We start from the raw sequence: 57,671 nt of genomic DNA on the forward strand, positions 1-57,671 counted from the left end.
ATCTGTGAGGCGAACTCGGGGTATCGCACCGCGCTGTAGAAGTCCCCCTTGGCGTCGATGAGCCATCGTGGCAGCCGCACCTCCACGATGGTCGCGCCGGCGGCCCGCATGCGGGCCAGCGCTGCGTCGGTCACCCAGTCCACTTCGGCATCGTGCCCCAGGAAGTCACGCGCCACCCCAATGCGCGCACCGGCCAGCGCGTTGGCCCGCAGATGCCGCACGTAGCCACTGTCAGTCCGGCCACGACTGCGCCAGGTGACCGTATCGGCGTCATCGGCACCCGCGAGCACGTCCAGCGCCACAGCGACATCACTCACATGACGCGCCATGGGCCCGCCGGTGTCGAAGCTGAGTGCCAGCGGGATGATGCCGTCGCGGCTCAACAAACCCAGCGTCGGCTTGAGACCCACGATGCCATTCACCGTGGACGGTCCGCGAATGGAGCCGCCCGTGTCGGTGCCCATGCCCAGCGTCGCGAACGCGGCCGCGATGGAGGCCCCCGTGCCCCCCGACGATCCCGACGGTGTGCGCAGCGGATCGTGCGGATTGCGTGTCTGTCCCCCCAGCGAACTGAACGCGCTGCCGGAGGCGAACTCCGAGAGGTTGGCCTTGGCGAGAATCACGGCCCCCGCGTCGCGCAGCTTCTTCACGAGAAACGCGTCGTCGGGGGGCACCGACCCCTCGAGCAGGATCGACCCACCGGTCGTGGGCAGGTCCCGGGTGTCGTAGTTGTCCTTGAGAATCACCGGAATGCCGTGCAGCAGCGAGCGCTTCCCCGTGGTGCGGCGTTCGGCGTCGAGCGCCCGTGCCTGCGCCAGGGCGTTCCGGTTCAGCGTGAGCACGCTGTTGAGTCGGGGCCCCTGGTCGTCGTAGGCGGCGAGGCGCGCCAGACTGAGCGTCACCAGTCGTTCACTGGTAAGCGTACCGGCGTCCATGGCCGCCGACAGCTGCTGAATGGTGGCGGCATCGAGGTCGACCGACTGTGCCCCCAGCGGCGGCGCAGCGGACAGGCACAGCAGGACGGCGGCAATGGCCAGACCAAAAGCAGCGGGCATGGGAACTCGGGTGAGCGGGACGCGAACAGCCGACGCTGCCGTATTGTGGTGCCTGACATCGTCGGGCGTGAGAGGTACCTTCGGGGCGTGTTGCCGCCGCAGTCGGCGTTGCGCTTCCCCTCTCCGGAGTGTGTCCGATGTTCCGTCGTGTTGCTGGTGCGGTCCTGGTGGCGGGGTGGGTGGGTCTCGCGGTCCCTGTGGCTGCGCAAACCGAACGGGTCGTGCTCAACCCGCCGGGGTTGGCCCCCCTGGTGCCGGCCTACTCGGTGGCCATTCGCGACGGAGAATGGGTCTTCGTGTCGGGCATGACCGGCATTGCGCCTGGCACGCAGAACATCGTGGACGGAGGCATTGCGGCGCAGACGCGCCAGACCATGGAGAACATCCGCGTCGCGATGGAGTCGGGTGGCGTACGCATGGCCGATGTGGCCGAGTGCACCGTGTACCTCAAGGATATTGCCGATTACGCGGCCATGAACGCGGAGTACATGAAGTTCTTCCCCAGCAATCCCCCGGCTCGCGCCACGCTCGCGGTGACCGCGCTGCCGCGCCCGACCGCACTCGTGGAGGTGAAGTGCAGCGGCCGTCGGCGACGGTGAGTGCCACGTGGTGCCGCCGGGCACCCGCGCGGCGCTCACCGTTGCCTGCCGACGCGCTCAGGGCACCGTTGCGCGGTGCTTCGCGAACCAGCCCACCAACGTGGTGATCTTGGCGGCCTCGTGGCTGGGATACCGCCGAATGCCATGTGGCTCGTCGGGCACTCGCACCAGTACCGTTTCCACTCCCCGCATCTTGAGCGCCTTGTAGTACTGCTCGGACTCCGACATCGGGGTGCGGAAGTCCTCTTCGCCGGTCATGATGAGCGTGGGGGTCCGCACCTGCTCCACCACGGAGAGGAGCGACCGTTTCGCATAGTTCTCGGGGTGGTCCCACGGGAACCCGGGGAACCAGTTGTTGACCGCCATGGACGACATGTCGGCGGTCAGCACGAAGCTCTCCCAGTTGATGACCGGATAGAAGGCCAGCGCCGCGCGGAAGCGATTGGTGCGGCCGATCATCCACGCCGTGAGCACACCGCCGCCGCTGCCGCCGGTCACGAAGAGGTGCTGCGGGTCCACATACCCCTTGGCAATCACGGCATCGACGCCGCTGTTGAGGTCGTCGAAATCATCACCGGGATAGGCGTGGTGAATGAGATTGCCGAACTCCTCACCGTAGCTCGTGCTGCCGCGCGGATTGGTATACAGCACCACATAGCCGGCCGCCGCCATGAGCTGTTTCTCTTCGTCGAAACGGTCACCATAGTTCGCGAAGGGGCCGCCGTGGATCTCGAGAATGAGGGGATACTTGCGGTCGGGCGCGAACCCCGGCGGCTTGATGATCCATCCCTGCACGCGGCGCCCGTCCTTCGCCGACGTGTACCAGATCTCTTCCACGGCGCCGAGTGTCTTGCCGTTCAGCACATCGTGATTGATGGCGGTGAGCGTGCGCGGAGCAACGGTGGTGCCGCCCCGCGCCGGTCTCGGTGTGACGAGCACGAGTTCGCTGGGCATGGAGGGCGTGCTCGCCGTGACCACCAGGCGGCCATCGCGCGCCACCGAGAAGCTGCCGCCGCTGTAGGCGGAGGTGCCGCTGCCAAGGTTTCGCGCGACGTATTCGAAATCCCCCTCCAGGGAGAATCGGGCCACCTTGGTATTGCCTTCGTCGTCCACCTGCACGTAGATCGCCCGTCCGTCGCTGCTCCACACGGGCGTCGACACGCTGCGATCGAGCTTCGCCGACAGCACACGCATCCCTGACCCGTCGCGTGCCATCAGATGCAACTGCGTGTTCTGGTAGCCCTGCCGGCGATCGTCGAAGCTGGTGTACGCGATCCAGCGGCCGTCGGGAGACACGGCGGGGCTTTGATCGGGCCCGAACCGCTCGGTGAGGCGTCGCATCTGGCCGTTCGTGACGTTGAACGCGAAGAGATCCGTCTCCCGCGCGTTCCACTCCGGATTGTCGCCGCGGCGCGCGGCGAGGACGAGTTCCGCACCATCGGCACTCCAGGTCACGGCCCCGCCACCGTACACATTGCCACCATGATGGTAGTCGCCGCGCGTGATCTGCCGTGGCGTGCCGCCATCGGCGGGAATCACGAAGGCATGCACGAAGCCGGTGGGCAGCTCGCCGATCTGATCCTGCCGAAAGACGAGACGGTCGGTGTACTTGGGCGGCGCGGCCCACGTGGCGCCCGGCGGCGGCGTGAGTGGCGTGCCGATCACCAACGGCGGCGTGCGCACCAGTTGCAGAAAGGCCAACTGCCGCCCGTCGGGCGACCACGCGGGTGCACTGGGCGCTTCCGCGCCGTGCGTGAGCGGCAGCTCATCGCCGCGATCCATCCATCGCACCCACAGCTGCGGCGTCCCGCCGCGGGTGGAGACGAACGCGAGGCGTGACCCGTCAGGGGACCACACGGGCGCGCTTTCAATGGTGCGTCCCGTGGTGAGTGGCCGATGTCCGGTGCCATCGCTGCGCACGATCCAGAGATTGCCGTATCGGCGGTCGGTGGCGCGATCACTCCAGCGTCGCACGTACACGATCCACTCGCCATCCGGCGAAATGGCCGGTTCCGCGACGTATTCGAGGTCGAAGAGGTCGGCGGGAGTCAGCGTGCGCGGCTGCGCCGCAGCGGGTCGTGGTGCGAACGCGAGCGAGACGGTGAGCAGTCCGGCGACGAGCGCGCGGAGGTGGCGCATGCGGATACCCTGGGGAGTGATTGGTACACGACGAGGACGCCACAGCCGGTGGTGCCGGCGGCATCGTCCGGGAACGATACAGTCGTGCGTCCACCGGTGTGCGGCGGCGATTCGGTGGTGACGCTCAGCGTCCCGCGTGGCCCATTACCACCGCCAACAGCAGCACGTGCTTGGCGGTCCGCACCATGGCGGGTATGTCGGCGAACTCGCCGGGCTGGCCGCGCGCGCCTCCGCGTTCGCCGCCCAGGCCAATGGCCAGCGTGCCGCCACCGATCGCCACGTTGAGATTGGCGGAGCCGGCGTTTCCCAGCCGCGGCGACAGCCCCAGCGCCTGCGCAATGGCCGTCGAGGCCCGCACCAGCAACGTCGTGTCGGCGCCGGCGATCTGCCCACCAGGCGTGCGGCTCACCGGCTGCATGCTCAGCGACAGCCCCGTCTCGCGCGCCACCTCGGCGACGATACGCTGCACCTCGGCCTCATTGCGGGCAATCACGCCCGCGTCGAGCGAGCGGATATCCACCGAGAACCACCCGCTGTCGGGCTTGTGATTGAACACGGCGCCGCTCTGCAGCATGGCCACGTTGAGAATGGTGCGCTGCGGATTGTCCGTCGCCGGTGGCTGCGGCAGCGACAGGATGCGATCGACCGCCCGGCCGATGGCCTGGTTCACGTTGGGAGTGCCGCCCCCCAGCGAGTGGCCGCCGGGGCCCCGCGCCACCACCCGCCACCAGTGAATGCCCAGCGCCCCGTAGGTGATGGAGCGCCCGTCGCCCAGAATGTCGACAAACGCCAGCGCCGAGGCGCGATACCGGGCATACAGCGCCTTCATGCCCACGAGCCCGGTTTCTTCCTGCGCCACGGCGGCAAAGACGAGGTCGTGCTGCGGCCGGCGCCCGGTCGCCAGGTAGGCCTGCGCTGCCGCCAGCATGGCCTCGGTCGTGGCCGAGGTGTTGGTCCCCGGTCCTACCACGCGGTGGCCCTCCACCCGTGGCGGTCTGCCGGCCGCGCGCTGCAGCGCCGGAATGGACCCCAGATCGTCGAGCGTGGAGACGAACACGATGGCGCGCCCCGATCGCCCGGGGATGCGCGCCACCACGTTGGGGAGGCTGTCCAGCTCGACCTCCGGCATCCCCATGGCACGCAGCCGTCGCGCCACCTCGGCGGCCCGTTCGTGCTCACGCCCCGATGGCGACTCGATGGCGCCCAGCACCACCAGCCCGGCGGCCATGGCCGGTGCCCCGGCGTCGAGTGCCGCCAGCGCCCGTGCCACGCCAGGATCGCGCAAGGCGGCCTCCACCGGGGCCACCCGCACGGGGGACGAGGTGGGCACGGTGCCTTGCGCCGTCAGCCTGTCAGCCATGAGGAACGAGGCCGCCGCCAGGCCGCCCGCGGCAACGGAAGGGAATCGGATCATGGGACAGATCATGCACGTGCCGCGCGGCGTCTGTCCAAGGGCCGGCCACGGGTCGCTGGCCTTCCAAAAAGCGGCAAACGGCAACGTTGGGGTTCGGGCGGGCGTTAACATCCCACAATGCTTCCGGTCCTGCTGGCGCTGATCCAACAACTGAACGGCCCCGCGACCGCCCCCGCTGCGCCGGTGCCGGACCCCACGCCGGTGGTCGCGCGCGCATTCTCGGGGCGGGCTCGTGAGCTGTCGGCACAGGCGCCCCGGCTGCGGGAGTCCGTCACGATCGACGGCACGCTGTCGGAGCCGGTCTGGAAGCAGGCCACGGTGCTCACCGATTTCACCTCGTACAGCCCGGTGGACGGGCGTCCGGCGCAGGACAACACCGAAGTGCGCCTCTGGTATGCGGAGGATGCCCTGTATGTGGGCATCCGCGCCTGGGCACCGCCGGGCACGGTGCGTGCCACGCTGGCCGAGCGCGACCGCATTGCCAGTGAGGACTGGGTGGCGCTGCACCTGGACACCTTCCTCGATCGGCGGCGCTCGTTCGTCTTCGCCGTGAACGCATACGGGGTGCAGGCCGATGGCATGCGCAGCGATGTGTCGGCCGGGCCGGGTGTCTCGCGCGCCTCACTGCAGGCGGTCGATCTGTCGCAGGACTACCTGTGGCAATCCAAGGGGCAGCTGCTCGACGACGGCTTCGTGGTCGAGCTGCGCATTCCCTTCAAGTCCATCCGGTACCAGATGGGCAATACGCAGGACTGGGGCGTACAGGTCGTGCGGCAGACGCAGCGCACCGGGTATCAGGACACCTGGGCGCCCACCTCCCGCGCCTTGCAGGCCTTCACGCCCCAGAGCGGGTTCCTGCGCGGGCTCACCGGCATGAAGCGCGGGTTGGTACTCGACCTGACTCCCACCTCGGTCACCTCCACGACCGGCACCCCGGCCGCCGGCGCGACGCCGGGCTCGTGGCGCTACGGCACACGTGGGGAATTCGGCGGCGACGTGCGGTGGGGGATCACCTCCAACTTCACCGTCAACGCCACCGCCAACCCCGACTTTTCCCAGGTGGAAACCGACGTGGGGCAGATTCCGGGCGACGTGCGCTTCGCGCTCTTCTTCCCCGAGTTGCGCCCCTTCTTCGTGGAAGGGAGCGAGCAGTTCGACGCCCCCAACCGCCTCGTCAACACGCGCGCCATCGTGCAGCCGCTCGGCGCGCTCAAGCTGACCGGCAAGATTCCGCGCACCGACGTAGGGCTGCTGTCGGCCATCGACGCGCCCACGAGCGGCAGCGACGGCAAGACGAGCCCGCGCTTCAATATCGTGCGGTTGCGTCGTGACCTGGGTGAACAGAGCACCGCCGGCATCGTCTTCACCGACCGCAGCGAAGGCGCGCGATTCAACCGGGTGGCCGGTGTCGATATGCGCCTGCAATTCGCCAAGGTGTTCAGTGCCGACGTGCGCTACGCCGCCAGCATGACCCGCGACAGCACCACGCGCACGGGATCGCTGTGGGAGTTGAGTCACGGCCGCACGGGCCGCAGCTACGGCTACCGCTACAACCTGCAGGGCTTCAGTCCCGACTTCGAAACGCAAACCGGGTTCGTGAACCGCGTGGACTTCGTGCGCACGCAGATCAACCAGCGTTTCACCATGTTCGGCGCCAAGGGAGGCTGGTGGGACCAGCGGCAGCATTTTCTCAGCGCGAGCTCGCTCTGGACGTACGCGGGCATTGGCCGCCGAGATACACCCCTGGAGTCGCGCGTGTCGGTCGACAACTCCATGACCATTCGCGGGGGCTGGCGGGTGAGCGTCACCCCTGACCTGCAGCGGGTGGCCTTCGACCCGCGGCGCTATGCCAGCTATGCCGTCCTGGGCGGCAACGGCGCCGATACGCTGCGCTTCACCCCCAACAGCGCGCAGATCACCAGCAACACGGCCCTGGCGGTGAACACCCCGCAGTGGCGCAAGGCGGGCGCCAGTCTCACCGCCACCGTGGGGACCGAGCCGGAGTTCTTCGAAACGTCCACGGTGCGCCGGCGCGAGGTGGAGGCGCAGGTGGACCTGCGTCCATCCTCGCAGGTGCGCGTGGGGGCGCTGCTGCGTTATCAGCGGTTCGTGCGCGAACGTGACGGCTCCGTGTTCAGCACGCAGGTCGTGCCGCGGTTGCGGCTCGAGTATCAGTTCTCCCGCGCGCTGTTCCTGCGCTTCATTGGTCAGGTGGAATCGCGCGATCGCACGGCGCTGCGCGACCCGCGCACCGAACAGCCACTCCTCCGCCGGTCCTCCACCGGCGCGTTCACGGTGCAGAGGGCGCGCAAGTCGTTCCTCGGGCGTGCCGACTGGCTGGTGAGCTATCTGCCGAGTCCGGGCACCGTGGTGTTCTTCGGCTACGGCACGGCGGTCGATGCGTCCGAAACCATGCGTCCCGGCGACATCGAGCGCACCAGCGACGGTGCCTTCGTGAAGTTCAGCTATCTCTTCCGGGTGCGGAACTCGGCGCCATAGTCTGCGGGCGGCAACCGCAACGCGGGTGCATCTTCTGCGCATGCGTCCCCTTTGCTCCGCCCTGCTCAGCCGCCGCGCATTCCGGCGCCTTCCCGCCGCGCTGCCCACCGTACGGTCAGCGGTGCGTGCCTCGACATTGGCCTCGATGCTGGTCCTCGCGCCGTCGTCGCGGGCCGCCGCGCAATCGGTCACGCTCACGCTGCCGGCCGGGAGTAGCGCCGCGCCGGTCACGGGGCGCGCCTTCGTGTTCGTGGCGCGCACCGACCGCGCCGAGCCACGCCTGCAGGCGGGCGCCCGCCGCACCAGCGAACCGTTCTTCGGGGTGGATGTGGAGCAGCTGGCGCCCGGGCGGAGCGTGCGCCTCGGGGCCGACATACCGGGATTCCCGGTGGCGTCGATGGGGCAGCTGCCGCCAGGCGAGTACTACGTGCCGGGGCTGCTGCTGCCGTACACGAGGTTTGCGCGCGCCGACGGCCACACCATCTGGGCGCACATGGATCAGTGGGAGGGGCAGCGGTTCAACGACGCCCCCGGCTCGTACGTGAGTGCGGTCCGCAAGGTGCGCCTCGATGCGTCCTCGCAACTCGAGCTGCCGCTCGAGCGCACCCTGCCGCCCGTCCCCAGACTGGCCGATACCGAGTGGGTGCAGCGGTTCCGCATCACCTCCAAGCGCGTGAGTGCCTTCTGGAATCACGACATGCCGCTGGGGGCCGTGGTGCTGCTCCCCAAGGGCTACGCGGAGAACACCGGTAAGCGCTACCCGGTGGTGTATACCGTGGGCCACTTCAGCGAGCGCGCCCCCTTCGGTTTCACCTTCGACGGCTGCGATCGTCCCGAGACACCAACGGCGCGCGCCGCCCGCCTGGCCCGCAGCGCCCGGGAACCAGGGTGTGAATTCCAGCAGGCCTGGACGAGTGGCCGCGTGCCGGAGTTCATCGCGGTGTTCATCCAGCATCCCACGCCGTTCTACGACGACAGCTACGTCCTCAACTCCGCGAACAACGGCCCCTACGGCGACGCCATCACGCAGGAGCTCATCCCCGAAATCGACCGTCGCTATCGCACGATCCCCAGTGCCTACGCACGCATGCTGACCGGCGGCTCCACCGGCGGGTGGGATGTCCTGGCGCTGCAGATTCACTATCCGGGCGTGTTCGGGGGTGCCTGGTCGCTGTATCCCGATCAGGTGGACTTTCGCCATTACCAGCTCGGCAACGTGTACGCCGATGCCAACGCCTACGTGCTGCGTGACAACGCCTGGCTCCCGCCGCGCGAGATTCCCGCCAACCGGTCACCGGAGGGACTCACCGAACTCACCATGCGCGAGGAGAACGCCGCCGAGGCGGTGATCGCCAGCAAGGGGCGTTCAGGCGGCCAATGGGACGGCTGGCAGGCGGCGTGGGCGCCGGTGGGCCCCGATGGCTATCCACAACCGCTCTGGGACAAGGGCACCGGGGTCATCGACCACCGAGTGGCCGAATCGATGCGCGCCAGAGGCTACGATCTGCGCGACTACCTCGAGCGCCACTGGTCGACCGTGGGGCCGCAGCTGGTGGGCAAGCTGCATGTCGCCGTGGGGGACATGGACAACTACTTCCTCAACCTCGCCGTCTACAAGCTCGAAGCGTTTCTCGAGAGCACGAAGGAGCCGGGGAAGGGGCCATACTACGCCGGCCGCTTCGACTACGGCCGCCCGCTCAAGCCCCACGGCTGGCAGCCGTGGAGCAACCAGGAGCTGCTGCGACTCATGGCCGAGCAGGTCCGGCGCCATGCCCCCCGCCCCTAGCCGCACGAACGACGGCTGAGGAGGGGGAACCGGTCCGCTGACGCTGGCCGCGGCCACCATGTGGCGATGCGCTCCCTGCCGAGTTCCCGCACGGGACTGGAGAAGCGCACCACGATATCAGCTGGCGATCTTCTTCTTCTGCTGGTTGATCTTCTCCAGATACTTCTTGAAGAACTGCTTCTGGATGTCGTTCATGTCGATCTCACGCCCCTGGATGTACGACTGAAGGATGTTGGTCGTCATGTCCAGCGGCGTCCCGGTGGTGATCACCAGCGTGGCCTCCTTGCCCACCTCGAGGGATCCCACCTTGTCTGCCACCCCCATGAACTCGGCGGCATTGATGGTCACCGCCTTGAGCGCTTCCTCCTCGGGCAGGCCAAACGCCACGGCCACGCCCGCATCCCACGGCAGCCGATAGCTGTACAGGGCATTGCCCTCACCGGCGATGGCGAAGCGTACCCCGGCCTTGAAGAGCGCGGCCGGGGTGGCGTAGGCCTCGTCGTAGCCGTCGTCGCTGCGCGCCGGCGCCGACATGGTCGACGTGAGGATTACCGGCACGTTCTCCGCCTTGAGCCGCGCGGCCACCTGCACCGCGTCACGTCCGCCGCGAATGACCAGCTTCACCCCTTCCTGCTTGGCCCAGGTGAGGGCGTCGTTGATCTGCGACGCATTCTCGGCTGCCACCACCACCGGCATCTCGCCGTTGAGCGCGGGAATCATGGCGGCGTAGCGCGAATCGGTGCGCACGGTCTGCCCCGCCGTGATGGCGTCACGATACGCGCGCGCCTCGCCGAAAAAGTTGCGGATCTCCTCCACCTGCTCGGCGTACGTCTTGGGTGCCGGCTGCGCGCGGCCCCCCATGCCCGGCGGCGGCCCGCCGCCGAACCGCCGCGGCCGGGCGTTGGGGTCGGGCCAGTTCACGTTGAGTGCGGCCGCGCCCTTCATGCTCATCTCCTCCCACGTCCATCCTTCGAGCGAGATGGCACTGGACAGGCCGGAGATGAGCCCGCCGCCCGGCGTGGCAAAAGCCACCAGCACCCCCGCATTGCGCGTGGTCCCGATGTGCCGGCTCTCCGCATTCACCGCCACCTCGGCGCGCACGTTCGGGTTGAAGTCGCCGAGTTCGGTCACGTCGTTGGACACGTCGACGGCACCGATCTCGGAGATGCCCACCGTGCTGTACGCGTCGATCAGTCCGGGATAGATGTGCTTGCCCGTGTAGTCCACCACCTTCGCGCCACGCGGCACGGCCACCTCAGGACCGCCGATGGCGATGATCTTGCCGCGGTCCATCACGAGGGTGCCATTGGTGATGACCCCCTTCGTGACGGTGTGAATGGTCGCACCGCGCAGCACCACCGGCTGGCTCTGCGCCGCCGTGGGGATGACGACCTGCGCCTCGGCCAGCCGGGGCGTGATGACGGTGGCGAGCAGCCCACCCGCGACCAGCGCGGCGGAGAGGGCCGCAACGCGCGCAGCAGTGTACATGGTGTGGGCCCCGGCGTTCTTCGTGAAGTGTGTCGTCATGGGATGCATGCTCAGCGACCTCCCTGACCGCGGCCGCGCGCCGGCGCGCCGCCGGCCGCCGGGGCCTCGGTGGCGCTCGCGGCGATCACGGCCTGCACCAGCTGCGCCCGCTGCTTCGCCACCTCGTCACGCAGCACCTTGTCCTCGTCGAGCGAGAAGTACTTGCGGCCGTCGACCCACGTCTGCTCCGCCTTGGTGAACTGCGACAGCGGGTTGCCGTTCCAGATCACGAAGTCGGCATCCTTGCCGGGCTCGAGCGAGCCGATGCGGCCGTCGATCGCCACCGCCTTGGCCGCGTTGATCGTGACCGTGTGCAGCGCGTCGACCTCGCTGACCCCGCTGCGCAGCAGCTTGCCCGCCTCCCAGTTCATGCGCGTGGAGATCTCGTTGTCGTCGGAGTGCAGCGACGTGACCACCCCGGCCTCCAGCAGCAGGCGCGCGTTGTAGCTGGTCGCGTCGTAGGCTTCCATCTTGAATGCGCCCCAGTCGCTCCACACCACCGCGGCCACCCCCGACTTCTTCAGCTCGTCGGCAATCTTGTACGCTTCCACACCGTGCTGCAGCGTCTGCACCTTGAACCCGAATTCCTCGGTCAGGCGCATGAGCGCGAGGAACTCGTCGGCGCGATAGCCGTGCGACGACACGAGCAGCTTCCGGTTGAGAATGTCGAGCAACGCCTCCATGCGCAGATCCTTGCGCGGGGGAAGGCCGGTCTTCGTCTTCTCCCAGCTCTTCCATTCCTTCTCGTAATCACGCGCGGCCATGAAGTGGTCGCGGATGATCTCCTGCACGCCCATGCGCGTGTTGGGATAGCGATTGGGATTGCGCTTGGGGTTCTCGCCCAGCGCGAACTTCACCGTGCGCGGCGCGCCCTGAATCTTGTATTCGTCGGGGAGCGAGCCCCAACGCGTCTTCACGAACACGTTCTCGCCACCGATGGGGTTGGCGGACCCGTGCTTGATCATGGTGGTGGTGAGGCCACCGGCAAGCTGGCGATAGAACCAGATGTTGTTGTGCGTGACCACGTCGCCCATCTGCACTTCGGGGACGATCGCGAACCCGCTCTCGTTGATGTCGGTGACGCCGCCATGCGTGTGCGGGTCGATGAGCCCCGGCGTGACGTGCTTGCCGGTGGCGTCGATCACCGTGGCCCCGGCGGGGGCGGTCAGCCCCGTGCCCACGCGTACGACCTTGCCCGCCTGCACGAGCAGGTCCGCATTCTCGAGTTTCCCCTGCGGGCCCGACGTCCACACGGTGGCGTTGCGCACCAGCACGGCGGCCGGCTGCGCTGGCGGTGCCGACCGGCCGTACTCCATCGACGGACGAATGAACGGCAGATCGATCTTCGGCACCTTCACCGCGACGGCGCCGCGCGCGGGCCCCTGATACGCCTCGGTGCGCGTGCCCTTGTAGTTGGCATCGGTGCCCGTGGGCAGCGACATCCAGCCGAAGAACTCCTCGCCACGGACCGAGCCGGAGAGCAGCACCGAGCCCTCGAGGCCCAGCTGCTCGCCGTTGAACGTTGCCTCCAGACGGCCCGTCTCGGCGATGATGCGCACGCCGGTGAGGTTCACCGGCCGGCGGCTCGGCATTTCGATCGTGCCACGGATACGGTTGAGCGGACCCTCGAGGCGCAGCGTGGCGCTGCGGAAGGTGCCCTGATCCTCGGACGCGATCGTCCACGTGCCGCGCGGGTCGACCTGCGGGGCCCGGGTGACGCCGTAGCGGGTGCCCTGCACCCACACGTCACGGATGGCGCCTTCCTCCGTGAAGAGATCGCCCTCGCTCACCACGAGGTTGGCCACCTTGCCCACGGAAATCGTGCCGTGCGTCTTCTCGATCCCGAGGAAGCCCGCCGGGACCGTGGTAAGGGCCGCGAGCGCCTTGTCGGGCGTGAGGCCGCGCGCCACGGCCACGCGCAGGTTGGGGAAGAACTGATTGAGCGACGACAACCCGTCGGCCGTGATGGCGAATGGGATGGCATTCGCGGCCAGCTGCGCCGGGTTGGTGGGCGCGAGGTACCAGTGCCGCAGGTCGGCCAGCGACACGTTGCTCGCCGCTTCCGGGTTGGCCACGTTCGGCGCGTCCGGGAAGTTCAGCGGCACGATCAGCGGCTGGGGGCGTCCCTTGAGCACGTCAACGAGACGGTACTCCTGGCCGCTGCCGCGGAACCACGGCGTGAGCTTGTACTCGCTCGCGAGCTTGAACGCCCGCAGGTACTCCTCTTCGTTGTTGGTCTGGAAGACCACCTGCTGCTGTCCCTTCACGGCCTTGCCGAGCGCCGCGAGCGCTTCGCTCGTTTCGGGCGGCAGAATGGAGCGGCCGCTCGTCTCGTAGGCGCCCCACGCGCGGCCGTACCACTCCGCGTCGAGCAGCGTCTGCTTCATGAGGGCGATCGTCCCCATGCTCGAGTTGGGGTAGGTGCCGCCGAGCGCGAAGGAGCGCGAGAAGCCGATGCTTTGGGCGAGATCAGGGCGCAGCACCCGCTCGCGCACACCGGCGTCGCCGAGATGCACGACGGAGGCGGTTCCGCGGAAGAGCCCCTGGCGCGGCACGGCGAGTGCCGCGCCGAAGCCGAGCGAGCGGAGCGCGGTGCGGCGCGTGGTGTCATCCTTGAGGTTCGCCGTGGTGCTGAACCACGCGCGCACCTGCGGATTCCAGTGCGTGGGGCCAACGTCGCCCCCCTGCGGCGGGGTGTCGCCGCCGAGGTCAGCGTGCGCGTCGACGAACCCGGGGTACACCGTGAGCCCCTTGAGCTCCCAGACCCGGGCGCCCGCCGGCGGGGCCATGCCGGCCCCCACCGCCGCCACGACACCATTGCGGATCACGATGGTGGCGTTGTCGAGAACCTGGCCCGGAGCGGTGACCACACGGGCACCGACGAGTGCATGGAAGCCGGTCGCGTTGGCGCGCAGGCCGGCGATCGGTTCGGTGCGGGTGGCTTGTTGGGCCTGAAGGGTGCCGCCGGCCATGACGGCCAGACTCAACAGGGAACGGACGACTTTCACGAAGGACTCCCGTGACGGCGCCGGCAGGGGAACGCCGTCGGTGGCGGAGGAATGGTGAGGCAGCACGGCGACGGGCGCGCGGACGGCGCACGGGCACCGGGCCGGTGGCCAACTATGCGGCCGGGGGCGCTCGATATCAAACGGCTGAGGGGGGCCAGACGTTCGGGGCCACCGCTCATGAGTGCGGGTGATCGGCGCCGGGGGGCGCGTCAGGCGGCGCGGTCGGCCAGGAACGTGCCCACGTCGAGCGTCTCGACCGGCGGCGGGACGCTCTCGACGATGTGGAGGCGATACGCCCCACGCCCATCTCGGGTGCTCGTATCGATCTCGTCCCCGGCGCGCTCGAACCGGTCGTTGACCGGCACGATGACCGGATGCAGCAGGTCGCCCTCGGTGATGCGGACCACGACCCCGAGCCGCTCGTCGCTGGTGCGGACCAGCGAACCGAGGGGAAAGAACGTGATCGCGTTCACGAACGTCTTGACCAGCGCGGCGTTGAGGGTGTCGCCAGCGAGTCGGGCGAGCAGCAGGCACGCCTGCTCGGGCGGGGCGGGTTTGCGGTACGTGCGCACACCCGTGACGGCTTCGTAGATGTCGGCCACCGACAGAAGCTGGCTCATGGGGTGCGGGATGACCCCGTCACCCAGGTTCGGGTACCCGCCGCCCCGAACGGTTCGGTGATGCTCGAGCGCAAGGCGCGGCGTGAGCGGATGCAATCCCGGCGTGCGCAGGAGGAACTCGGCGCCCTGCGCGGGATGGCCCTCGACGACGCGCCGTTCGCGGTCGTCCAACGTGCCCGGCTTCCGCAGGATATCGAGCGGAACGTGCGACTTTCCGATGTCATGCAGGAGCGCCGCCTCGACGAGGGCGCCCAGCAACTCCTCACGGAGACCGATCTGCCGTCCGAGCAGCAGGCTGAGCATTGCCACATTCACCGAGTGAAGCCACGTCTGGTTGTCGTAGTTCTTCACGGCCAGGATCTGGCTGAGCACGGCGTTGCTGCGCGAGACCTTGTACATCAGCAGCTGGACGAAGTCCCGCACGGTGCTGGCCCTGAGCTCACCGCCCGCGGCGATCTCGTCGAAGGTCGCCTTGGACATCATGATCGATTCCGCATAGTCCGGATCGAGCACCCCGGATGGCGCGTCGGGCCACTCCGGCACCACCTGGCGCGTGTCGAGCGGTACCAGCCGGCTCAGGCGAACATGCCGTATTCCACGCACGGCGAGTTGGGCCCCGACCGTGCCTTCGACCGGATGGTACTGCATGTCCCAGAGCAGTTGGGCCAGCGCGCGCAATTCCTCGTGGTCCACGCCCTCACCGAGCTGAATGCTCTGGACGCCGAGGGCCAGAAGGTCCTCGATGACCTGACCACCGGTCTCCAGGTCCAGCGCCCCCGAGGCCCCGTCGACGGTGACCTCCCCTTGGATGATATCGATGCTGACGGCCGACTGGCGGCGCAGCTGCGCCTGTACCGTCTCGTGGAGCACCCGCAGCCGCTCCTCGACGAGCGGGTGACCGTGAGGATACAGCCCGATCAGACGACGCACGGTACCGATGCCCCGCAGGATGGCCACTGGCCCGGCGGAGGGCGCCGGGTCGCCGAATGGGGTGGACGGGTGAGCGGGAAGGGTCATCGATGGGGGGTCACGCCTGCAGCAGCTGCGCGGCGCTGCGGGCCACGCGAACCAGCGCCGGGTTCCAGAGGTGAAAGCGCAGACTCGTCAGCGCTCGGAGCGTCGGCGCCACATCGGCGGGGACGGGACGGCCGACGCAGTCGAGCAACTGCTGTGCCAGACCGGGATGTCGCCGCACGAAGTCCATGTTGGCGAGCAGGTCGTGCACCCGCGGCTGCAACTGGGCTGGTGCGAAGCGCAGCAGCGCCTCCGCGGCTGCGGGCCGGGTCGACGCGGGACCGGCCACCAGGTGGCGCGCCACCGTGATCGCTGCCGCCGAGCTCCCCATCGTGGCCAGCGCGTGCAGCGCTTCCCGGACGGCCGCGTCGTCGCCCGAGGCCAGTACGGCGGCGACCTTGCTGCCATAGGCCGCCCCCGCGCGACCGAGGAAACGGATGATCGCGAGGCGGACCTCCCCCGTCGCCGAGGTCAGCTGCGGGGCCAGCATGGGGGCAACCGTGGAGGCATGGTCGCCCAACCCGGCCAATAGCGCGCGGGCGCGATCGGCCATGACGGGATCATGGAGGCCGGCAACGATGGCGGTGATCAGGTGGGCCCCGAACCCGTCGAGGAGCGCGTCAGTGGTGGCGGGGGAAAGGCGCTCGTGCGTGTCCTGCCGTGCCAGCAGGGCAAGGCGTTCGGCTGTCCAGAAGCTGCACCACGCCGCGGCAATCGCCGCGGTCACCTCCGGACGCGATGGCGGTTCGGTTTCGGCGAGGGTACGCAGGTGGCGACCCCAATGCGCAACCGTCATCCATCGCCCCTGCTGGCCAAGCGTGTCCAGCAGCACGTCCGCCTGCGCCAGCAACCGTGCCGCCGAGGTGGGATCGGATTCGACCCGCAACAGGTGGGAGAGGGTCCCGAGGTGCGTGTCGGTCTCATCCATGGCCGCAGTGTCGCGCACGAGGCGCTGCGTCTCCTCGATCGCCGCGTCCGTGAGCGCGAGATCGAACGCGACATAGTCGGCGAAGTGGCGTTGGCCGGAGGGATCTACTGCGATCAGTTTTCGAGCAAACCGCTCTATGGCGGCGTCGGGCCCATAGGCCGCCGTGTCGGTCGCCAGCCGTCGCCCCAGGCGATCGCGGAGCAACGGGTCGAGTGCCTCGCGCCGTTCCGAGGGGAGGGCCAGGCGATCCACGGCCGTGGCCAGCAGCTCGGGGGCCGCCGTCTCGAGGTCAAGCAGCAGACACAGCGCGTCGGCCAGCGCCACATCGGGGAAGCTGGCGAGCACGGAACCCTCCAGCGCGCCGTCGAGGAGACCGGTGAGCACCGTCTTTCGCAGCAGCGCGATCCGGCGGCTCTCGTCGAGGTCGAGCAGCGACCGGGCCAGTTTGGAGAAGAGCAGCTCCCCGATCTGCGGATCGAAGCTGGCGAACAGCGCCGCCATCTCGGCGAACCGCTCGGCAAAGGCAGTCTGTCGATCAATGGCCGTTGCTGGCTCCTCGTCCGTGAGGCGCGTCAAGGCCACGGCCAGTTCCACCGGATCACCGAGCAGCAACGCCAGGTCGGCCAGTGTCACGGCGTCGCAGGTCACGGAGGGATCGACGCGCACCCATCCCCGCTGCGGGGGGTAGCGATGCCGCACCGGTCCGCCGTTGGCCAACTGCTCCCGTCGCTGGCGTTGCGCGGCGTCGACCAGTCGCCGGACCACTGCCGGTGGAGTGCCGGCATCGATCACCACCGGGCGATGCGACGCGCGCATGGTGATCCCTTCGCCCCGCTGCCCACTCCAGCCGCTCGCGACGCCGCCCGCGGGCGGTGCGGCCTCATTGAGCCCTCCCAACTCGGCACAGAAGCGGCTCAACTCGGCGGGTGTGGTCGAACACGCGATCTCCACGGTGTCCACCTGGGCGCGGTGCAGGCGGCGGGCGAGATCGACCTCGCCCCCGTTCAACGTGATGGTGACCCCCTGATCGATCGTCACCCACGAGGCACCGACGCGGAACGCCAGGGGCTCGCTACGGGGGAGCCGGCCGAGAGCGGCATGCACCGCGGCGATCGCCGCCACGCAAATCGGGTGGCTCGCCGGCAGGGTCTGGTAGCACCGGACGGCCTTCGCAAGCAGCATCAGGCACTCCCGGATGGCCTCCACCTCGGCCGGGGGCCGGTCGCTTCCCGGTGCTGCCGTTATCGGCGGCCGTCCGCCGTCGCTCGCCGCGTTGGTGGCGCCGCTGGCCGTACCGATGGCCGTACCGATGGCCGCAACCGACGACTCGGTTCGACGCGACCATTGGGCAGAGGAGGAGGGCGCAATCACGGGCGACGGAGTGTGGCGTGCCGGGGAAGTCGAATGGGCTCAAAGCGGACAACCGTCGGACGATCGAAGGCCATTGTGAGTATCGGTCACCGCGGGGTTTTCTGCACTGATGGTGACGACACGAGATCAACGAAACGGCTGGTCCCGTCTGGCAGGGCCGACCCGATGAGACCACGCGCGGGCGCCCGTCTCTTGGGGGGAAGGAGCACGCCCTGTACCTTCCGCTGCTTCCGCATGCCTTCCTCTTCCGCGCCCGCCGTGCGTTCGGTACCCACCTGGTCGTCCGCTCCGCCCGGCACGCCCGCGGTGGGTGCGCAGCAATGGCGCGACCTGCTCTTTCTCCACTGGCCGGCGCACCCTGCAGCTGTGCAGGCCACGCTGCCGCCCGGCCTGTCCGTGGACACGCTGCATGGGGACGCGTGGGTAGGCATCGTGCCCTTCGCCATGGCGCGCGTGCGCCCGCGATTCCTGCCGCCGGTGCCGTGGCTCTCGTGGTTTCTCGAGCTGAACGTGCGCACCTACGTGCGCGACCGCGCTGGCAACCCGGGGGTGTGGTTCTACTCGCTCGACTGCAACCAGCCCGTGGCCGTGGTCATCGCGCGCACCCTCTTTCACTTGCCCTACCAACACGCGCACATGGAGGCGCGGCGCCGCCATGACCATGGCGTGGCCACCCTGCATTACCAGTGTCAGCGCCGAGGGCAGGCGGCCCCGCCGTGGCAGTACACCTGGAGCACCCGCGACGACGGTGCCCCTGCCATGCTCGGCTCACTGGAGCACTTCCTGGTGGAGCGGTACGCCCTCTACTGCGCCGATGCGCGGCAGCGCCTCTATCGTGGAACGGTGTCGCACGCCCCCTATCGCATACACACCCCGGCCGTGCAGACCTTCGACACCGGACCGGCCACCCTTGCCGGTTTCACACTCGAGGGGCCGCCGGTGTCGGTGCTGGCCGCCCAACCGGTCAACGTGACCATCCACGCGCTGCGACCGCACGACCTCCGGGGTCGGTGAATCCGGTGCTGCACGCCGCTACCTTGCGGGCATGGCAACCCCGGTCAATCACGACGACGCCGCCCGCGCCGGACATCACGTCGCGTTGGCGTCCACGCAATCCCCGTGCATCAAGGTGTGCCGCCTCGACGCACACGACCGCTGCTACGGCTGCGGTCGTACGCGAACCGAGATTGCCCGCTGGTCGGCCATGTCCCCCGACGAACGCCGCGCCGTGAATTCCCGCCTTGGCTTTCGTGGTCACGGCGAGAACCGGTAGCCCGTTCATGTGGCGCGCGAACCGCCTCGTGCCGGAGCCGTCGGCGCAAGGCAACCCCTCCGCACGGCCTCGGAGTCGTACAGACATGCCCTCCTTCTCGCGCTCGCGCACCGGGTGCCGACTCGCCCGTGCCGTCGTTCTCGCCGGTCTCGTGGCACCGGCCTCGCCTGTCGGCGCCCAGGCCGTGGCACGCCCGTCTGCCGTTGCCGACTCGCAGCTCTTCCGGTGTGTCGATTCGCTCGTCGCGGCCAACCCGGGCTTTTCGGGGGTGGTGGCCATAGGGCGCGGTGGCACCGTGGTGCACCTTGCTGCTGCCGGCGCGGTCGCCCCGGGCGGCGCGCGGCCCACCGCCGAGACGGCCTTCAACCTCGGTTCGGTGAACAAGCTGTTCACCCAGATCGTGGTCCGGCAGCTGGCGGCCGAACAGGGGTGGTCGCTCGATACCACGGTGGCGGCGTTGTGGCCGCAGTATCCCAACGCCGCCGTGGCGCGCGCCGTGACGGTGCGGCAGCTGCTCACCCATCGCAGCGGCGTGCAGGGCAACATCTTCGCCGGGGACTCAGCCGCGCGGGCCTCGCTGCGTACGCTGCGCGACTTCCTGCCACTGTTCGTCAACGAACCACTGCAGTTCACCCCCGGTTCGCGCGACGCCTACTCCAATGCCGGCTACGTGCTGCTGGGACTGCTCATCGAGCAGCGGACCCAGCGCTCGTACTTCGACGTGGTCGCGGAGCGCATCTATGGGCCGGCCGGCATGACGCGCAGCGCCCATTGGCGACGCGATTCGCTCCCGGCCTTCGCGGCGCGCGGAACCACACAGGACGCGGAACCGGGCGTCCCCCCCTCGGCACCTCGCAACAACATGGCCACGCTGCCGGCGCGCGGATCATCGGCCGGCGGCGGCTATGCGTCGGCCGCCGATCTCGTGCGCTTCGTGCAGGCGCTGCGGGAACGCCGCTTGCCGCTGGCCCCGCCTCCCGGCATTGGCATCGCCGGCGGGAGCCCGGGCGTGAACGCCATCATCGAAGGCGACTTGCCGGGCGGGCGCGACGTGATTGTGCTGGCCAATGTGGACCCTCCGGCGGCGGAGCGGGTGGCGCAGGCCATTCGGCGCCTGCTCGGCGCGACCGACTGACACCACCCGCGGTGCCGCCGTCCGGGTCATGGCGGATCGGCGCGCACCACCGCCGTGTCCGGGTCGCGCTCGATGACGATGGTGAACTCCTTGGCCAACGCCACCACGCCGGCCACGGCCATCCAGAAGGGCATGAGCACCGCCCCCGCCACGCCGGCGGTGAGCGGCATGTCCAGCAACGTGCGTCCGCTCGCATTGCGGATGATGACCCGCCGCACGTTCCCCTCCCGCAGCAGCTGCGTGAGGGTGGACTTGAGCTTGTCGGCGGCCACTTTCACTTCGCTCATCGGTCGCGCTCCGGGGCAGGAGGGTCGGCGCTCGTCGGTGCAGTCTCCCGTGCAATGTCGCCAGACTGCCGGCGTGGCGCGACTCCCGGGCATTCGTGGAAACCGGTGACCAGTTGTCGCGTATGATCTGCGGGTTTCATGCGTCCCCTCTCTTCACCCCCCGATCATGCTGAACGTAGCGCACGTGCATCGGCGATTCGCACAGGTGCATGCGGTAAACGACATCTCGTTTCATGTCACGGCCGGCGAGATCTTCGCCCTCCTTGGCCCCAACGGCGCCGGCAAGTCCACCCTGCTGCGCATGCTGGCGGGCATCACGTACCCGGACAGCGGCCGCATCGAGTGGCAGCAGGAGGGCGGCGCCGTGTCGCGCCTGCCCGCCCGACAGATCGGCTACCTGCCGGAGGAACGCGGGTTGTACCAGGACCAGCCGCTCGTCACCGTGCTCGAGTACTTCGGCACGCTGCGCGGCATGACCCGCGCCGACGCCCGCGCATCCGCCACGGCGTGGCTCGAGCGGCTCGAGCTGGGTGGTCGGCTCAAGGACAAGGTGGGCACCCTCTCCAAGGGGAACCAGCAGAAGGTGCAGTTCGCCGCGGCCGTGCTGCACCGGCCGCGCTTCGTGATCCTCGACGAGCCCTTCAGCGGACTCGACCCGCTCAATCAGGAGCTGTTCCTGTCGCTGGTGCGGGGGCTGCGCGATGAGGGCATGACCGTGCTCTTCAGCGCCCACCAGATGGCCCTCGTGGAACGGCTCGCCGATCGCCTGTTCGTCATGCAGCACGGCAGGGAGGTCCTGTACGGCACCATCCCCGACGTGCGCGAGCGCTGGGGAGGCGGTCGGAAGGTCGTGCTGCATGCCACGCAGGTGACTGCCGAGGCGGTGCAGCGCGTACGGGCGCACCCGGCGGCCACGGGGATCGCGGTGCGCGATGACGGCACCCTCGAAATCACCCTGGGAGCGTCGTCACCGGTGGGCGAATTGCTGGCGCATTGCGCCCAGCTGTTCACGATCGTGGATGTGCGCACCGAGCAGCCCACGTTGCATGAGGTGTACATCAACACGGTGGGTGCCGTCTCGGCGCCGGTCCCCGTGCTGGCGGAGGTGGCATGAGCACCGTGCATGGCGGGGAACCGTCGCGTTGGCAGCAGGTGCGCCGCATTGCCCGCTGGGAGTTCAACCGGTTCGTGAAATGGCGCCAGCAGGTCATCGGCATCGTTGTCATGGTGGTGGTAGGCACCGCCTCGGTCGTGCTCACCAAGCTGGTGAGGGAGGCCAAGACCGACGCCACCACGGTGGCCGTCGTGAACGGGGCCGCCCTCGGCTTCTCGCTGCCCGTGGTGGACGACGTGGTCTGGCTCTCCGATCGCTACGCCACCGAGCAGGCGGCGCGCGACGCCGTTGCCGCCGACTCGGTGGGTGGTGTGCTGCTCGTGCGCAGCGCCCAGGCGGCGGAGATCGTGGTTCGCAAGCGCGCGGCATGGACCAGCGCCGTGGAAACGGCGCTCACCACGGCGCGTCAGGGGGCCGCCTTCGCCGCGTTGCCCATCACCGACGTGCAGCGGGCGTCGCTCCTCGCTCCCTTCTCCGTCTCCGTCTCCACGGTGGCGCGCCGCGAGGGGGGCAGCGAAGCGTCCAGCCTGATGATGACGGGCAGCATTCTGGCGTTCGGCATGCTGGTCCTCTTCAACGGCTTCGCCTCCCTCTTCACCGGCATTACCGGGGAGAAGCAGCAGCGGATTACCGAACAGATCATTGCCATCGTGCCGCCGCAAACCTGGATGGACGGCAAGATTCTCGGGCTGGTCAGCGCGGCGCTGGTGGGCACCCTGCTGTTTGGCCTCACCAGCCTCGTGTTGCTGGCCACGCTGCCGCGACTCCTGGGCTCCGGTAGCTTCCCCATGCCGGCCATCTCGGGCGACCCTGCCACGGTGACGGTGGTTGGGCTCGTCACGCTGCTCGGCATCATCATGTGGTTCTCATTCATGGCGGCCATCGCCGCCACCATCGACGACCCCAATTCGTCACCGCGCTCCTCCCTGCTGCTGGTGCCCATCCTGCCGCTGGGGCTCGCCTTCAGCCTGCTCTCGCGCCCCGATACGGTCGTGGCCCAGGTCCTGTCGGTCTTTCCGCTCACGAGCATGGCGGTGCTTCCCGTGCGGCTGCTGCTTACCAGCGTGCCGTGGTGGGAGCCTGCACTCGCCGTGGTGCTCCTCGCCCTGGCGGCGTGGGCCTTTCGTCGTGCGGCGGGAACGATTTTCGCGCTCGGGATACTTCTACACGGCAAGGAACCCACGCTCGCGGAAACCTGGCGGTGGCTTCGCCACACACGCTGACTTGTACCGGGGGGTGCCCATGGATTCCGTGAGTCACGCGCGGCGGCAGCCGGTGGCGCCATGACCACGCCCTGGTCGCCACGTGCCGCGCGTAGCGGCGCAGTGGTTGGCTTGGGCACCCTGCTGCTGGCCGTCGGCGCCATCCCACTGACGGCCCAGCGGGCGCCGCAGCGGGTGCTTCCTCGTCGTGGCGCTGCGGCGGCGGCCCCGGTCCCCATCGTGTTCGTCCACGGCAACGGCGACCACGCCGGCTTGTGGGACAACACCATCTGGCGCTTCGAAAGCAACGGCTATCCGCGCGACCGGCTCTTCGCCGTGGACCTCCCCCACCCATCGGCGGCCAGCACCCCGACGGCCCGCGAAAGCAACCGCAGCACCCCCGACGATCAGGCCGCCGCCCTCGCCGCGTTCGTGACCCGCGTGCTGTTGCGAACCGGCGCCTCCACGGTCGCATTGGTGGGCAGTTCGCGGGGCGGACTCACCATACGACACTATGTACGCTTCGGCGGCGGCGCGGCGCACGTATCCCACGTGATCACCGGCGGTACGCCCAATCATGGCGTCATGGCGCTGGCCACCATGACGCCCGAGAGTGAATTCAACGGCCTGTCCCCGTACCTGCGCGCCCTCAATGCCGGCAGCGAGGTGGTGGCCGGTGTGCGCTTCCTCGCGCTGCGCAGCGACTCGCTCGACAAGTACGCCCAGCCCACGGGCGCCGCCATGGGGGCCCCCACCATGGCCACCGGGGTGGATGCGCGTTCGCCCGCGCTCGCCGGCGCCACCAACGTGGTGCTGCCCGGGACCGACCATCGGGAAGTGGCCTTTGGGGCGGCCGCCTTTGCCGCCCAGTACCGCTTCCTTGTGGGTCGGCCACCGCGCACGGTCGCCATTGTGCCGGACAGTCTGGTGGTCCTCGATGGCATGGTCAGCGCCCATGCCAACGGTCAGCCCACCAACCTGCCGCTCGCGCGGGCCGTGGTCACGGTGCACGAGGTGGATGCGGCCAGCGGGGTGCGCACGCGCGTGGCCGTGCACCGCGCCGTCACGCGCGATGACGGCCGTTGGGGGCCGTTTCGCGCCAGCGCCACGGCCCGCTACGAGTTCGAGGTGGCCATGCCCGACAGCAGCGTCGTGCTGCACCTGTACCGCAGCGGGTTTCCCCGCTCGAGCGCCGTGGTGAACTTCCGTCTGCCCGCACCAGCGGCGTCGCGTCGTGACAGCGTGAGTGTGCTCATCACGCGGCCGCGCGGGTACCTGGGCGCCTCGCGCGACACGGTACGCTTCGATGGGGTCCCGGCGGCGGGCATCGCCCCGGGGGTTCCCACCGTAGACCGCGCGCTCCGCTGGTTCACCGCCGACACGGCCCGCACTGTGCGCGCCTCGGTCAACGGCGAGACCATCGTGGTGCGCACACACCCGCAGGACCGGCGCCGCCTGGTGGTGGCGGAGTTCCAGCAGGAATGATCCAGCCCCGGGGCATGGTGCGCGGTCTCGCCGCGCCGGCGGCCCGCCCGTGACCGCATCGCGACCACTCGCCGTCGTGACCGGCGCCACGGCGGGCATCGGACACGTCTTCGCGCAGCGACTGGCTGCCGCGGGACACGACCTGCTGCTCGTGGCGCGTGACCACGCGCGGCTCGAGGCGGTGTGCGCCGCCCTTGCGGCCGCGCACGGTGTCGCGGCGGAGCCGTTCGTCGCCGACCTTTCGCAAGACCGCGACATCAGCCGGCTCGCCGACCGCCTGCGGACCGAATCACGGTTGGCCTGTCTCGTGAGCAACGCCGGCTTCGGAACGCGCGGCACGCTGCTCACCGCCGACCCGGAGACGCAGCGGCAGATGCTGCGCCTGCATGTGATGTGCACGCACGAGCTGGTGAGCGCCGCGCTGCCCGGCATGACCGAGCGGCGCACCGGGACGGTCATCGTGGTGGCCAGTGTGGCCAGCTGGTCGCCCACCGCCGGCAACGTGAACTACAACGCCACCAAGGCGTACCAGCGTGTCTACTGCGAGGCGGCGGCCACGGAACTCGAAGGGAGCGGCGTGTACATCCAGGCGCTGTGCCCGGGCTTCACGTACACGGAGTTCCACGACCGACTGGGGAGCGGGCGCACCGGCCCTCCCAGATGGGCGTGGTTGTCGGCCGACCGCGTGGTGGACGAGAGCCTGGCGCAGGCGCGCGCGCGTGGCGCCGTGGTCTGTGTGCCCAGCAAGCGCTTCAAGTGCATCGTCTTCCTGCTCAAGCACGCCATGTGGGTGCTGGGGGGGCTGCGGCAGCGCTATCGGCGTGACCGTCTCCGCGTGCAATAGCGGCGCCCGGTTGCTGGCGGGGAGCCGTGGCAATCACGCATGCACGGCGATTCTTTTCGGGATGCGACGATTCTATCCCCTGGGGCTGGTGCTGCTGGCCCTGTTCGAGATGGCCAATGTGTACTTCATCATGCCGCTGCCGGGCAGCCAGCGCATGCGCAGCCTCGACGTGGCGTACCTGCTGTGGTCGGCCCGATGGGTGGTGCGCGGTATCGCCGGCACCCTGCTCGCCCTCGGCGCCCTGGCGCTGCTGCGCGAACGCGCCTCGCGCCGCTGGTGGGGGCTCGCGCCGCTCACGCTGCTGGTGGGCACCCTCGCCTGGTACGTGAACGGCCGCATGGCGGCCGACCAGATCTTCCGGCAACCCACCGCGGTGCGCATGGCCAGTGCTGCTGCCAACGAGGTGGCGCTCGATCGCCTCGTGGTGGGCGTGGTGGTGAACGGCGAAGCGCGCGCGTATCCGCTGCAGTTCATCGGCTACCATCATCACCTGCGCGACCGGGTGGGTGGGCAGGACGTGCTCGTCACGTACTGCACCGTCTGCCGCACGGGGCGGGTCTTCTCGCCCTTCGTGGGCACCGAGGAGCAGACGTTTCGTCTGGTGGGCATGGACCACTTCAACGCCATGCTCGAGGATGCGCGCACCGGCAGTTGGTGGCGCCAGGCCAACGGCGAAGCCGTGGTGGGCCCGCGCAAGGGGACGGTGCTCCCGGAGATTCCCAGTCGCCAGGTGACGCTCGCCCGCTGGCTGTCGCTGTATCCGGCCAGTCTCATCATGCAGGCGGACAGCGCCTTCCTGAGCGAATACGCCAAGGACTATGCCTACGAGCGCGGCACCAGTCGCAAGAAGCTCACCGGCACCGATACCAGCTCCTGGGGCGAGAAGAGCTGGGTGGTGGGCATTACCATCGGCACGCAGAGTCGCGCCTACGATTGGAATCATCTCGAGCGCACGAAGGCCATCAACGATGTGCTCGACGGCACGCCGCTGGTGATCGCGCTGGCCAGCGACAGCCTCAGCTTCTTCGCGTTCGAGCGCCCCAGTGCCGCCATCCGGTTCCGTGTGGAACACGATTCGCTCGTCACCGGAGAGGGCCACGCGCGACGGGCGTACGCCTTCAACGGACAGGGGACGAGCGACACGCTCACGGCGCTGGTGGCGAGTCAGGAGTTCTGGCACAGCTGGCGTACCTTCCAGCCGGCCACCAGCCGCTATCCGGCAGCGTCGGGGACGATCACGGTGCGCACCGGCGCGCGGTGCTGCTCGAGGGCGTCGAGCACGGCGTTGATGGCGTCGGCGTCGAGCGCCACGCGGTTGGTGACCACGTCGTCCAGCACGAGCGCGCCGCGGGCCGCCATCGCGGTCAGCTCCTCGAGTTCACCCAGCAGGTGATCGTTGGAACCGATGAGCTCCGCCTCGCGGCCAATCAGATCACGGTAGCTGTCGATGGGTACCGGCACATCGTTGAGCCCCACCACGACGGCGCGCCCCAACGGGGCCACGCTCTTGAGGGCGAGCAGCACGGTGTCGCCATGGCCCACCAACTCCACCGCCACATCCACGCCGCGTCCCTCGGTGAGGGCGCGTACGGCCTCCGCCCCCGCCGCGGGACCAAGCCCACGCACATCGAGTGGCACCGCCCCCAGCCGTTGGGCCAGCGCCAGCTTGTCGGGGTCGCGATCGGCGGCAATGACCCGTGACGCGCCCAGCTGGTGCGCGATCTGAATGGCCGACATGCCCAGACCACCGGCCCCCACCACCAGCACCGTGTCGCCCGGGGTGCATCGGGCCTTGCGCAGCGCATGCAGGGAGGTGGACGATGAGCACATCATCACGGCGCCATGGTCGTAGGGCACCGTGGCGGGCAAGCGCACGGCATTGCGTGCCGGCACGGCGATGTACTCGGCCCACCCGCCGTCGGTGAAGTGGCCCAGCATGAGTCCCGTGGGGCAGAACTGCTCCCGGCCGGCCACGCAGTGCGGACACTGCCCGCAGATCACCAGGTAGTGCAGACACACTCGATCCCCCACGGCACGGTCGTGCACCGCGCTCCCCACCGCCACGATGTCGCCCGCCACCTCGTGGCCGAGCGTGAGGGGCAAGGGCTCCACCCGCGAGCGTCCGGCGCGGTAGTGCACGTCGGAGTGGCAGATGCCGGCGGCGCGCACGCGCACCAGTACGTCGTGTGGGCCAACCGAGGGGACGGCCACCTCCTGCAGCTCGACGGGGTGGCCGGGGCGCACGAGTCGCACGGCCCGCATGCGCGCCGGCATGGCGCTGGGGAGGGGCACGCGCTTACGCCGCCGGCTTGGGGTCGCGGCCCTGCCAGAGGTTGGCGGTGCCCAGCTCCTCACGTCCACACAGCTTGAGGTAGCAGAAGAGCTGCGTGCGGTACGCCGCGTAGTTGGCAAGCACCAGCGTCACGAAGTGCAGGCCGCGCGACATGGGGCCGCCGAACAGCTGGATGGTGCCGCGCATGTCCTCGTCGCTCATGGCGGCCAACTGCTCGGCGTACATCGCCGGCTGCGTGGCGAGCATCGCGTCGAGACCTGCCAGGTCGGCCTGATCGGCCGCCGCCTGCGCCGCCCCCCACGCCGCCCGGTCGAACGTACCCGTCTTGATGGCGGTGGTGAGCACCGGCCCCTGCACCACGAGGTAGCGCACCACCTCGATGCTGCTGCGCTGCTTCGGCGTGGGGCGGTAGTGCACCGCGTCGGCGTCGATCTTGGTGAGGAGATGGCGCAGCACCTGCACTTCGTGCGTGAGGGCGCCAAGGAGTTCGTCTTTGGTGAGGACCATGGAATGGGTCGGGGAGAGGAAAGGTATGACTGGGGCTGTGCCAATCCTCCAAGCTAGCGCGACCGCGCCGCCTTCGGGCATGGGCGCCCCACCGCACCACGGGCCATACGGAAGGCCCGCACCGCCATCGCTACGTCGCGAAATCCGCCGGCATGCGGGTCTCGCCGTGGGCCAGCGCCAGGCGCGCGAAGGCCTACCGACGCAGGACCGCCAGGGTATCGGCGTGCACCGGCGCGCCGGTGAAGTGTGCTACCTCCACGGCGTCCACGATGGCCGCCAGATCGATGGGCCCGTAGCAGTGCGGATACAGGTCGTCGCTGGGGGGCTTGGGCGCGTGGGACGGCAGCGGTGCCGGTGGTTCGTAGCGGAGCGGCGCGGTGAGTTGCCGGGGATCGATGACCAGCACCACCAGGTCGGGCACGCCGGCGAAGTAGGCCTGCACCGTGGGCAATACCTGGTGCGCCTGCGAAAGGTGGATGAACCCCTCGTGCCGGAGACTGTCCGCGCGATAGACGCCCGCTGCGCGTGCGTGCTGCAGCGCGGTGCGCGAGCAGATGTGAAAAACGGCACGGTCGCTGGCAATCGTCATGCGCCTGGGTGTGCAGGAGGGAAGCCGCTCGTCCCCTGCCCCGGGGACGACGCGGCATCGAAATGGTACGCCGACAAGGTAGCGGGATCGCGCGCCGTGCTCTTCCCGTTTCACCGGCGCGCGGCGCGCGGCGCGCGGCGCGTACCCGTTCCCTTGAAGGCGCGTTGTGCCGGATGCATCCTTGACCGCATGAAAGACCTCGCCTCGCTGTCCACCGAGACGCTCACGGCCATGAAGGCGCGTCTTACCAACTGGATCGTGTACATCGGCGTCATCGACGCGGTCGTGGTGGGAGTCTTCGTGTGGATCGTCGTCACACGGCCCACCACCCCAATCGTGGCGCTCATTCCGGTGCTGCTGCTGCCGGGCATTGCCCTGGTCCCGTTCGTGCTCCGTGCCGGCGCCGTACGCCGCGAACTGGAGCGCCGTCGGCGCAGCTGACGCGCTACTTGCCGCCCTGTGCCTTCCACCGCGCGTACGCGTCCGGAAGGCAGGTGGCGCAGGGGCGGTACCCGGCGGCGACCGCCGCGGCTTCGTCGGCAAAAAAGACCCGCTGCTGTTCGTAGCTGCGGCCGGTGCCCAGCGCCCGCCGCGCCGCCTTGCAGTCGAGGCGGCCGTACACGCGCGTCTTCCGGTGTCCACCCAGCGTACCGGGGGTTGGGCTGGCCACCGTGCTGCCGTCGGCACCAACGAGGCGATAGAGCTTGGGCTGGGTCATCGCCACAATGTAGCGGCACGGTCGTCACGCCCATAACGCGCACGGTAAGTTGCGCTGCATGATGTGCCTTTCGTCCTGCCTGCCAACCGTGCGGCGCCTGCCGGCCGCTCTGCTGCTCGCCCTGGCCGCGTGCGGCGGGGACACGCCGCCGGATGCCGCCCACCGGGGTGCGGCCGCGGCGTCCGGTACCCCCGGTGCGCCCCGCATTCCCCCGCCGTCGCTCGAACCGGAGCGCAGCCCCGACAGCTACCGCGTGCGTTTCGAAACCAGCAAGGGGGCGTTCGTGGTGCAGGTGAAGCGCTCACTCGCGCCGCGCGGCGCCGATCGCTTTCACGAGCTGGTGCGCATTGGCTACTTCACCGGCGTGCGCTTCTTTCGCCTGGTGCCCAACTTCGTGGTGCAGTTCGGCATTCACGGCGATCCGGCCGTGAACAACCTGTGGGACACGGCGGCCATCCCCGACGATCCCATCCGCTCCAGCAACGCCGACAGCACCATCGCCTTTGCCGCGAGCGGCGCCAATACGCGCGCCACCCAACTGTTCATCAACACCGGCAACAACGCCCGCAAGCTCGACGGGCAGCGCGTGTTCTCACCCTTCGGCACGGTCGTGGAAGGGATGGCGGTGGTGCGCGCGCTCAACGCCGAGTACGGCGAGGAACCCAACCCCGCGCGCATCGTGCGCCAGGGGAACGGCTATCTGCAGAAGTGGTTTCCGGCGCTCGATTCCATCGCGACGGCGGTCATCGAGCCGACGGTGCCTACCGGCGACCCACCAGTTCGCGCCCCACGCGAATGAGGCTGTCGGTCTGCGCCGTGGCCCCCATGAGCAGCAGCCCCCGATAGCCGCGCGAAATGCGGTCCCGCAGCGTGGCGGCATTGGCGGTCATCATGCTGGGCATCCCGGCCTTCTGCGCCACCTCACGCACCCGCTGACAGGCCGCCTCCGCGTCGGGCGCCTTGTCGCGACCGCCCATGGCCATGGTGAGGCTGCCAATGCCGCACGACAGCAGGCTGTAGCCGGGCACGGCCGCCATGGCTTCCATCTCCGAGACGGCGCCGGGATCCTCGATCATGAGCATCGCCACCACGGTGCCCGACGGATTGGCCGGTGACCACACATTGGCGCCCGCCTCCTTGAAAAACCCGGCCGCCAGGCGCGCTTCGGCCGCCGTGCGCACATGGGGAATGACCACCCCGTCGGCGCCGGCCGCCAGAATGGCCTTCACCCGCGCCCGCGTGCTGTCGGCGCCAGCCGCCTCAATGGTGGGAATGCGCACCAGCAGAGTGGGACGTGCTCCGGCGGGGTGCCGGGCCAATCCGGCCACCATGTGCTTCACGGCGGTCATGTCGAACTGTCCCTCGAGATTGAGGAACAGGTAGTCGAGCAGCGGGTTGGCGCCCAGGGTGTGCGCCCCCTGTTCGGTGTACAGCGGCGGCAGCCGGTTGCCGGCCGCGTCGGTGGCGTTGGGCGCGCGTTCGCTGGGCACGAAAATGCCGAACGCCGACCCGCCCTGTTTCCAGAGCGGCAGGGCGGCGGTGCGCGTGGGCTGCGCGTGGAGGGCGGTGGGCGATGCCCCCGCGCCCAACAGGACGAACAGGGCGGCGGCCGCCGCGGAGCGTGCGTGAGCGATCATGGTCCGGTCTCCACCGGCGTATCAGGTTGGCTGCCCCACTCGGTCCAGCTGCCGTCGTACAGCGCCGTGTGCGAGGCCCCCACCACGTCGAGGCCAAGCAGGACCGCGCAGGCGGTTATGCCGGTGCCGCAACTCGCGGTAATGGGCGCCTCGAGATTCACACCAGCCTGCGCGAAGGTGTCGCGCAGCGCCGCGGGCGATTTCATGGTACCGTCGGCGTTCACCAGGCTGGCATAGTGCACATTCCGGGCGCCGGGCATGTGCCCACCGCGCACCCCGGCGCGAGGTTCCGCTTCGGTACCCGTAAAGCGCCCGGCCGACCGGGCATCCACCACCTGCGCGTCACGCGCGGCGATCAGGGCGCGCATGGCCGTGAGATCGCGCCAGCGGGTGCGGTCGAAGCGGGGGGTAAAGGTGGCGGGCGGATAGTGTCCGGGGGCGGTGGCAACCGGGCGCCCCTCGCGCTGCCAGGCCACCAACCCGCCATCGAGCACCGCCACCTGCGCCTGCCCCATGGTGCGCAGCATCCACCAGAGACGCGGTGCGCTGAAGTTCTGCCCCGAACCATCATACACGATCACCGCGTGCTCGTCGCCGATGCCCAGCGCCCCCAATCGTGCCGCCAGCACCTCCGGCGCCGGGAGGGTGTGCGGAAACGGGGCGGTCTCGTCGGCCAGCAGGTCGAGGTCGGCAAACACCGCGCCCGGGATATGCGCCGCCTTGTACTCGAGCCGGCCGTTGCGCCCCATGGCGGGCAGGTACCAGCTGGCGTCAATAAGACGCAGCGCTGGGCGATCGAAATGCTCGGCGAGCCAACTCGTGCTGACGAGCGGTGAGGGAAGGCGCAGCACGATGGTCGAACTCCGAGGTCACAAGGTGGCAGGACGCCTGATGGCGGGGAATCGGGAACGTCGTTCCCACGTGGGAACAATCTGACACGAAACGCTGTGTCTCGCGCAAATCCGACAATACCTATCGGCAATTTGCGCTTCGCGTCATTCCGCCGGTCCTCCTGATGCCCTTCGCTCCCCGCAACCCCCGCCGCGTCCCCCTGATCGTGGCGACGCTGCTCACCATACCGTTTGCCCGCGGTGCTGCCCAGTCCCTGATCGTGGGCATTCCCAATGCCGAAGCCACCCCGAAAGGCGCGTGGTTCTTCACGCATGAAAGCCAGATCGAGCGCGGAAAGCGCAATGCCTGGAATACCTTTCAGTTCCTTACCTACGGCGCGGGACACCTGGGCAAGAGGCTGCTTCCTGGGGGATTCGACACCGAGATCGCCCTGTCGTTCGTCAACTTCGGTCGCCCGGCCACCGGCAATCGCACCATCGCGGCGGGCTTCAAGTCGGTCTACGAGCTCCCCTCCGGACGGGGGAAGGCGTGGCAGGTGCGCGGCACCGTGGGCGCCCTCGTTCCGGTCTCGCTCGATGGCGGCGGCGCCGGCAGCTGGATCTTCTCGTCGGGCAGTGTGCGACTGCCCCAGCTCCAGACACGCCTGACCGCTGGCCCCACCTACGGCACCCCGCAGCTGTTCGGCAAGGAAAAGCTGGGCATGATGGCGGGCATCGAGCAACCGCTGGGAGGAGTGTTTCGCCGCCGCGTGAGCCTGGTGGCCGACTGGTACTCGGGGCGGCACGATCTGGCGGCGGCAATTCCCGCCATCCAGTTCAATTTGCCCCGCGAATGGATCTTCATTACGGGGTACAAGCTCCCCAACCGCGGTGCGGCCACGGAGCGCGCGCTCGTGCTCGAGGTTGCCGGCATTCTGGCCCGGCCCCGCGCGGCTCCCGGCGCGCACTGAGCTCCGCACCGCACTCCCCTCGCCCGCCTTTGCCGCACCGCCGCCATGTCCCGTCGAGTCCTCCTGTTGGGTGCCACTGGTACGATCGGTCGGGCCACGGCGCGGGCGCTGGTGCGCCGCGGTCACGAGGTGGTGTGCGTCGTGCGGCCAAAGCGGCGCGCCGTGCCGGACATTCCGGGCACCATGGTACGCACCGGCGATGTGACCAGCCCCACCAGCCTGGCGCGCGAGGTCTTTCGCGGGGAGCGATTCGATGCGGTCGTCAGCTGTCTCGCGTCGCGCACCGGTGGGCCCGTCGACGCGTGGGCCGTTGACCACCAGGCGCATCTGCACGTGCTCGAGGCCGCGAAGACGGCCGGCGTGACGCACTTCGTGCTGCTGTCGGCCATCTGTGTGCAGAAACCGCTCCTCGTGTTTCAGCACGCCAAGCTGGCCTTCGAAGCGGCGCTCATGGGGTCGGGGCTCACCTGGTCGATCGTGCGCCCCACCGCCTTCTTCAAAAGCCTCTCGGGGCAGGTGAAGCGCGTGCAGCAGGGCAAGCCCTTCCTGCTCTTCGACGATGGCACGCGCACCGCCTGCAAGCCCATCAGCGACGACGACGTGGCCGAGTATCTCGCCACCTGCCTCAGCGATGCGTCGCGCGCGAACCGCATTCTGCCCATCGGCGGACCAGGGCCGGCCATCACCCTGCGCGAACAGGGCGAACTGCTCTTCCGCGTGGCCGGCAAGCCACCGCGCTTCACCAGCGTGCCGGTGACGCTCTTCGATGTGATTGCCGGGGTGCTTGGCGCGCTGGGCGCCGTGATTCCGCCGCTCCGCGACAAGGCCGAGTTTGCGCGCATCGGCCGCTACTACGCCACCGAATCCATGCTGCTGTGGGATCCGGTGGCACAGCGCTACGATGCCGACGCCACGCCGTCGTTCGGCACTGACACCCTCGAGGCGCACTACGCGCGCCTGCTGCGCGGCGAGGTGGCCGACGACCGCGGCGAGCACGCGGTGTTCTGACCCGTGCCGGATTCGCGTCAGCCCACCGTCGCCATGCGGAAGCGCCGACTCGCCTGCTCGTAGGCGTGGGCCAAGGCAAACAGCTTCGCGTCGCTGCCGGGCAGTCCCACGAAACTCAGGTTGCCCGCCGGCAGCCCGTCGGCCCCATAGCCGGCCGGCACCGAGATCTCCGGCAGTCCCAGCCAGTTGCCGTAGCCCAGCGGCGTGCGCACGTCGGGCCACGGGGACGTGGCTTCGGGGGCCTTGAAGGGCATGGTGGGATAGACCATGGCGTCGATGCGCCGTCCGGCCATGCTGCGGGCCAGTGCAGCCACAACGGTCTCGCGTGACGCGAGAAAGCTCACCGAGGCCGCATCGCGCTCGTAGGGCACCTTCGTGAGCGGTGCCAAGTCGCTCCACTCCGTGGGCAGCACGTCGTAAAAGGCGCGGTACGCGGCGAGCCCGCGCTGCATGGCGATCGTGGCGTTCACCCCCTGCCGCTCGAAGTAGCGCCGCAGCGCGTTGGCGGTGGCGCCCGGCGCATTGGCGTTGGGGGGCACATCGCCCCGTGCGGTGGCCGCCGCCGCGAACTGCTCGCGATAGTTGGTGCGATCCACGGCCGGCACGAACGCCTCGACAATGCCACCGGCCTTCGCGCAGTCGGCCAGGGCGTTGTCGAACACCGCAAGACACTCGGCCGTCATTTGCGCCCGCGGGGCATGCACCTCCACCACGCCAAGCCGCGCCCCGCGCAGCGCGTTGGCATCGAGCGTACCCAGCGTGCCGCGCTGCCAGCGCGCCCGCAGCGACAGCCCATCGCCGCCCTCGTGGCCTGCCAGCACATCGAGCATGAGGGCGGCATCGGCCACCGTACGGGCCAGCGGCCCATGCGTGTCGAGCACCGGCCAGGTGGGAATGACACCCGTCCGCGGCACCAGCCCGAAGGTGGGCTTCACCCCCACCACACCGGTGAACTGCGCCGGAATGCGATTGGAGCCGCCGTCGTCGGTGCCCAGCGCGCAGAACGCCATGCCGCAGGCCACGGCCACGGCCGAGCCGGCACTCGACCCGCCGGGGGTGATGCGCCCGGCGGCATCATGCGGGTTGCGCACCTGTCCGGTCGCGCTGGCGGTGCCGTTGCCGCGGTAGGCGAAGTCGTCGGCGGCCGTCTTGCCCAGCAGCACGGCGCCGGCCGCGCGCAGCCGCTCCACTTCAATGGCATCACGCGCTACGGCGGTGGGAAACAGCCGCACCCACTCGGCGCTCGACGCCGTCGTGGCCAGCCCCCGCATATCGTAGATCGACTTGGCAAAGAGCGGCACGCCGTCGAGCGGGCCCCGCAGCGCGCGCCGCCGCAGGCGGTCGTCGGAGGCGCGCGCTTCGGCCAGCGCCGTCTCGGCGAGCAGGTCGATGGCGCGGAGCTGTGCGCCGAGTGTGCGGCAGCGCGCCAGTGCCAGCGTGGTGACCTCCACGGCGGAGTACTCGCCACGCAACCGTCCCGCCTGGTACAGGGCAATGGTTCCACCCAGCGGATCGTCGGCGGGCGCGGAGCGCTCGGCGGCAGGCCGCCACGCCCCGCGGGCGGCGAATGGCACGGCAAAGAGGGCGCTGAGTTGAGCCAGCGCGTCACGACGCGACAGAGACATGCGGGGAAAACTACTCCTCGTTCCAGGGGCGCGTTTCGAGGCGCAGCACGGCGCGGATCCCCGGCTGCGTGTCCTGCACCACCGGCACGGCAAAGGTCCAGCTGCCGGGGATCGGCGACGCCGCCACGGCGTCGTGCTGCACCGCATTGGGCGCCGCGCTGTCCCACCCATAGCGCAGCGACCAGCGGCCATCGTCGCCGAAGGTGGCCTCCAGGTTCACCTTGTCGCGGAAGAGGAATCCGCCGTCGTAGTGATCGCGCGTCCAGAACGGCGTGCCGTCGATCTGGTACTCCGGCACCTGTACGCCTACGTCGAGGCTGAAGCCCAGCGTGGGACGGGCCAGGTCCACCCGGGCCTGATTGGAGAGGAAGGCGCTGGCCAGATGCAGTGGCCGCCGTCCCTTGACGTGGCGGTCGTAATCCACGAGGACCGCCGACCCTTCGTTGGTGGTCCGGCGGTGCAGGTCCCACCGCGCGCCGCGTACCCGGGCGATCACGTCAATGTGATAGTCGGCGCGAATGGCGTGCCCCGCATCCTTCTCGCGCTGCACCGCTGCCGGCAACGTGAGCGTCTCGATGTCGAGAAAGACGTCCATGCGCACGTTGCCAAAGAGAAAGCGGCGCAGGTTCTGGTAGCCGTCCTCGGAATTGACGATGCCATAGTGCCCCGAGTGCGAGCGGTGCACGAAGGCGCGCGGGGCATCGGCCACATAGGCGTTGGGGATGCGCACGAGGCCATCGCTCATGGGCCCCACCGCGAGGCGCGCGAGGCCGTAATCGTCGTGGTTGGTGCCCACGAGGCTGAAGAAGCGTTCCTCGGGAAAGGCCCCGTCGAGCGAGTTGACCGGTGTGTCGGGCGCGAGTCGCAGGTACTCGCGCATGCGCCCCTCGTTGAATACGTCCGACTGATTGATGCCGAACCCCGGCACATTGCCGATCCCGCGCAGGTCGATGCCGCCGTGCGGCGTGGCATAGGTGAACACCTTGTCGATGCGCGCGTCGTGGCGTGACAGCTGCTGCAGCAGACAGCGGCAGATGAGCCCCCCCATCGAGTGCGCCACCAGATACACGCGAAAGGCCGACGATCGGGCGCCGTGCCGCGCGCGGTCCCCGGGGACGTAGCGATCGTGCAGCTGGTCGATGAGTTCGAGCAGCCCCCGCGCATAGGTCTCGATGTCGTGGCGTGTGCCGCTGCCCAGCTCCTTCGACGCGTCCTCGTAGTAGCGATAGATCCACACGGCACGTGCCTTGGGCACGGCATGGGCCGGCAGTTCGGTGCCGTCCACGAAGCTGTCGCCGTACCCCTCGTCCTTCATGAGCCGCACGAGGGGCGACTCGAAGACGTGGCGCACGACGCGCCGCGGGTACTGCTGCCGCAGCTTTGTGGAGCCCACGTTGAAGCCCATGTACGGATCGGCCACCGTGTGCTCCACCTCGCCGCTGGTCATGGCGTAGCCACGCACGTAGATGATGGGGAAGTACGGACGCTCCAACGGCATGGGGCAGCTCCTCGGCGGGCGTGGTGCGGGGCTCTGAACACACGGGAGTCCCGGCACAACTTGCAGCGCCGACGGCATTCCTGCCGCGTGAATCGCGGGCGGCGTGGCCGCATGTTCAGGCGGCAACGGTCATCGCCGGGTGCAGTCGGTGCCGGTGCGCGCGAGGGCGGGGCGCCCGTCGACGGTGAATACCGAGAGCGCACCCGGAGGGCGTTCCGGAGCCAACGGATTAAATTTCGGGGCTGTGCCCGACGGGCACCCGGTCAGGTGCCCCTCCTCGTTACCCGAATCATCCTGTGGCCAACATTCTCCAGCGTCTCCCCGTGGGCGAAAAGGTGGGGATCGCCTTTTCCGGCGGTCTCGATACCAGCGCCGCGCTTCATTGGATGCGCGAAAAGGGCGCCGTGCCCTACGCGTACACTGCCAATCTCGGCCAGCCCGACGAGTCGGATTACGAGGAGATCCCGCGCAAGGCCATGGCCTACGGCGCGGAGCAGGCGCGGCTCATCGAGTGCCGCGCGCAGCTGGTGGCCGAAGGGCTGGCCGCCCTGCAGTGCGGGGCGTTCCACATCAGCACGGCCGGACAGACGTACTTCAACACAACGCCGCTCGGCCGCGCCGTGACGGGCACCATGCTGGTGGCCGCCATGCGCGAAGACGATGTGAACATCTGGGGCGACGGCAGCACCTTCAAGGGCAACGACATCGAGCGCTTCTACCGCTACGGGTTGCTCACGAACCCCCATCTGCGCGTGTACAAGCCGTGGCTCGACCAGCAGTTCATCGACGAACTGGGTGGGCGCACCGAGATGGCGGAGTACCTCATCAAGAGCGGCTTCGAATACAAGATGTCGGTGGAAAAGGCGTACTCCACCGACTCCAACATCCTGGGCGCGACGCACGAGGCCAAGGACCTCGAGTTCCTGAACAAGGGGATGCACATCGTGCAGCCCATCATGGGCGTGGCCTTCTGGAAGGACGAGGTGGCGATCGCCCGCGAGACCGTGTCGATCCGCTTCGAAGAGGGCTATCCGGTGGCCCTCAATGGCCGGGAGTTCGGCAGCGCGCTCGAGCTCTTCACCGAAGCCAACGCGATCGGCGGCCGCCACGGGCTGGGCATGACCGACCAGATCGAGAACCGCATCATCGAGGCAAAGAGCCGCGGCATTTACGAGGCCCCGGGGCTGGCGCTGCTGTTCATCGCGTACGAGCGCCTGGTCACGGGGATTCACAACGAAGACACCATCGAGCAGTACCGCATCAACGGCAAGAAGCTGGGGCGCCTGCTGTATCAGGGGCGCTGGCTCGACCCGCAGAGCCTCATGCTGCGCGAGAGCGCGCAGCGGTGGGTGGCCCGCGCCGTGACCGGTGAGGTAACCATCGAGCTGCGTCGCGGCAACGACTACAGCATCATGGACACGACGAGCCCCAACCTTACCTACAAGCCGGAGCGGCTGACGATGGAGAAGGGGCAGGAGTACTTCTCGCCCCTCGATCGCATCGGGCAGCTGACCATGCGCAACCTCGACATCGTGGATACGCGCGACAAGTTGGCGATCTACACCGGGGCGGGGCTGCTGCAGAGCAATGCGGCGAATGGGGTGCCGCAGTTGCCGGCCGGCGCGGATTGATGGACGACGGGGCGGTCTCCTGCGGAGACCGCCCCGTTTTGGTTGACAAGGGAGGACTCAGGGGACAGGGGGTCAGGGAGCGGGAAGCAGGGGGCACCAACGCGTCGTTGCCCCTGCCGCCTTCCCCCTGACCCCCTGCCCCCTGCGTCCTCCCCTGTCATGAACTCCTCCGAATATCACGACGCCATGTACGACAGGAACGCCCCCTGCGGATCCTGCACCACCATGATGCGGCCGTAGGGTGAGGCAATGGGGCCGGCCACCTGCTTGCCGCCGTGTTTCGCCCACACCGTGTCGGCGCGCTCGAGATCGGCCACGGCGAAGTACGGCATCCAGTGGGGCGGGATCCCCTCCCACTGCGCATCCATCTGCAGCACGCCGCACACCGCCTCGCCGCCGCTCGTCGGATGCAGCGTGCGGTACACCACGCCGGGCATGTCCATCATGTGCACGTCGAGATCGAACACCGCGGCGTAGAACGCGGCGTTCGTCGCGCCATCGCGGCAGTTCACTTCGCTCCAGCACATGGCGCCGTGTTCGCCCTCCACCTGTGCGCCGCCGAACGGGTCGGCCTGCCAGAGACCGAAGACGGCGCCGTCGGGATCGATCGCAATGGCCATGTGCCCGTTGCCGGGGATGTGCATGGGCGGCACCATCATCGAACCGCCGTGCGCCACGATCCGCTCCACCGAGGCACTGATGTCGGCCGTGCCCCAGTACACGGTCCACACGGTGGGCATCTGGTCCTGCCCGGGCATCTTGGGCGCGAGCGCCGCGGTCGCGCGGCCGGCGGCGTTGAAGGCCATGGTGTAATGCCCCAGTTCGGGGCCGCCATCCAGGTAGCTCCACCCGAACAGCTCACCGTACAGCGCCTTGGCCGCGGTGAGGTCCGAGGTGGACAGATCGAACCAGCAGGGGCGGTTCACGAGCGGCGCGTCGACGTTGGGCATGGTGGGGAGGTCGGTGAGAGGGCCGTGGCGGGTGCTCCGTAAGACTACGGTGTGGTGACGCGGGTTGCTTCAGGGGGGGCTGGGCGGGCTTTTGAAAGTCGTCGGTGGTCCACAGAGCACGCCCGCGAAACCCACGTCGCGGCCGAGCCTGTCATCTCAACCAGCACACCCAGTTGCGCGAATTCCCACCGAGGGGTGTATTCCTCTTCCTTCCTCTCCTCCTCCCGCAGTTCCCACCGAATCAGGAGTCGTCATGATGCGGATCGTACCCGCCGCCCTGCTGGCCATTGCTGCTGCCTCGTCCGTCGCGCACGCGCAGGACAACGAGAAGTCCATGGCGGTGAAAGGCGGAATTCAGATGAAGGGCTGGATGGGCGTGGTCGACGCCAAGGAAGCCAAGGCTGGCCTGACCGTGGACAGCGCCAAGTTCGTGGGCATGGGCGCCGGCATGCACGCCACCACGGGGCCGGCCATCACCTACTGGAACCCCGGCATGAAGGGCACCGGCGATTACACGGTGAAGGCCACCTTCTCCGAGCGCGAGTACATGGGGCTCAACAACCACCCGCATCCGTACGGCATCGTGATGGGCGGGAACGACATGGGCACCGAGAACGCCAACTACCTGTACTGTGCCGCCTACGGCAACGGCAACTTCATCGTGCGCGGCTTCGGCCCGGCGCCGTTCCAGCTCAACGGCCCGCGCGGTGGCACGCACCCGGCGGTCAACAAGGCCGAAGCCAAGGGGAAGCCGGTCACGCAGGAAATCGCGTTGCAGGTGAAGGGGGACAAGGTCTCCTGCCTCATCAACGGCCAGGAAGTGGCGAGCTATCCCAAGAGCGACGTGGTGGGCGCGGGCAAGCTGAAGAGCACCGACGGGGTGGTGGGCTTCCGCATGGGGCACAACACCGACGCGCACATCGCCGGATTCGCCGTGACCAAGACGCCCTGAGCGGATGCGTATCGCCGTGGTTGGCGCCGGCGCGGTGGGGGGCGTGTTTGGCGCCCGACTCGCCGCCGCCGGCCACGACGTGATGTTCCTCGCGCGCGGCGCCACGCTGGCGGCGCTGCGCGCGCGGGGGCTGCACCTCGAGAGCGTGCACGGCGACGTGCAGCTGCCCGTGGTGCACGCCACCAACGATCCCGCGGGTGTGGGGCCGGTGGATCTGGTGCTGGTGGGCGTGAAGGCCACGCAGGTGGCGGCCGTGGCGCCCACCCTGGCGCCGCTGCTGGGGCCCGCCACCGCGGTGATCCCCCTCCAGAACGGCGTCGAGGCCAGCGTTCAGCTGGCGGCGGCGCTGGGGCCCGACCACATCCTCGAGGGGTTGTGCCGGGTCATCGCCGAGCAGGTGGCGCCCGGGCACATTCGCCATATGGCGGTCACCCCCCTGCTGGAGTTCGGCGCGCGCGCGGGGCACCCCCCGGCGCCGGCGGTAGCCGCCGCCATTCCCGCCATCGCCGAGGCGGTGCGCGGGGCCGGTCTCCAGGCGCTGGTCCCGGCGGACATGGCGGTGGCGCTCTGGGAGAAATTCCTCTTCATCGAACCCATTGGCGTGGTGTGCGCCGCGACCGGTGAATCGTTCGGCCCCGTACGAACCGTGCCGGAGACGCGCGAGCTGGTAGACCGGGCGCTGGATGAAGTCATCGCCGTGGGGCAGGCCGTGGGTGTGACGTGGCCAGCCGATGCCAAGCGCACGGTGTGGCAGCGCTACGATGGTTTGCCGCCGCACGAACGCACGAGCATGGCGCGCGATCTGCTGGCGCGGCGCCCCAGCGAGTTCGAGGCACAGACCGCGGCGGTCGGGCGCCTTGGGCGCGAATTCGGCGTGCCCACCCCCGTGCACGACGTGCTCGCTGCCGTGCTGCGCCCGCGCGTGGCGGTCGCGATCTAGTCCGCGCCTGCGCGGGGCGCGTTTCCTGTAACGCGCGTATTCAACGGGAGTTGCAGCATCTTCGGCACCTGCTGCGTACATTTCCATTGACTCCCCACACGCGGCGCGATCTGGCCGTGACTGTGGGGCCGTGTCATGTGTCTGTGTTCCATCCACACCGGGCTCCTTCCTCCCGGCCGTGGTGCCGGTGTCACCGCAGTTGGTCCCGCAGGTAGACGACGCGCGTCCGTTTTTTCGTGTGCCACCATCTCCGGGGCACACCCACGCGGATGCGCACTCCGTGGAGTGGCTGGCATGAAGGTTCTCTTGGCATGGTCGGGTATCACGGCGACGGTGACGATGCTCTCGTCACTGCTCACCCCCAATCCGGTTCCCGCAGTTCGTGATCGCGCGCCCGCGGCGCCCGCCCGTCCCGCTGCCGGCGGCGTGGCGGCCACGCATCCGGTGCTGTCGCGTTCCATTACCCCCACGCGTGCCCCGGCGAAGTTCGGCGCGCGCGGCATGGCGATCGCCGCCCTCGACAGCACGGTGCAGAAGTACTGTGGCTCCTGCCACAACCCCACCATGCGCCGCGGCAATCTCAACCTGCGCGGGTACAGTCTGGCGGCGGCCACCGAGAGCGACGCCACCGAAAAGATCATTCGCAAGCTGCGCGCGGAGATGATGCCCCCGCCGGGCTCGAAGCGCCCCGGCGGCGACACCCTCCTGGCGCTCGTGGAAACGCTGGAGCAGACCATGGATGCGCGCCCCGTCAATCCGGGCACGCGCTCCTTCCAGCGGCTCAACCGTGCCGAGTACGAGCGCGTGGTGCGCGATCTGCTGGGGCTCGACGTGACCGCCGGCGACTGGCTGCCCCTCGACCAGAAGAGCGCCAACTTCGACAACATCTCCGACGTGCAGGCGCTCTCCCCCACGCTGCTCGAGGGCTACCTCAACGCCGCGTCGGCGGTGAGCCGCATGGCCATTGGGGACCGCAAGGCCGGGTTGGCGCAGGTCCTCTACAAGACCTCGCCCTTCACCTCGCAGCACCCGTGGGATCAGGTCGACGGCACCCCCTACGGCACGCGCGGCGGCATGGTGGTCAAGCACACCTTCCCGGCCGACGGCATCTATCAGATCCGCGTGAACGTGGGCGGCGGCGTGGGACGTCCGATCGAGGACGTCGATGTCTCCATCGACGGCGAGCGCGTGGCGCTGCTGCGCTACGATCGCGGCATCAATCGCAACAGCGAATCGGCCGACCTGCCGCTCGGCGCCGACTACCTGCTCACCGAGCCCCTCACCATCACGGGCGGCCAGCGCACGCTGAGTGTGAGCTTCGTGAAGAAGGTGGACGGCCCGTACGAGGATCTCATCAAGCCGCATGAGTGGTCGCGGGCCTCGCAGGGCAACGGGTCCGCCGGCACGACCGAGCCGGCGTATCTCATGGACGTGCTCATCACGGGCCCCACCAAGATCCTCGGCCTCTCCAATTCGCCGAGCCGTCGCAAGCTCTTCACCTGCGCCCCCACGGCGCCGGCCGCGCAGCGCGTGTGCGCCCAGAGCATCCTGGAGCGCGTCGCCACGCGCGCCTATCGTCGCCCGCTCACCGAGACCGATCGCACGGCGCTCATGAAGTTCTACGATGCCGGCGCCAAGACCGGCGGCGTGGAAGGCTTCGAGGACGGCGTGCGCCTCGGGTTGCAGGCGGTGCTCGCCAGCCCGCACTTCATCTTCCGCTTCGAGCGCACCCCCACGGGCGTGGCCGAAGGGAAGGACTTCCGCATCGACGATCTCGAACTGGCCACGCGCCTCTCGTTCTTCATCTGGAGCACGATCCCCGACGAGCGGTTGCTCACGCTGGCGCGCCAGCGGCGCCTGTCGCAGCCGGCGGTGTTCAACGCCGAGGTGAAGCGCATGCTCGCCGACCCGCGGGCCGAGGCGCTCAGCACCCGCTTCGCCGCGCAGTGGTTGCGCCTGCAGGATCTCGAGAAGGTGAAGCCCGACGCGTTCCTGTTCCCCGACTTCGACCAGCTGCTCGCCAACGCGATGCAGAAGGAAACGGAGCTGTTCTTCGAGGACATGGTGCGCCGCGATCGCAGCGTGCTCACCGCCTTCACCGCCGAGTCCACCTACGTGAACGAGCGGCTCGCCAAGCACTACGGCATTCCCAACGTGAGTGGCTCGCACTTCCGCAAGGTGGCGTATGCCGACGATCAGCGCCGCGGCGTGCTCGGGCACGGCAGTGTGCTCGTGCAGACGTCGCTCGGCAACCGCACGTCGCCGGTGCTGCGGGGCAAGTGGGTCATGGAAGTGCTGCTGGGCGCGCCGCCGCCACCGCCGCCGCCCAATGTGCCAGACCTCGAGCAGACCGCAGGCGCGAAGGACGGCAAGCAGCTCACCACGCGTGAGCGCATGGAAATGCACCGGGACAATCCCACGTGCAAGTCGTGCCACAACTTCATGGATCCCATCGGGCTCGCGCTCGACAACTTCGACGTGACCGGCAAGCTGCGCTTCCGTGAGAACGGCGCCCAGCTGGACACCCGGGGCAACCTGTACGATGGCACGCCGATCACCACCACGGCGGATCTCACCAAGGCGCTGCTCAAGCGCCCGCTGCCGCTCATGCGCAACTTCACGGAGAACCTCATGGCCTACGCGCTCGGACGTCGCGTGGAAGACCATGACATGACGACGGTGCGCGCGATCGTGCGCGACGCCGCGAAGCAGAACTACCGCATGTCGGCCTTCGTGATGGGTGTGGTGAACAGCAAGGCCTTCCAGAGCAAGCGCGCCGAGCCGGTCACGGCCGACGCGAATCAGAACTGACCCTTTCCGGAGCACCGACGATGCAGTTTCTCGCGCAGAAGACACTGGAACGCCGCACGTTCCTGAAGGGATTGAGTGCCACGGTGGCGTTGCCGTACCTCGACGCCATGGAGCCCGCCGGGCGGTTCCTCGCCGGATCGGGACGCGCGGCGGCCGCCGGCCACCAGCGCCTCGTGTGCATCGAGTCGGTGCACGGCGCGGCCGGCAGCAACACGTGGGGGGCCTCCAAGTTCCTGTGGGCGCCCGAAGGCGTGGGCCGGCAGTTCGAGTTCACCAACGACAGCGCGCTCTCGCCGCTCGCCGATTGGCGCCAGCACCTCTCGATCATCAGCAACACCGACTGCCGCATGGCCGAAGCCTTCGAGGCGCCGGAAATCGGTGGTGACCACTTCCGCTCGAGCGCGGTGTTCCTCACGCAGTCGCATCCCAAGCAGACGCAGGGCAGCGACCTGTTCGTGGGCACCAGCTTCGACCAGATCGTGGCGCGCAAGATCGGGCAGGACACGCCGATTCCCAGCATGCAGCTGTGCATCGAGAATCTCGACCAGGCCGGCGGCTGCACCTACAACTACTCGTGCGCCTACACCGACACGATCAGCTGGGCGTCGCCGCACGAGCCGCTGCCCATGATCCGCAATCCGCGCGCGGCCTTCGACCTGCTCTTCGGGGCGGGCTCCGACAACGCCGACCGCTCGGCGCGCCGCCGCGACAACGGCAGCATCCTCGACTGGGTGGTGGGCGAAATGGGCGCGCTCAAGCGCCAGCTCGGCCCCACCGATCGTCGCCGCGTGGACCAGTACCTCGAGAACGTGCGCGAGCTCGAGCGTCGCATCCAGAAGGTGGAGGCGAAGAACTCGAGCGGGGAAGAGCGCGCCCTGCCCGAAGCGCCGGTGGGGGTGCCCGACTCGTTCGAAGAGCACATGAAGCTCATGTTCGACATCCAGGTGCTCGCTTTCCAGAGCGACATGACCCGCGTCTTCTCGTTCAAGACCGGTCGTGACGCGTCGAGCCGCGTGTACCCCGAGAGCGGCACGAACAAGGGCTTCCACCCGGCGTCGCACCATGGCGGCCGCGAGTCGGCCATCATGGAGTTCAATCTCATCAACAAGTACCACGTGGCGATGATGCCGTACTTCCTCAAGCGCCTCAAGGAGACGCAGGAGGGGGACAGCACCCTGCTGGACAACACGCTCATCGTGTACGGCTCGCCCATGGCCGACGGCAACGTGCACAACCATCGCCGCTGCCCGCTCATCCTGCTGGGCGGCAGCAACGTGATCCCGGGCAACACGCACCTGAAGGCGCCCGACGGCACCCCGATGGCCGACGTGTTCCTCTCGCTGCTGCACCGGTACAACATCGACACGCCGAGCTTCGGCGACAGCGTGACGCCGTTCGCGCTGTACACCAACGCCTGACCGAGGAGTCACCGCATGTCGAAATCGTTGCGGTATCACCTGTGCACCGGCCTGCTCGGCGCCACGAGCCTGGCGCTCGCGGCGGCGCCGGCGTTGGCGCAGGGCACGGCGGGTGACAGCCGGCGGCCGGTGCGCCTGGCGGCCGGTGTCGCCCGCGCCACCAACGCGTCGCCGGCGGTGGCAGAGGCGGCGCGGCAGGGTGATCTGGAGCGGGTGCGCGCGCTCGTCGCGCAACGCAACGATGTGAACATCCCGTTGGGTGACGGCATGACGGCGCTGCACTGGGCGGCCGAGCGCGGCGATGCCGCCATGGCGACGGCGCTGCTCAAGGCCGGTGCCAAGGTCACGCCCACGACGCGCAACGGCGGGTACACGCCGCTGCACATCGCGGCGCGCGCCGGCAACGGCGCGGTGGTGCAGGCCCTGCTGGCGGGGGGCGCCGATCACAAGGTGCTCACCAGCACCGGCGTGACCGCGCTGCATCTGGCGGCTCAGTCGGGTGACGTGGCCAGCGTGAACGCGCTGGTGACCAGGAAGGCCGACCTCAATGCGCGCGAAACGACCTGGGGGCAGACGCCCCTCATGTTCGCCGCCGCTGCGGATCGCCCCGGGGCCGTGACGGCGCTGCTCAAGGCTGGCGCCACGTCGTCGCTCAAGACCAACACGCTCGACCTCACCGAAGAGCTGGCGCGGCAGCAGGCGGCGGCGCGCAAGCGCAACGAAATGCTCTTCGCCGCGTTGCCGACGGCGATGCGCGATTCGGCCATGAAGGCCATTGCCAAGCAGGAAGCCGAGCAGGCCGCGCTGCGCCGCCAGTTCGGGTTGGGCGTGGAGCCGGTGCCGGCGGCGGACACCGCCAAGAAGGCCGCACCGGCGGCGGCTGCCGGCGCGACTCCCGCCGGCGCTCCGGCCGCGGCGCCCGTGGCGGCCGCCCCGCGTGCCGACAGTGCGCGGACGCCGCGCATCGGGCTGATTGCCCCGCCGGTGAATGCCCTCACGCCCAAGCAGATCGAGGAGGCCATTCTCGCGGGCCGGGCCATGTACGAGCGCAAGGATCTCGGTAAGACCACCGAGACCGTGGTGCCGCGCGATACCACCAACGGGTTCCAGGCCGGCTACGAGGCCACCGTGGGCAGCATGGGTGGCCTCACCGCGATGCACCACGCGGTGCGTCAGGGGAACATGGCCGCCGCGCTGGCGCTGCTCGACGGTGGCGCGGACATCAACGAAGTGTCGGCCACCGACAGCGTCACGCCGCTGCTGCACGCCACCATCAACGGGCACTACGACCTGGCGATGGAGCTGGTGAAGCGCGGCGCCAACGTGAAGCTCACCAGCACGCACGGGCTGTCGCCGCTGTACGCGTCCATCAACACCTTCTGGCACCCGCGGTCGCGCTATCCGCAGCCGCAGGCGGTGCAGCTGCAGAAGACGACGCACTACGAACTCATGAACGCGCTCATCAAGGCCGGTGCCGATGTGAACGTGCGCATGAAGAAGAACATCTGGTTCTTCGGCTACAGCAACTGCGGCAACGCGAACTGCGGGCTCGAACTGCTCGACGGTACCACGCCGTTCTGGCGGGCCACGTACGCGGTGGACCTCGAGGCCATGAAGCTCCTCAAGAAGGCCGGCGCCATCGATACGATTCCGTCGTACCGTCCACCGCAGCTCGGCCGTCGTCGTCCGCCCACGCAGGGGGAGGGCGCCGGCTGGCGTCCCGACGCGGCGCTCGACAGTGCGTCGAAGGCCGTGCCGCCGGGCATCGGGACGTATCCCATTCACGCCGCGGCGGGGGTGGGCTACGGCAACGGCTTCGCCGGGAATGCGCACCGCCATGCCCCCGATGGGTGGATGCCGGCGATGAAGTACCTGGTGGAAGAGCTGGGGCACGACGTGAACAAGCGCGACCTCAACGGCTACACGCCGCTGCATCACGCCGCCTCGCGTGGCGACAACGAGATGATCCTGTATCTCGTGAGCAAGGGCGCCGACCCCAAGGCCGTGGGGCGTGACTTCCGCACCACCGTGGACCTCGCCAATGGCCCCGTGCAGCGTCTGCGTCCGTTCCCGGAAACCATCCAGCTGCTGGAGAAGCTGGGGGCACGGAACAATCATCGGTGCGTGGGCTGCTGAGGCAGCGATTGTTGTAGAGCGGGTGGGGTCAACCGCAGACGGCAGACGGCAGGAACCACAGTGGGCAGTACGGCAGGGATGAGGTGGAACAAAACGGGCGCCACTGCTTCGCAGGGCGCCCGATTTCCTTTGCGGTGGGGACATCGGCGGCGGCGCGCAGCGCACGCCGCCGTGTTGTTCTTCCGCATCCCTGCCGTCTGCCCACTGTGGTTCCTGCCGTCTGCCGTCTGCAGGTAATCACACAGCACCTTTCAGGCAGCCGTCAGGCAGCTCTCACCGACCACTCAGCCCGGCCGCCTCTCCCCTGCCATCATCAGCTTCACATGCTCATCCGCCTGCTGCAGCCCGCCCTCGCCGTTCCCCCAATCCACCCGGCCGTCGGCGTTGCTGTCGGCACCACTCGTCAGCTGACTGCACAGCGACGCGAGTTGCGCGATGAGTGAGGCCGCCGCCTTGGCGTCCGTGGCCGCCTGGATCTGCGCGATCAGCGCCACCGCCTGATCGACGCGCGACAACGTCCCGCGCGCGGCGGTCGCGATGTGGGTGGCGTGGATCTTCACATTCCCCGACGCGCCGCTCTCCTTGGCGGCCAGTTCGATGTGCTGCGCCACGCCGCCGGCGGCCTTGCGCAGGCCGAAGCCCTTGCCCGGCCCGGTGGCCTGCAGCGACGGGTCGAGCGCGTGCAGCACATGCCCGGCGTGCAGCTTCATGGCCGCCAGATCGGTGGGGGTACGGGTGGCCAGCGTGGCGTGCTGCGACGCCACCACCGCTTCGGCAAAGGCCACCACCAGCAGCCCGGCCTTTTCCGGCGTGTCCACGTAGCTGGTGGTGACGTGCCCGATGTGCGTGCCCACCAGGCCAGCCGGCAGCTGTGCGGCGGGCACGAACCCCCGCGCGGCGGCCGCCACCACCCGCCCCGGTACCGGCGCGCCGGTGAGCTTGCCCACGATGGAATCGAACTGCGCGCGCAGCTCGGCGTTGCTGCTCACGAGGAAGCGCAGCCGCTGGTACTCCTCATCGGTCAGCCCGCGCTCCTTGATGACGCGCGATACCGCTTCCCGCTTCTGCTTGGCGAGCTCGAGTTGCGCGTCGGGCGTTTTGTTCTTGGCTTGCGCCGCCCGGGCGTCGGCGGAGTCGTGCACCGCGCTGAGCGTGAGGTGCATCTCCGCCAGCTGACGCACTTCGGCCAGCGAGGGAAGGCGGGCGGGTGCGGCGGCGCTACCGCTGGTGGACTGTGCGTGGCCGAGGGCCGGCAACCACAGGGCCAGCATCGCGGCGGCAGCGTACGGCGGGAGGGAGAGCGTACGGGTCATGCTGAATGCTCGCGCAAAGCCATCTCCAACGCAAAGGGTCGTGGGCGAAGGGCCCCGCTGCAATACGCCGGTCGGCAACCGGCCGTTGTCGCCACCCGCTCTGGCGGAGATGGCGCGCGGGGCGCATTGTCGTGCGTCCGGATTTCACCCTCCTCCTCGGGAGCTCCCCGCATGCCCGCGATGTCCACGTTCCCCATGCCCCGCACGCTGCTGCGCCGCGCCCTCGTGGCCGCCGGCGCCCTCACCCTGGTCAGCACCGCCGTTGACGCCCAGCAGCCGCGTCCCCGCGACCCGCGCAGCATGGGCGGCGGCAACTGCGCCGACAACCCGTACAACTGCAAGGACACGCCCAACCCGCTGCCGGCCCCCAACACGGTGTGGCTCGAGGAAATGACGTGGATGGATGTGCGCGATGCCATTGCCGCCGGCAAGACGACGGTGATCGTGCCCACCGGCGGCATGGAGCCCAATGGCCCGTGGCTCGTGACGGGCAAGCACAATTACGTGCTGCACACCAACTGCGACGCCATTGCGCGCAAGCTGGGGAACGCGCTCTGCGCTCCCATCGTGAAGTTCGTGCCGGAGGGCAGCTATGATCCGCCGTCGGGGCACATGACCAGCCCGGGCACGATCACGGCGCGCGAAGGCACCTTCCGCGCCCTGCTCACCGACATCGCCGCCAGCCTCAAGGCGCACGGCTTCACGACCATCATCTACATCGGCGACAGCGGCGGCAATCAGGCGGGGCAGCGGGCCGTGGCCGATTCGCTCACGATGCTCTGGAAGGGCGCGCCCATCGTGGCCCATGTGCAGGAGTACTACGACTACGCGAGCGTGGCCAAGCACATGGAGAGCAAGGGGGTGCACCCCTCCAAGGCCGACGGCCTGCACGATGACCCGGAGATCTCGCTCAACATGTTCATCGACGATCCGAAGAGCATCCGGTACGACGAACGGGTCAAGGCGGGCAAGGCCGAGATCAACGGCGTGTCGCTCACCGATCGCAAGAAGATCACCGCCTGGGCCAGGGAGGTCGTGGCATTCCGTGCGCAGGTCACGGTGGATGCGATCAACAAGGCGATCGCCAACAAGGGTACGCTGCCGGCGCCGCCGCGCACCCGCGGGAACTGAACGGGGCGCCCGCCAGGGGCGCCCCCGTACCACCCCCGTCACCCTCCCGGTGCCGTCACGTACCCCCGGCGGGGCATGATTATCCTTCACGGATGTTCATGTCCCGCTTTTCGTTTGCGGTGGCCCTATTGTGCGCCGCAACCGCCTCGGCCGTGTCGGCCCAGCCCACCATGCGCGCGCACTGGCTGCCCGCGCCCATCACTCTGGACGGGAAGCTCGACGAACCGGTATGGCGCCAGGCGGCGCCGGCGACCGGCTTCGTGCAGCGCGTGCCGGCAAATGGCGAGAAGGCCTCGCAGCGCAGTGACGTGTGGGTGGCGTACGATGCCGACGCCCTGTACGTGGGCGTACGCAACTTCGACACGGCGCCCGACAGCATCGCGCAACAGCTCGGACGCCGTGATGCCGACGATATCTACTCGGACTGGTTCTTTCTGGGCCTCGACAGCTACGGCGACCGGCGCACCGCCTTCGTCTTCGGGGTCAACCCGCGCGGCGTCCTGCGCGACGTGTACCTGTTCAACGACACCGAGGCCGACGACTCGTGGGATGCCGTGTGGAACGTGGCCGCGCGCGTCGACAGCGCCGGGTGGACGGCCGAGTTCCGCATTCCGCTGTCGCAGCTGCGCTACGACGTGAACGGGGCCGTGGGGGCGGTGCGCCCGTGGGGGGTAAACTTCTCGCGCGAGATCGCGCGCCTTGGTGAAGAGTCGCTCTGGTCGCCGGCGCCGGCCAATGCCCCGGGATTCGTCTCCCGTTTCGGGACGCTCACGGGGCTCGACTCGCTGCGGCCGCCGTCGCGCACGGAGTTCATTCCCTACGTGCGCGCGCAGGTGGAGACGCAGCCACCAGCGGGGCGCAACCGCTTCACGCCGGGGCAGGCGTTGGCGGGCGCGGTGGGGGGCGACCTGCGCGTGAAGCTGCCGCAGTCGCTCACCCTCACCGCCACCCTCAACCCCGATTTCGGCCAGGTGGAGGCCGATCCGGCGGTCGTCAACCTCACCGCGTTCGAGGTGTTCTTTCAGGAGCGGCGCCCCTTCTTCCTCGAGAACGCCGACGGCTTTGCCTTCGGGGACACGCGCACGAGCAACTCCAACGATCCGCCCAGTTTCTTCTACAGTCGGCGCATTGGCCGCGCGCCGCAGCGCCGCCCGAGCGGTGACGACATCGTGGCCGTGGGCATCAATGCGCAAACCCCCATCGCCGGCGCCTTCAAGCTGTCCGGCACCACCCCGTCGGGGTGGCAGATCGGGGTGCTCAACGCCACCACCCCGCACGAGCACGCCGAGGTGCTGCGCAGCAACGGTCGGGTGACGCGCGAGGGGGTGGAGCCGCTCTCCAACTATCATGTGTCGCGCCTCCGCCGGTTGCTCAACGGCGGCAATACCGGTGTGGGAGCCTTCCTCTCCGATACGCGGCGGGTACTGGACGACTCACTGCTCGCCGCGCGCGTGGCCTCGAGCGCCACGGTGGCCGGTGTCGACTGGGAGCACGCCTGGCGCAATCGCACGTACACCATCAGCGGCGTCCTGTCCTACAGTCAGGTGCGCGGGAGCACGGCGGTGCTGCAGCGCCTGCAGCGCGCCAACTACCGCAGCTTTCAGCGGCCCGATGCTGCGCATCTCACCTTCGACCCGTCCCGCACGGCGCTGGGGGGACACTACGCGGCCCTGTCCCTCGCCAAGACCGCCGGTGACCGCGTGCTGGGCAGCGTGACCTACGAGGAGACGAGCCCGGGGTTCGAAGTGAACGACCTCGGCTTCCAGGTGCGCTCCGACTTCCGCACGGTGAGTACGGCGCTGCAGTATCGCAACCCGTTCATCAATCGCTGGTCGCGGGCCTGGTCGCTTGGCACCTTCAGCACCTTCGCCGACAACTTCGGCGGTGATCAGGTGGAGCAGCGGTACGCGCTCTTCGGCGAGGTGACGTTACTCAACTTCTGGGAGCTGTCCCTGCGCAACTCGGTCTCGCCGCAAACCCTCAGTGATCGCCTGCTGCGCGGTGGGCCGCTGGCCGTGCGGCCCCGGTCGCTCGATCAGGGGTTCGAACTCACCACCGACTCGCGCAAGCCCATCATCCTGTCGCTCGAGCTCGGGCGCAGCACCGATGTGGCGGGGCGCCGTCAGGTGAGCGTGGAAACGGAAATCGACTGGCGGCCGCTGCCGCAGCTGCGTCTGCGTCTCGGCCCCGAGTACTCGACCGCGCGCGCCGTCGATCAGTACGTGCAGCGTGCGCTCGATCCGCGTGCGGCTGCAACCTTCGGCGCGCGGTATGTCTTCGCCAACGTGCAGCAGCGTGAGGCGCGGCTCAACACGCGGCTCGACTGGACCTTTTCGCCCTGGCTGTCGCTGCAGCTGTTCCTGCAGCCGTTCGCATCGGCGGGACAGTTCTCCCGGTTCAAGGAGTTCACCACGCCGCGTGCATTCCGGTTTGCCGAGTATGGCGTGGACGCGGGAGAGGTCACCACGGTGAGCGGCGGGCAGCGAATCGACCCCGACGGCGCGGGGCCATCCCCGGCCTTCATCGTGCCCACGCAGGACTTCACCGTGCGGGCGCTACGCGGCAATGCCGTGCTGCGGTGGGAGTACCAGCCCGGTTCGGCACTCTTCTTCGTCTGGTCGCAGCAGCGCGAGGTGGAGCTCGAGGTGGCCAACTTCGGTGTCGCCAACCAGGTGGGCCGTGCCTTCGCCGACCCGGGGCGCCACGTCTTTCTCATCAAGTATTCGAAATGGATCGGTCGATGATGCGCCGGAACACGCGGCTCCTGACCCTGTCGCTGGCCGTCGCCGCCTGCACCGGCGGGCGCGACGCGGCGCTCCCCGCGGCCGACAGCGCCGCGCCGAGCATCTCCGCCATACCCACGCTGCCCAAGGTGGGGCCGGTGGAGATCGACAGCGGTCCGCCGGTGCGTCTCGACCGCACGGCTCAGGGCGCCCGCGTGGTCATGCTCCCCGATTCGGGCGATCAGATCAATGCGTTGCAGCCGCCGGTGCTCACCACGAGCAACGGCCGGCGCCTTGCGTTTCGGGGGCCGGCCGTCACCAGCGACAGTGCGTACTTCGTGGGTGCGGTGATGCTGCCGCTGGGCCCCGCTGACCTGCCGCTCGAGGGAACGCTGGTCACCAGCTACTGCCGAGCGGGGGAGAAACTGTGCCGGACGGCGCGTCGCGAGGTGCGCTTCTCGCCGTAGGTGGATCATCCCACCCGCCAGCGCTCACGGCACGCCGGCGTGCGCGGCCTTGGCATGGTCGGGGTTCACAACGACAGCGGGTACCCCATGACGCGACGGCTCATGACCCCGAGGTCGGCGCGGAAGACGAGGCGCGGCAGGCGCAGGCGATCGGCGGTGTCCACGACGCGACCACGGGATGTCGTGACGGCCACGGGTACCCCGATCGCCCCCAGCACCGCCACCTCGCGTGCACCGTAGTCGTGCAGCATCCCGTTGGGATACGCAAACGTCGTGACGGGACGCCCCGTCATCGCCCCAACGATCCGCACGGATTCCGTGATTTCCCACCGGGCAACGGCGGCACTGCAGCGACTGAGTATGGGGTGCGTGACGGTGTGCGCGCCGAATTGGACCCCTTCCGCGGCCAACTGCTCGACCTGAACGGGCTCCAACGCGCGATACGGTGCCGAGGGCGCCTCGGTGGCATCGACGCCGGCCTGCCGGGCGAGGTCCGCCAGTACGGCCCGGCGCTCGTCGTCGGGCACCAGCTTGAGCGCGCCACGCAGCTGGCGGCCCATCCGTCGCCGCCGCTCGGGGTCTGTGAGCTCCACGCGCATGCCCACCAGCTCGATGTCGACGTGTGGGCGGGGCAATCGACTCAGGGCATGGTCGAGGTAATCGCCCCAGAACCACTGTCGTTCGACCACCGGTCCGGTGGTCAGGAACAGGCTCACGGGGCAGCGGAGTGCCTTGAACATCGGCCAGGCGTGCGTCGCGAAGTCGGCATAGCCGTCGTCCACCGTCACGGCCACGGCCGGCCCGCCCAACGGCGCGCCCGACAGGAGATCGTCAAGCGCCACGAAGCGAACGCCCCGTGCCGACAGCACCCGGATGATGTGGCCAACGGTCTCGACCGAATCGCCCGTCCATGCATCACCAGGGCGGACGAACCGGTGCAGACACCAGATCGATCGGGGCTGGAGGCCAACGGTGTTCGCCACGGCGGCCCCGACGCGGCTCCCTGCCAACCGCGCCACCGTTCGGAGCGCGGCGCGGTACGTCGTCGATACCCCCATTACCTGCCACCCATGCGGCGCATCACCCGCGGCACGGCGCGCGGATGGCACGTTCGCGGGGCATCGCTCCGGGCAGACGCGAGCGTCAAGGACCAGACGGTCATGAAGGGAAGAGAGAAACGACGAATGGACCGACGAACTGACGGACGACCACGAGGGCAAGCGAGCAACGCCGCGAAGCCCGGCGGCTCGAGGTCTGAACGACTGCCTGGGCGGCTCAGTTCACGCGGGCGCGCTCGATCACGGTGGAGGTGCCGTCGCGCTTCCCCAGGTAGACGACGCCGCCAGGGCCGAAGCCCAGCACCTGACGCCCCTCGGGGACGAGCACGCGCTCGATGACGTCGCCCTTGCCGTTGATCACGTCGTACACGCTGCCGGCTGGCTGCGGCTTGGTGGGAATGGTGAGGACCCACAGATTGCCGTCGGCGTCGGCCCGGGTGCTGGTGGCGAAGAAAGGGGGCTGGTAGTCGGGCAATTCGCTCGCCGTCACGACGTTGATCCGGGGTGGGGCCACCTGGGGCGCGCGCACCGGCCCCCCGGCCCCCGGTGGCCCGCCTTCGGCGCGGATCATCATCTGCACGCGCGGCGCCCCGCCGCCGGCCCCCCCGCCCATCATGCTGCCAAACGCCGTGGCCATGGCCGCCCCCTGCCCGGGATTCGCGGCCGCCTGCTTGTCGAGGAGCGTCTTCACCGAGTCCACCAGCTTCGCCTTGTCCTCGTCGGTGAGGCGCTTCCAGTCGAACGCCATCTTGGGCGACGAACGCCGCGTGCCGTTGGCCTCCACCCAATCCACGTGATAGTCGCGTCCGCGCACGAAGGCCACGTCGCCGTTGGGGAGCACGGCCCATTCATCCACCACCGGCAACGGATTCACCTCGATCGACACGTTCATCTTGCCGTCGTCGGTGCGGGTGATCGTGGGCAGCGAGCGGGGAATCTTCACGAATCCCACCGTATCCACCACGCGCGTCTGCAGATTCACGCGCGTGATGGCCATGGTGTCGGGGATGCCGGACATCTGCGGCGTGCCGTTCACCATCTGCATGCGAATGGCGGGCATGCCGCGGTACACCAGATGTCCGTTGCTGTAGAAGGCCCCGGCACCCACGCCACCCGCCGCGAGCATCATGGCGTCCTGCGCGCGTGGCACCGACATCACCCGCTGCACCTCCCCGTTCGCATCGATCACCAGCATGCTCAGCGACTGCGCATCCACGAACAGCGTGGAGTCGCCCCGAAAGGCGATGAGGCTGGCCATGCCGCTGCCGTAGGCGTTGGGATTGCCCGGGGTGGTGTCGGCCACGACCTTCACGATGGCGAGCGTGGAGTCGAGGAGCAGCACCCGCCGTGCGCTGATGTCGTTCACCAGCAGGCGCCCACCGGGGAGCGCGCGCACGTTGGTGATGGTACCGAGCGAGTCCGTCGTGGCAGCCGCGACGGGGCCGAGCGGGCGGATGGGGGGGCGGGAGGTCGAGCTGCCGGGTTGGGCGTGAGCGGTGGTGAGCGCGGCGGTCAGCGCGGCGGTCAGCGCGAGTGTGGCCGTGGCGAAGAGGCGTTTCATCGGTGGGTTGGTTCAGGAAGCAGGAAGCAGGAAGCAGGGAGCAGGAGGCACGGAGCAGGAGGCACGGAGCAGGGGGCAGGGAGGCTGCTGCCTGACTCCTGCCGCCCGCCCCCTGCCTCCTTGTCGTTGGGTTATTGCCGCATGATGATGGTCTGCGCGCCGCCGCCCATGCCGCCGGCCATCATCATGCCGCCGCCCATGAGGCCGGCACCGCCACCACCGGCGGTGCCGGAGCGAATGGTCTTGAGATAGCGATCGTCGAGGGCCAGCGCGATGAATGGCGGGAGCCGGCGCCGCTGCGCCGCCGTCAGCAGCTGCTTCACCTGCGGTGCATACCCCCGCAGCATGTCGATGCTGGCTTCCCGCGCCCGGACATACCGAAAGTAGATGCGCTCCCGGTCGTAGCCGTCGGGAAGGCTGGCAAACTGCGCCGCAATGGGCGACCAGATGGAGTCGAGACGCACCAGGTACCGGCGGTTCATCGTGGCGATGGCGTCGGCCTGATCGGCACTCAACTTGAGCGTGTCCTGATCACGCAGGATGGTGGCCATCGGGTTGGGCACACCGCCGTTGCCGAACTGCGCCTTGATGGTGGCGGCGTTGGCCTTGATGCCGTCGGTGCGCCGGCCACGGTCGAGCGACTGCGTCAGCACCTGCCGCTCGCGCGTGGGACCAATGTCGTAGCGCAGCTGCGCGGTTACGGTCACGGGGGCGCGGAACTGCTGGAACTGCGGATTGGTGGCGGCGAAGCGCTCGTTCACCTCGTAGCGATAGCGGCGCGCCACCGGATCGAAGCCGCGCACATACAGCAGCGCCTGGTCGAGGAACGGCTGCTGTCCCCATCCGCGCAGCCGCTGTTGCCCGTGCAGCAGCAGGTCGGCGGCGCCAATGGGGTTGGCCACATTGAGCGTCAGGTTCATGCGCTGGGGCAGCCGCAGCTTGAGCGGGTTGAAGCCGATGCTGAGATTCGCGCTGCTCACCCATGGCCCCTGACAGCTGTTGCGGGCGGCCAAGGTGCCGAGCTGCCGGGCGAGGCACGCACGCGCCACGCGGGAGCCGTTCTCGAGCAGCGCCCGCATGCCGCTTGCCACCAGGGGATCGCCTGCCGTGGCCGGGTCGAACACGAAGGCGCGGTCGTTGGTGAAGCCGTCGCCGTTCACATCGCCGCCAATGGTGGGCGTGATGGGCGTCCCCGACCGGAATTGCCCGAACCAGGCGATGCGCACGAGGTCGAAGGCGTTCCAGTTGAGGGTGTAGGTGATCTGGTGGCGCGAGTCGAACCCCGCACGCGACCAGTCCACGGCAAACGGATCGCCGGCGGTGCTCGTGAAGCCGCGGAACTGCTCCCGCACGTTGCCGTAGGTGTAGCTCGCGCTCCAGCCAAAGTTGGTGCTGAAGCTCATGGGGGAGAGACGCACACTCACTTGCCCGGTGCGGGAGCGCAGATCGCTCAGCTGCTCGGTGACCCGCTGGTACTGCGGCACCACCCGGCCGTCGCCGGCGGCAATGCCACCGGTGAGCGGCACGATGCTGGACGCGTTCACGAAGACGGGGCGATCGCCTTCGTTCGGCAGGGAGAACCGCCGCGTCCCCGCGAAGTTGCG

General features: G+C 69.2%; 44 protein-coding genes and 1 pseudogene (1 of these 45 running past the window's edge). 24 read left to right on the forward strand and 21 right to left on the reverse strand.

Annotation, left to right across the window (positions count from 1 at the left end; all coding sequences use genetic code 11):
* The coding region (locus LW840_RS06495; protein WP_291276658.1) for an amidase family protein at nucleotides 1-1,055 on the reverse strand (1,055 nt) is incomplete at its 3' end.
* A 137-nt stretch (nucleotides 1,056-1,192) separates the two neighbouring features.
* Between LW840_RS06495 and LW840_RS06500 the strand changes: the two genes are divergently transcribed.
* Nucleotides 1,193-1,654 (forward strand): RidA family protein, encoded by a 462-nt coding sequence (locus tag LW840_RS06500; protein ID WP_291260581.1) that lies wholly within the window; start codon nucleotides 1,193-1,195, stop codon nucleotides 1,652-1,654.
* Nucleotides 1,655-1,711: 57 nt separating this feature from the next.
* Here the strand turns inward: LW840_RS06500 and LW840_RS06505 are convergent, their stop codons facing one another.
* Entirely contained in the window at nucleotides 1,712-3,793 is a 2,082-nt protein-coding gene (locus LW840_RS06505; RefSeq protein ID WP_291276659.1) for a S9 family peptidase, read from the reverse strand.
* 124 nt (nucleotides 3,794-3,917) lie between these two features.
* Nucleotides 3,918-5,207: a M20/M25/M40 family metallo-hydrolase gene (locus LW840_RS06510; protein WP_291276660.1), complete on the reverse strand. Its 1,290-nt coding sequence runs from the start codon at nucleotides 5,205-5,207 to the stop codon at nucleotides 3,918-3,920.
* A gap of 117 nt (nucleotides 5,208-5,324) precedes the next feature.
* Between LW840_RS06510 and LW840_RS06515 the strand changes: the two genes are divergently transcribed.
* Nucleotides 5,325-7,706 carry a DUF5916 domain-containing protein gene (locus tag LW840_RS06515; protein ID WP_291276661.1) on the forward strand — a complete coding sequence of 794 codons (2,382 nt, stop codon included), beginning with the start codon at nucleotides 5,325-5,327 and terminating at the stop codon, nucleotides 7,704-7,706.
* A gap of 40 nt (nucleotides 7,707-7,746) precedes the next feature.
* A complete protein-coding gene (locus LW840_RS06520; RefSeq protein ID WP_291276662.1) occupies nucleotides 7,747-9,492 on the forward strand; it encodes an alpha/beta hydrolase-fold protein in 1,746 nt (581 codons plus the stop codon).
* A gap of 117 nt (nucleotides 9,493-9,609) precedes the next feature.
* Here the strand turns inward: LW840_RS06520 and LW840_RS06525 are convergent, their stop codons facing one another.
* From LW840_RS06525 to LW840_RS06540, 4 genes are all read right to left on the reverse strand, one after another.
* Nucleotides 9,610-11,019 (reverse strand): amidohydrolase family protein, encoded by a 1,410-nt coding sequence (locus LW840_RS06525; protein WP_291276663.1) that lies wholly within the window; start codon nucleotides 11,017-11,019, stop codon nucleotides 9,610-9,612.
* Between the two features lie 11 nt (nucleotides 11,020-11,030).
* Nucleotides 11,031-14,027, reverse strand: a complete 2,997-nt coding sequence (locus LW840_RS06530) for an amidohydrolase family protein (protein WP_291266884.1) — start codon at nucleotides 14,025-14,027, stop codon at nucleotides 11,031-11,033.
* Nucleotides 14,028-14,236: 209 nt separating this feature from the next.
* A complete protein-coding gene (locus tag LW840_RS06535) occupies nucleotides 14,237-15,664 on the reverse strand; it encodes an HD domain-containing phosphohydrolase (RefSeq protein WP_291276664.1) in 1,428 nt (475 codons plus the stop codon).
* Between the two features lie 10 nt (nucleotides 15,665-15,674).
* Nucleotides 15,675-17,960: a hypothetical protein gene (locus LW840_RS06540; RefSeq protein WP_291269412.1), complete on the reverse strand. Its 2,286-nt coding sequence runs from the start codon at nucleotides 17,958-17,960 to the stop codon at nucleotides 15,675-15,677.
* 234 nt (nucleotides 17,961-18,194) lie between these two features.
* On the opposite strand from LW840_RS06540, the gene LW840_RS06545 reads away from it, so the two are divergent.
* The 3 genes from LW840_RS06545 to LW840_RS06555 all read left to right on the forward strand — a co-directional run bounded on the left by LW840_RS06545 (nucleotide 18,195) and on the right by LW840_RS06555 (nucleotide 20,368).
* A complete protein-coding gene (locus tag LW840_RS06545) occupies nucleotides 18,195-18,974 on the forward strand; it encodes a DUF2071 domain-containing protein (RefSeq protein ID WP_291266887.1) in 780 nt (259 codons plus the stop codon).
* A gap of 31 nt (nucleotides 18,975-19,005) precedes the next feature.
* The gene (locus tag LW840_RS06550; RefSeq protein ID WP_291266888.1) at nucleotides 19,006-19,233 is read left to right on the forward strand and encodes a DUF1289 domain-containing protein; all 228 of its coding nucleotides are present in this window, start codon (nucleotides 19,006-19,008) and stop codon (nucleotides 19,231-19,233) included.
* 85 nt (nucleotides 19,234-19,318) lie between these two features.
* Nucleotides 19,319-20,368, forward strand: coding sequence for a serine hydrolase domain-containing protein (locus tag LW840_RS06555; protein ID WP_291266889.1), 1,050 nt, complete (start codon nucleotides 19,319-19,321; stop codon nucleotides 20,366-20,368).
* A gap of 26 nt (nucleotides 20,369-20,394) precedes the next feature.
* Here the strand turns inward: LW840_RS06555 and LW840_RS06560 are convergent, their stop codons facing one another.
* The gene (locus LW840_RS06560) at nucleotides 20,395-20,655 is read right to left on the reverse strand and encodes a DUF4342 domain-containing protein (protein WP_291260569.1); all 261 of its coding nucleotides are present in this window, start codon (nucleotides 20,653-20,655) and stop codon (nucleotides 20,395-20,397) included.
* A gap of 166 nt (nucleotides 20,656-20,821) precedes the next feature.
* Between LW840_RS06560 and LW840_RS06565 the strand changes: the two genes are divergently transcribed.
* From LW840_RS06565 to LW840_RS06585, 5 genes and pseudogenes are all read left to right on the forward strand, one after another.
* On the forward strand, nucleotides 20,822-21,769 hold the full coding sequence (locus LW840_RS06565; protein ID WP_291260568.1) for an ATP-binding cassette domain-containing protein: 948 nt from the start codon (nucleotides 20,822-20,824) through the stop codon (nucleotides 21,767-21,769).
* The gene (locus tag LW840_RS06570) at nucleotides 21,766-22,992 is read left to right on the forward strand and encodes an ABC transporter permease (RefSeq protein WP_291266890.1); all 1,227 of its coding nucleotides are present in this window, start codon (nucleotides 21,766-21,768) and stop codon (nucleotides 22,990-22,992) included. The genes LW840_RS06565 and LW840_RS06570 overlap by 4 nt, the downstream gene beginning before the upstream one ends.
* Nucleotides 22,993-23,052: 60 nt before the next feature.
* Nucleotides 23,053-24,456, forward strand: coding sequence for an alpha/beta fold hydrolase (locus LW840_RS06575; RefSeq protein ID WP_291266891.1), 1,404 nt, complete (start codon nucleotides 23,053-23,055; stop codon nucleotides 24,454-24,456).
* A 49-nt stretch (nucleotides 24,457-24,505) separates the two neighbouring features.
* Nucleotides 24,506-25,300 (forward strand): SDR family NAD(P)-dependent oxidoreductase, encoded by a 795-nt coding sequence (locus LW840_RS06580; RefSeq protein WP_291260565.1) that lies wholly within the window; start codon nucleotides 24,506-24,508, stop codon nucleotides 25,298-25,300.
* 379 nt (nucleotides 25,301-25,679) lie between these two features.
* Nucleotides 25,680-26,495: pseudogene (locus tag LW840_RS06585) on the forward strand (DUF3179 domain-containing (seleno)protein); the annotation flags it as partial.
* A 17-nt stretch (nucleotides 26,496-26,512) separates the two neighbouring features.
* On the opposite strand, the gene LW840_RS06590 reads toward LW840_RS06585, so the two are convergent.
* From LW840_RS06590 to LW840_RS06600, 3 genes are all read right to left on the reverse strand, one after another.
* A complete protein-coding gene (locus tag LW840_RS06590) occupies nucleotides 26,513-27,592 on the reverse strand; it encodes a zinc-binding dehydrogenase (protein ID WP_291260564.1) in 1,080 nt (359 codons plus the stop codon).
* A gap of 4 nt (nucleotides 27,593-27,596) precedes the next feature.
* Nucleotides 27,597-28,100, reverse strand: a complete 504-nt coding sequence (locus LW840_RS06595) for a hypothetical protein (RefSeq protein ID WP_291260563.1) — start codon at nucleotides 28,098-28,100, stop codon at nucleotides 27,597-27,599.
* 193 nt (nucleotides 28,101-28,293) lie between these two features.
* The gene (locus LW840_RS06600) at nucleotides 28,294-28,689 is read right to left on the reverse strand and encodes a DUF952 domain-containing protein (protein ID WP_291266893.1); all 396 of its coding nucleotides are present in this window, start codon (nucleotides 28,687-28,689) and stop codon (nucleotides 28,294-28,296) included.
* A gap of 189 nt (nucleotides 28,690-28,878) precedes the next feature.
* Here LW840_RS06600 and LW840_RS06605 point away from each other — a divergent pair, with 189 nt between their 5' ends.
* A complete protein-coding gene (locus LW840_RS06605) occupies nucleotides 28,879-29,130 on the forward strand; it encodes a hypothetical protein (protein ID WP_291260561.1) in 252 nt (83 codons plus the stop codon).
* A gap of 4 nt (nucleotides 29,131-29,134) precedes the next feature.
* On the opposite strand, the gene LW840_RS06610 is transcribed toward LW840_RS06605, so the two are convergent.
* Nucleotides 29,135-29,407: an Ada metal-binding domain-containing protein gene (locus LW840_RS06610; protein ID WP_291260560.1), complete on the reverse strand. Its 273-nt coding sequence runs from the start codon at nucleotides 29,405-29,407 to the stop codon at nucleotides 29,135-29,137.
* Between the two features lie 58 nt (nucleotides 29,408-29,465).
* On the opposite strand from LW840_RS06610, the gene LW840_RS06615 reads away from it, so the two are divergent.
* Entirely contained in the window at nucleotides 29,466-30,206 is a 741-nt protein-coding gene (locus LW840_RS06615) for a peptidylprolyl isomerase (RefSeq protein ID WP_291273963.1), read from the forward strand.
* Here LW840_RS06615 and LW840_RS06620 read toward each other — a convergent pair.
* Together LW840_RS06620 and sseA are read right to left on the reverse strand one after the other, a co-directional pair.
* Nucleotides 30,169-31,044, reverse strand: a complete 876-nt coding sequence (locus LW840_RS06620) for an aldolase/citrate lyase family protein (RefSeq protein WP_291266895.1) — start codon at nucleotides 31,042-31,044, stop codon at nucleotides 30,169-30,171. The two genes, LW840_RS06615 and LW840_RS06620, sit on opposite strands and share 38 nt — an antisense overlap.
* On the reverse strand, nucleotides 31,041-31,895 hold the full coding sequence (gene sseA, locus LW840_RS06625; protein ID WP_291276665.1) for a 3-mercaptopyruvate sulfurtransferase: 855 nt from the start codon (nucleotides 31,893-31,895) through the stop codon (nucleotides 31,041-31,043). The genes LW840_RS06620 and sseA overlap by 4 nt, the downstream gene beginning before the upstream one ends.
* A 164-nt stretch (nucleotides 31,896-32,059) precedes the next feature.
* Here sseA and LW840_RS06630 point away from each other — a divergent pair, with 164 nt between their 5' ends.
* Both LW840_RS06630 and LW840_RS06635 read left to right on the forward strand, forming a co-directional pair.
* On the forward strand, nucleotides 32,060-32,845 hold the full coding sequence (locus tag LW840_RS06630) for a hypothetical protein (RefSeq protein WP_291266896.1): 786 nt from the start codon (nucleotides 32,060-32,062) through the stop codon (nucleotides 32,843-32,845).
* 45 nt (nucleotides 32,846-32,890) lie between these two features.
* Nucleotides 32,891-33,853: an NAD(P)H-binding protein gene (locus tag LW840_RS06635; protein WP_291276666.1), complete on the forward strand. Its 963-nt coding sequence runs from the start codon at nucleotides 32,891-32,893 to the stop codon at nucleotides 33,851-33,853.
* A gap of 17 nt (nucleotides 33,854-33,870) precedes the next feature.
* Here the strand turns inward: LW840_RS06635 and LW840_RS06640 are convergent, their stop codons facing one another.
* Together LW840_RS06640 and LW840_RS06645 are read right to left on the reverse strand one after the other, a co-directional pair.
* The gene (locus tag LW840_RS06640; RefSeq protein WP_291273369.1) at nucleotides 33,871-35,478 is read right to left on the reverse strand and encodes an amidase; all 1,608 of its coding nucleotides are present in this window, start codon (nucleotides 35,476-35,478) and stop codon (nucleotides 33,871-33,873) included.
* A gap of 10 nt (nucleotides 35,479-35,488) precedes the next feature.
* Nucleotides 35,489-36,976 carry a hypothetical protein gene (locus LW840_RS06645; protein WP_291276667.1) on the reverse strand — a complete coding sequence of 496 codons (1,488 nt, stop codon included), beginning with the start codon at nucleotides 36,974-36,976 and terminating at the stop codon, nucleotides 35,489-35,491.
* Nucleotides 36,977-37,272: 296 nt separating this feature from the next.
* Here LW840_RS06645 and argG point away from each other — a divergent pair, with 296 nt between their 5' ends.
* Nucleotides 37,273-38,607: an argininosuccinate synthase gene (argG, locus tag LW840_RS06650; RefSeq protein ID WP_291268263.1), complete on the forward strand. Its 1,335-nt coding sequence runs from the start codon at nucleotides 37,273-37,275 to the stop codon at nucleotides 38,605-38,607.
* Nucleotides 38,608-38,783: 176 nt separating this feature from the next.
* On the opposite strand, the gene LW840_RS06655 is transcribed toward argG, so the two are convergent.
* Complete coding sequence (locus LW840_RS06655) at nucleotides 38,784-39,557, reverse strand: VOC family protein (protein ID WP_291260551.1); 774 nt, start codon at nucleotides 39,555-39,557, stop codon at nucleotides 38,784-38,786.
* A 253-nt stretch (nucleotides 39,558-39,810) separates the two neighbouring features.
* Between LW840_RS06655 and LW840_RS06660 the strand changes: the two genes are divergently transcribed.
* The 5 genes from LW840_RS06660 (at nucleotide 39,811) to LW840_RS06680 (ending at nucleotide 47,814) form a co-directional block, all read left to right on the forward strand.
* Nucleotides 39,811-40,509 carry a hypothetical protein gene (locus tag LW840_RS06660; protein ID WP_291268262.1) on the forward strand — a complete coding sequence of 233 codons (699 nt, stop codon included), beginning with the start codon at nucleotides 39,811-39,813 and terminating at the stop codon, nucleotides 40,507-40,509.
* 4 nt (nucleotides 40,510-40,513) lie between these two features.
* Entirely contained in the window at nucleotides 40,514-41,449 is a 936-nt protein-coding gene (locus LW840_RS06665; protein ID WP_291276668.1) for a 2-dehydropantoate 2-reductase, read from the forward strand.
* A 294-nt stretch (nucleotides 41,450-41,743) separates the two neighbouring features.
* Nucleotides 41,744-44,260 (forward strand): DUF1592 domain-containing protein, encoded by a 2,517-nt coding sequence (locus LW840_RS06670; RefSeq protein WP_291268260.1) that lies wholly within the window; start codon nucleotides 41,744-41,746, stop codon nucleotides 44,258-44,260.
* A gap of 20 nt (nucleotides 44,261-44,280) precedes the next feature.
* Nucleotides 44,281-45,678: a DUF1552 domain-containing protein gene (locus LW840_RS06675; RefSeq protein ID WP_291268259.1), complete on the forward strand. Its 1,398-nt coding sequence runs from the start codon at nucleotides 44,281-44,283 to the stop codon at nucleotides 45,676-45,678.
* A gap of 15 nt (nucleotides 45,679-45,693) precedes the next feature.
* Entirely contained in the window at nucleotides 45,694-47,814 is a 2,121-nt protein-coding gene (locus tag LW840_RS06680) for an ankyrin repeat domain-containing protein (RefSeq protein WP_291268258.1), read from the forward strand.
* A 284-nt stretch (nucleotides 47,815-48,098) separates the two neighbouring features.
* On the opposite strand, the gene LW840_RS06685 is transcribed toward LW840_RS06680, so the two are convergent.
* Nucleotides 48,099-49,127: a hypothetical protein gene (locus tag LW840_RS06685; RefSeq protein WP_291276669.1), complete on the reverse strand. Its 1,029-nt coding sequence runs from the start codon at nucleotides 49,125-49,127 to the stop codon at nucleotides 48,099-48,101.
* 171 nt (nucleotides 49,128-49,298) lie between these two features.
* Between LW840_RS06685 and LW840_RS06690 the strand changes: the two genes are divergently transcribed.
* From LW840_RS06690 to LW840_RS06700, 3 genes are all read left to right on the forward strand, one after another.
* Entirely contained in the window at nucleotides 49,299-50,258 is a 960-nt protein-coding gene (locus tag LW840_RS06690; protein WP_291268256.1) for a creatininase family protein, read from the forward strand.
* 98 nt (nucleotides 50,259-50,356) lie between these two features.
* Nucleotides 50,357-53,002: a DUF5916 domain-containing protein gene (locus LW840_RS06695; RefSeq protein WP_291268255.1), complete on the forward strand. Its 2,646-nt coding sequence runs from the start codon at nucleotides 50,357-50,359 to the stop codon at nucleotides 53,000-53,002.
* Complete coding sequence (locus LW840_RS06700; RefSeq protein WP_291276670.1) at nucleotides 52,987-53,448, forward strand: hypothetical protein; 462 nt, start codon at nucleotides 52,987-52,989, stop codon at nucleotides 53,446-53,448. Before LW840_RS06695 ends, LW840_RS06700 begins: the two co-directional genes overlap by 16 nt.
* Nucleotides 53,449-53,513: 65 nt before the next feature.
* Here the strand turns inward: LW840_RS06700 and LW840_RS06705 are convergent, their stop codons facing one another.
* The 3 genes from LW840_RS06705 to LW840_RS06715 all read right to left on the reverse strand — a co-directional run.
* Complete coding sequence (locus tag LW840_RS06705) at nucleotides 53,514-54,431, reverse strand: polysaccharide deacetylase family protein (RefSeq protein WP_291276671.1); 918 nt, start codon at nucleotides 54,429-54,431, stop codon at nucleotides 53,514-53,516.
* Nucleotides 54,432-54,723: 292 nt separating this feature from the next.
* Nucleotides 54,724-56,067: a hypothetical protein gene (locus LW840_RS06710; protein WP_291268252.1), complete on the reverse strand. Its 1,344-nt coding sequence runs from the start codon at nucleotides 56,065-56,067 to the stop codon at nucleotides 54,724-54,726.
* A 131-nt stretch (nucleotides 56,068-56,198) separates the two neighbouring features.
* A protein-coding gene (locus LW840_RS06715) for a TonB-dependent receptor (protein WP_291273365.1) crosses the window boundary here: on the reverse strand, nucleotides 56,199-57,671 show its end. The gene runs 2,274 nt beyond the window's last position; 1,473 of the gene's 3,747 nt are visible here — the last part of the coding sequence; its start codon lies beyond the right edge, outside the window; it ends in the stop codon at nucleotides 56,199-56,201.

Source organism: Gemmatimonas sp. (assembly GCF_021298855.1).
Classification (GTDB): domain Bacteria; phylum Gemmatimonadota; class Gemmatimonadetes; order Gemmatimonadales; family Gemmatimonadaceae; genus Gemmatimonas.

Excerpts from the sequence above, each read along its gene's own strand:
- LW840_RS06500 (WP_291260581.1), top strand. The coding sequence starts at position 1,193 with ATGTTCCGTCGTGTTGCTGGTGCGGTCCTGGTGGCGGGGTGGGTGGGT.
- LW840_RS06505 (WP_291276659.1), bottom strand. The coding sequence starts at position 3,793 with ATGCGCCACCTCCGCGCGCTCGTCGCCGGACTGCTCACCGTCTCGCTC.
- LW840_RS06510 (WP_291276660.1), bottom strand. The coding sequence starts at position 5,207 with ATGATCCGATTCCCTTCCGTTGCCGCGGGCGGCCTGGCGGCGGCCTCG.
- LW840_RS06515 (WP_291276661.1), top strand. The coding sequence starts at position 5,325 with ATGCTTCCGGTCCTGCTGGCGCTGATCCAACAACTGAACGGCCCCGCG.
- LW840_RS06520 (WP_291276662.1), top strand. The coding sequence starts at position 7,747 with ATGCGTCCCCTTTGCTCCGCCCTGCTCAGCCGCCGCGCATTCCGGCGC.
- LW840_RS06525 (WP_291276663.1), bottom strand. The coding sequence starts at position 11,019 with ATGACGACACACTTCACGAAGAACGCCGGGGCCCACACCATGTACACT.
- LW840_RS06535 (WP_291276664.1), bottom strand. The coding sequence starts at position 15,664 with ATGACCCTTCCCGCTCACCCGTCCACCCCATTCGGCGACCCGGCGCCC.
- LW840_RS06545 (WP_291266887.1), top strand. The coding sequence starts at position 18,195 with ATGCCTTCCTCTTCCGCGCCCGCCGTGCGTTCGGTACCCACCTGGTCG.
- LW840_RS06550 (WP_291266888.1), top strand. The coding sequence starts at position 19,006 with ATGGCAACCCCGGTCAATCACGACGACGCCGCCCGCGCCGGACATCAC.
- LW840_RS06555 (WP_291266889.1), top strand. The coding sequence starts at position 19,319 with ATGCCCTCCTTCTCGCGCTCGCGCACCGGGTGCCGACTCGCCCGTGCC.
- LW840_RS06560 (WP_291260569.1), bottom strand. The coding sequence starts at position 20,655 with ATGAGCGAAGTGAAAGTGGCCGCCGACAAGCTCAAGTCCACCCTCACG.
- LW840_RS06565 (WP_291260568.1), top strand. The coding sequence starts at position 20,822 with ATGCTGAACGTAGCGCACGTGCATCGGCGATTCGCACAGGTGCATGCG.
- LW840_RS06570 (WP_291266890.1), top strand. The coding sequence starts at position 21,766 with ATGAGCACCGTGCATGGCGGGGAACCGTCGCGTTGGCAGCAGGTGCGC.
- LW840_RS06575 (WP_291266891.1), top strand. The coding sequence starts at position 23,053 with ATGACCACGCCCTGGTCGCCACGTGCCGCGCGTAGCGGCGCAGTGGTT.
- LW840_RS06595 (WP_291260563.1), bottom strand. The coding sequence starts at position 28,100 with ATGGTCCTCACCAAAGACGAACTCCTTGGCGCCCTCACGCACGAAGTG.
- LW840_RS06600 (WP_291266893.1), bottom strand. The coding sequence starts at position 28,689 with ATGACGATTGCCAGCGACCGTGCCGTTTTTCACATCTGCTCGCGCACC.
- LW840_RS06605 (WP_291260561.1), top strand. The coding sequence starts at position 28,879 with ATGAAAGACCTCGCCTCGCTGTCCACCGAGACGCTCACGGCCATGAAG.
- LW840_RS06610 (WP_291260560.1), bottom strand. The coding sequence starts at position 29,407 with ATGACCCAGCCCAAGCTCTATCGCCTCGTTGGTGCCGACGGCAGCACG.
- LW840_RS06615 (WP_291273963.1), top strand. The coding sequence starts at position 29,466 with ATGATGTGCCTTTCGTCCTGCCTGCCAACCGTGCGGCGCCTGCCGGCC.
- LW840_RS06620 (WP_291266895.1), bottom strand. The coding sequence starts at position 31,044 with ATGATCGCTCACGCACGCTCCGCGGCGGCCGCCGCCCTGTTCGTCCTG.
- LW840_RS06630 (WP_291266896.1), top strand. The coding sequence starts at position 32,060 with ATGCCCTTCGCTCCCCGCAACCCCCGCCGCGTCCCCCTGATCGTGGCG.
- LW840_RS06635 (WP_291276666.1), top strand. The coding sequence starts at position 32,891 with ATGTCCCGTCGAGTCCTCCTGTTGGGTGCCACTGGTACGATCGGTCGG.
- LW840_RS06640 (WP_291273369.1), bottom strand. The coding sequence starts at position 35,478 with ATGTCTCTGTCGCGTCGTGACGCGCTGGCTCAACTCAGCGCCCTCTTT.
- LW840_RS06645 (WP_291276667.1), bottom strand. The coding sequence starts at position 36,976 with ATGCCGTTGGAGCGTCCGTACTTCCCCATCATCTACGTGCGTGGCTAC.
- LW840_RS06655 (WP_291260551.1), bottom strand. The coding sequence starts at position 39,557 with ATGCCCAACGTCGACGCGCCGCTCGTGAACCGCCCCTGCTGGTTCGAT.
- LW840_RS06660 (WP_291268262.1), top strand. The coding sequence starts at position 39,811 with ATGATGCGGATCGTACCCGCCGCCCTGCTGGCCATTGCTGCTGCCTCG.
- LW840_RS06665 (WP_291276668.1), top strand. The coding sequence starts at position 40,514 with ATGCGTATCGCCGTGGTTGGCGCCGGCGCGGTGGGGGGCGTGTTTGGC.
- LW840_RS06670 (WP_291268260.1), top strand. The coding sequence starts at position 41,744 with ATGAAGGTTCTCTTGGCATGGTCGGGTATCACGGCGACGGTGACGATG.
- LW840_RS06675 (WP_291268259.1), top strand. The coding sequence starts at position 44,281 with ATGCAGTTTCTCGCGCAGAAGACACTGGAACGCCGCACGTTCCTGAAG.
- LW840_RS06680 (WP_291268258.1), top strand. The coding sequence starts at position 45,694 with ATGTCGAAATCGTTGCGGTATCACCTGTGCACCGGCCTGCTCGGCGCC.
- LW840_RS06685 (WP_291276669.1), bottom strand. The coding sequence starts at position 49,127 with ATGACCCGTACGCTCTCCCTCCCGCCGTACGCTGCCGCCGCGATGCTG.
- LW840_RS06690 (WP_291268256.1), top strand. The coding sequence starts at position 49,299 with ATGCCCGCGATGTCCACGTTCCCCATGCCCCGCACGCTGCTGCGCCGC.
- LW840_RS06695 (WP_291268255.1), top strand. The coding sequence starts at position 50,357 with ATGTCCCGCTTTTCGTTTGCGGTGGCCCTATTGTGCGCCGCAACCGCC.
- LW840_RS06700 (WP_291276670.1), top strand. The coding sequence starts at position 52,987 with ATGGATCGGTCGATGATGCGCCGGAACACGCGGCTCCTGACCCTGTCG.
- LW840_RS06710 (WP_291268252.1), bottom strand. The coding sequence starts at position 56,067 with ATGAAACGCCTCTTCGCCACGGCCACACTCGCGCTGACCGCCGCGCTG.